40 protein-coding genes and 1 rRNA gene (1 of these 41 running past the window's edge) are annotated in these 57,671 nt (G+C 72.6%); 18 read left to right on the top strand and 23 right to left on the bottom strand.

What is annotated here, in order from left to right; genetic code table 11:
- The 12 genes from ACFYTT_RS28185 to ACFYTT_RS28130 form a co-directional block, all read right to left on the bottom strand.
- A protein-coding gene (locus ACFYTT_RS28185) for an inositol monophosphatase family protein (RefSeq protein ID WP_357218268.1) crosses the window boundary here: on the bottom strand, positions 1-691 show its 5' portion. Its footprint begins 185 nt before the window's first position; only the first 691 of its 876 coding nucleotides appear in the window; it begins with the start codon at positions 689-691; its stop codon lies off the left edge, out of view.
- Positions 692-829: 138 nt separating this feature from the next.
- Entirely contained in the window at positions 830-1,351 is a 522-nt protein-coding gene (locus ACFYTT_RS28180) for a flavin reductase family protein (RefSeq protein ID WP_131052484.1), read from the bottom strand.
- Positions 1,351-2,859: an amino acid adenylation domain-containing protein gene (locus ACFYTT_RS28175; RefSeq protein WP_387263632.1), complete on the bottom strand. Its 1,509-nt coding sequence runs from the start codon at positions 2,857-2,859 to the stop codon at positions 1,351-1,353. The genes ACFYTT_RS28180 and ACFYTT_RS28175 overlap by 1 nt, the downstream gene beginning before the upstream one ends.
- Positions 2,856-3,518, bottom strand: coding sequence for a 4'-phosphopantetheinyl transferase family protein (locus ACFYTT_RS28170; protein ID WP_387263630.1), 663 nt, complete (start codon positions 3,516-3,518; stop codon positions 2,856-2,858). The genes ACFYTT_RS28175 and ACFYTT_RS28170 overlap by 4 nt, the downstream gene beginning before the upstream one ends.
- The gene (locus ACFYTT_RS28165; RefSeq protein ID WP_387263628.1) at positions 3,515-4,627 is read right to left on the bottom strand and encodes an acyl-CoA dehydrogenase family protein; all 1,113 of its coding nucleotides are present in this window, start codon (positions 4,625-4,627) and stop codon (positions 3,515-3,517) included. The genes ACFYTT_RS28170 and ACFYTT_RS28165 overlap by 4 nt, the downstream gene beginning before the upstream one ends.
- Complete coding sequence (locus tag ACFYTT_RS28160; RefSeq protein WP_176095520.1) at positions 4,620-5,771, bottom strand: acyl-CoA dehydrogenase family protein; 1,152 nt, start codon at positions 5,769-5,771, stop codon at positions 4,620-4,622. The genes ACFYTT_RS28165 and ACFYTT_RS28160 overlap by 8 nt, the downstream gene beginning before the upstream one ends.
- On the bottom strand, positions 5,768-6,022 hold the full coding sequence (locus tag ACFYTT_RS28155; protein WP_387263625.1) for a phosphopantetheine-binding protein: 255 nt from the start codon (positions 6,020-6,022) through the stop codon (positions 5,768-5,770). The genes ACFYTT_RS28160 and ACFYTT_RS28155 overlap by 4 nt, the downstream gene beginning before the upstream one ends.
- A 5-nt stretch (positions 6,023-6,027) precedes the next feature.
- Positions 6,028-7,284, bottom strand: coding sequence for a type III PLP-dependent enzyme (locus tag ACFYTT_RS28150; protein ID WP_387263622.1), 1,257 nt, complete (start codon positions 7,282-7,284; stop codon positions 6,028-6,030).
- Positions 7,277-8,782, bottom strand: coding sequence for a class I adenylate-forming enzyme family protein (locus ACFYTT_RS28145; protein ID WP_387263619.1), 1,506 nt, complete (start codon positions 8,780-8,782; stop codon positions 7,277-7,279). Before ACFYTT_RS28145 ends, ACFYTT_RS28150 begins: the two co-directional genes overlap by 8 nt.
- Positions 8,779-10,023 (bottom strand): acyl carrier protein, encoded by a 1,245-nt coding sequence (locus ACFYTT_RS28140; protein WP_387263617.1) that lies wholly within the window; start codon positions 10,021-10,023, stop codon positions 8,779-8,781. Before ACFYTT_RS28140 ends, ACFYTT_RS28145 begins: the two co-directional genes overlap by 4 nt.
- 69 nt (positions 10,024-10,092) lie before the next feature.
- On the bottom strand, positions 10,093-11,313 hold the full coding sequence (locus ACFYTT_RS28135) for an inositol-3-phosphate synthase (protein ID WP_357218283.1): 1,221 nt from the start codon (positions 11,311-11,313) through the stop codon (positions 10,093-10,095).
- 60 nt (positions 11,314-11,373) lie between these two features.
- Positions 11,374-12,648: a DegT/DnrJ/EryC1/StrS family aminotransferase gene (locus ACFYTT_RS28130; RefSeq protein ID WP_131054474.1), complete on the bottom strand. Its 1,275-nt coding sequence runs from the start codon at positions 12,646-12,648 to the stop codon at positions 11,374-11,376.
- Between the two features lie 105 nt (positions 12,649-12,753).
- On the opposite strand from ACFYTT_RS28130, the gene ACFYTT_RS28125 reads away from it, so the two are divergent.
- The 3 genes from ACFYTT_RS28125 to ACFYTT_RS28115 are packed head-to-tail and all read left to right on the top strand — an operon-like array spanning position 12,754 to position 16,606.
- The gene (locus tag ACFYTT_RS28125; protein ID WP_387263614.1) at positions 12,754-13,872 is read left to right on the top strand and encodes a glycosyltransferase family 2 protein; all 1,119 of its coding nucleotides are present in this window, start codon (positions 12,754-12,756) and stop codon (positions 13,870-13,872) included.
- An 11-nt stretch (positions 13,873-13,883) separates the two neighbouring features.
- On the top strand, positions 13,884-15,323 hold the full coding sequence (locus ACFYTT_RS28120; protein WP_387263611.1) for a condensation domain-containing protein: 1,440 nt from the start codon (positions 13,884-13,886) through the stop codon (positions 15,321-15,323).
- 59 nt (positions 15,324-15,382) lie between these two features.
- The gene (locus tag ACFYTT_RS28115; protein WP_387263608.1) at positions 15,383-16,606 is read left to right on the top strand and encodes an MFS transporter; all 1,224 of its coding nucleotides are present in this window, start codon (positions 15,383-15,385) and stop codon (positions 16,604-16,606) included.
- A 56-nt stretch (positions 16,607-16,662) separates the two neighbouring features.
- Here the strand turns inward: ACFYTT_RS28115 and ACFYTT_RS28110 are convergent, their stop codons facing one another.
- The 3 genes from ACFYTT_RS28110 to ACFYTT_RS28100 are packed head-to-tail and all read right to left on the bottom strand — an operon-like array spanning position 16,663 to position 20,550.
- Complete coding sequence (locus ACFYTT_RS28110; RefSeq protein ID WP_131054478.1) at positions 16,663-17,355, bottom strand: hypothetical protein; 693 nt, start codon at positions 17,353-17,355, stop codon at positions 16,663-16,665.
- Entirely contained in the window at positions 17,352-18,839 is a 1,488-nt protein-coding gene (eccE, locus tag ACFYTT_RS28105) for a type VII secretion protein EccE (RefSeq protein WP_387263606.1), read from the bottom strand. The genes ACFYTT_RS28110 and eccE overlap by 4 nt, the downstream gene beginning before the upstream one ends.
- Positions 18,840-18,870: 31 nt before the next feature.
- Positions 18,871-20,550 (bottom strand): right-handed parallel beta-helix repeat-containing protein, encoded by a 1,680-nt coding sequence (locus ACFYTT_RS28100; protein ID WP_131055394.1) that lies wholly within the window; start codon positions 20,548-20,550, stop codon positions 18,871-18,873.
- 203 nt (positions 20,551-20,753) lie between these two features.
- Here ACFYTT_RS28100 and ACFYTT_RS28095 point away from each other — a divergent pair, with 203 nt between their 5' ends.
- The 3 genes from ACFYTT_RS28095 (at position 20,754) to ACFYTT_RS28085 (ending at position 22,908) form a co-directional block, all read left to right on the top strand.
- Positions 20,754-21,137, top strand: coding sequence for a YwqJ-related putative deaminase (locus tag ACFYTT_RS28095; protein ID WP_131055396.1), 384 nt, complete (start codon positions 20,754-20,756; stop codon positions 21,135-21,137).
- Positions 21,134-21,619, top strand: coding sequence for an SUKH-3 domain-containing protein (locus ACFYTT_RS28090; protein ID WP_131055399.1), 486 nt, complete (start codon positions 21,134-21,136; stop codon positions 21,617-21,619). Before ACFYTT_RS28095 ends, ACFYTT_RS28090 begins: the two co-directional genes overlap by 4 nt.
- Positions 21,620-21,690: 71 nt before the next feature.
- The gene (locus ACFYTT_RS28085; protein ID WP_176096055.1) at positions 21,691-22,908 is read left to right on the top strand and encodes an SseB family protein; all 1,218 of its coding nucleotides are present in this window, start codon (positions 21,691-21,693) and stop codon (positions 22,906-22,908) included.
- Here ACFYTT_RS28085 and ACFYTT_RS28080 read toward each other — a convergent pair whose 3' ends face one another.
- The 5 genes from ACFYTT_RS28080 to eccCa all read right to left on the bottom strand — a co-directional run bounded on the left by ACFYTT_RS28080 (position 22,909) and on the right by eccCa (position 31,423).
- The gene (locus tag ACFYTT_RS28080) at positions 22,909-23,520 is read right to left on the bottom strand and encodes a hypothetical protein (RefSeq protein WP_387263601.1); all 612 of its coding nucleotides are present in this window, start codon (positions 23,518-23,520) and stop codon (positions 22,909-22,911) included.
- Positions 23,521-23,544: 24 nt separating this feature from the next.
- The gene (gene mycP / locus ACFYTT_RS28075; protein WP_387263598.1) at positions 23,545-24,795 is read right to left on the bottom strand and encodes a type VII secretion-associated serine protease mycosin; all 1,251 of its coding nucleotides are present in this window, start codon (positions 24,793-24,795) and stop codon (positions 23,545-23,547) included.
- A 105-nt stretch (positions 24,796-24,900) separates the two neighbouring features.
- The gene (locus ACFYTT_RS28070; protein WP_387263595.1) at positions 24,901-26,625 is read right to left on the bottom strand and encodes a hypothetical protein; all 1,725 of its coding nucleotides are present in this window, start codon (positions 26,623-26,625) and stop codon (positions 24,901-24,903) included.
- 33 nt (positions 26,626-26,658) lie between these two features.
- Positions 26,659-27,282: a hypothetical protein gene (locus ACFYTT_RS28065; RefSeq protein ID WP_387263592.1), complete on the bottom strand. Its 624-nt coding sequence runs from the start codon at positions 27,280-27,282 to the stop codon at positions 26,659-26,661.
- A 178-nt stretch (positions 27,283-27,460) separates the two neighbouring features.
- Positions 27,461-31,423, bottom strand: a complete 3,963-nt coding sequence (gene eccCa, locus ACFYTT_RS28060) for a type VII secretion protein EccCa (RefSeq protein WP_176095508.1) — start codon at positions 31,421-31,423, stop codon at positions 27,461-27,463.
- Positions 31,424-31,593: 170 nt separating this feature from the next.
- Between eccCa and eccD the strand changes: the two genes are divergently transcribed.
- Positions 31,594-32,979, top strand: coding sequence for a type VII secretion integral membrane protein EccD (gene eccD / locus ACFYTT_RS28055; protein WP_387263589.1), 1,386 nt, complete (start codon positions 31,594-31,596; stop codon positions 32,977-32,979).
- Positions 32,980-32,982: 3 nt separating this feature from the next.
- Here eccD and ACFYTT_RS28050 read toward each other — a convergent pair whose 3' ends face one another.
- Positions 32,983-33,735 (bottom strand): SUKH-3 domain-containing protein, encoded by a 753-nt coding sequence (locus ACFYTT_RS28050; protein ID WP_176095506.1) that lies wholly within the window; start codon positions 33,733-33,735, stop codon positions 32,983-32,985.
- Between the two features lie 144 nt (positions 33,736-33,879).
- On the opposite strand from ACFYTT_RS28050, the gene eccB reads away from it, so the two are divergent.
- The 3 genes from eccB to ACFYTT_RS28035 all read left to right on the top strand — a co-directional run bounded on the left by eccB (position 33,880) and on the right by ACFYTT_RS28035 (position 36,100).
- Positions 33,880-35,307: a type VII secretion protein EccB gene (gene eccB, locus ACFYTT_RS28045; protein WP_387263587.1), complete on the top strand. Its 1,428-nt coding sequence runs from the start codon at positions 33,880-33,882 to the stop codon at positions 35,305-35,307.
- 158 nt (positions 35,308-35,465) lie between these two features.
- A complete protein-coding gene (locus tag ACFYTT_RS28040) occupies positions 35,466-35,795 on the top strand; it encodes a WXG100 family type VII secretion target (RefSeq protein ID WP_131057127.1) in 330 nt (109 codons plus the stop codon).
- A 14-nt stretch (positions 35,796-35,809) separates the two neighbouring features.
- Positions 35,810-36,100 carry a WXG100 family type VII secretion target gene (locus ACFYTT_RS28035; protein ID WP_131057129.1) on the top strand — a complete coding sequence of 97 codons (291 nt, stop codon included), beginning with the start codon at positions 35,810-35,812 and terminating at the stop codon, positions 36,098-36,100.
- A gap of 93 nt (positions 36,101-36,193) precedes the next feature.
- Here the strand turns inward: ACFYTT_RS28035 and mycP (ACFYTT_RS28030) are convergent, their stop codons facing one another.
- Positions 36,194-37,435, bottom strand: coding sequence for a type VII secretion-associated serine protease mycosin (gene mycP, locus ACFYTT_RS28030; RefSeq protein WP_176096054.1), 1,242 nt, complete (start codon positions 37,433-37,435; stop codon positions 36,194-36,196).
- Between the two features lie 209 nt (positions 37,436-37,644).
- Between mycP (ACFYTT_RS28030) and ACFYTT_RS28025 the strand changes: the two genes are divergently transcribed.
- The 6 genes from ACFYTT_RS28025 to ACFYTT_RS28000 are packed head-to-tail and all read left to right on the top strand — an operon-like array spanning position 37,645 to position 55,985.
- Positions 37,645-38,037: a YbaB/EbfC family nucleoid-associated protein gene (locus ACFYTT_RS28025; protein ID WP_131054305.1), complete on the top strand. Its 393-nt coding sequence runs from the start codon at positions 37,645-37,647 to the stop codon at positions 38,035-38,037.
- A complete protein-coding gene (locus tag ACFYTT_RS28020; RefSeq protein ID WP_131054304.1) occupies positions 38,034-38,375 on the top strand; it encodes a hypothetical protein in 342 nt (113 codons plus the stop codon). Before ACFYTT_RS28025 ends, ACFYTT_RS28020 begins: the two co-directional genes overlap by 4 nt.
- Before the next feature lie 45 nt (positions 38,376-38,420).
- Positions 38,421-53,828 (top strand): toxin glutamine deamidase domain-containing protein, encoded by a 15,408-nt coding sequence (locus ACFYTT_RS28015; protein ID WP_387263583.1) that lies wholly within the window; start codon positions 38,421-38,423, stop codon positions 53,826-53,828.
- A gap of 32 nt (positions 53,829-53,860) precedes the next feature.
- Entirely contained in the window at positions 53,861-54,703 is an 843-nt protein-coding gene (locus tag ACFYTT_RS28010) for a DUF6406 domain-containing protein (RefSeq protein WP_387263580.1), read from the top strand.
- Positions 54,700-55,335: a hypothetical protein gene (locus ACFYTT_RS28005; protein WP_387263578.1), complete on the top strand. Its 636-nt coding sequence runs from the start codon at positions 54,700-54,702 to the stop codon at positions 55,333-55,335. The genes ACFYTT_RS28010 and ACFYTT_RS28005 overlap by 4 nt, the downstream gene beginning before the upstream one ends.
- A 20-nt stretch (positions 55,336-55,355) precedes the next feature.
- A complete protein-coding gene (locus ACFYTT_RS28000; protein WP_131054391.1) occupies positions 55,356-55,985 on the top strand; it encodes a hypothetical protein in 630 nt (209 codons plus the stop codon).
- Positions 55,986-56,020: 35 nt separating this feature from the next.
- Here ACFYTT_RS28000 and ACFYTT_RS27995 read toward each other — a convergent pair whose 3' ends face one another.
- Positions 56,021-56,560: a hypothetical protein gene (locus ACFYTT_RS27995; RefSeq protein WP_176095503.1), complete on the bottom strand. Its 540-nt coding sequence runs from the start codon at positions 56,558-56,560 to the stop codon at positions 56,021-56,023.
- A 66-nt stretch (positions 56,561-56,626) separates the two neighbouring features.
- Here ACFYTT_RS27995 and ACFYTT_RS27990 point away from each other — a divergent pair, with 66 nt between their 5' ends.
- Both ACFYTT_RS27990 and ACFYTT_RS27985 read left to right on the top strand, forming a co-directional pair.
- Positions 56,627-56,878, top strand: a complete 252-nt coding sequence (locus tag ACFYTT_RS27990) for an SCO4848 family membrane protein (RefSeq protein WP_176095502.1) — start codon at positions 56,627-56,629, stop codon at positions 56,876-56,878.
- A 734-nt stretch (positions 56,879-57,612) separates the two neighbouring features.
- Positions 57,613-57,671 (top strand): 16S ribosomal RNA (locus ACFYTT_RS27985); the annotation flags it as partial.

Genomic DNA, 57,671 nt, shown 5'->3' with positions numbered 1-57,671 from the left:
CCCACGGCGCAGGGTCGAAACTGACGAAGGCGTCCAACTCGCCGGTCGCCACGGCGGCCAGGTCGCAGACGGTCGAGCCCGAGTTGCGCAGATCGGCCACGCGGGGCGCGACCAGACTCAACAGCCGGTACGCCTGACGGCGCGGACCGGGCGTGTTGGGCACCGCGAACGCGACGAGCGCGTGCCCCGGCACCGCGGCACGGTCCACCGTGACCGGAGCGTCCTGACCGTCACGCACCTCGTCACCGCCGAGTATCAGGCAGGCGCCGGTAGCCGGCTGGAGGATCGTCGCGGCCACCACCCGACCCCCGTCACCCGTGCCACGCCCCTCGACCCCACCGGTGTCGCCCCGGTCCGCCGCCACGGCGATGCTCACCGCGTAACGGCTCAGGCCGTGGCTGAAGTTCAGCGTGCCGTCGAGCGGGTCGACGATCCAGCGCAGACCCGAGCATCCGGTGGTCAACCCGGACTCCTCGGCCAGTACCGCGTCCTGGGGCCGGGACCGGGCGATCAGGCCCAGGATCGCCCGCTCGCTGGCGTGGTCCGCGCTGGTGACCGGGTTCTGGGCCGCGCCGTCCTTGAAGGACAACCGCACCCCCCGGTCGCACACCTCGCGGATCGCGTCCGCACCCGCCCGCGCCGCACGGACGCTGAGATTCCGCAGATCCGTAGGAGCCGCCCCGACGCTCATGTCGTCCCTCCGCTGCGCTGCGGGCCGACATTTCCACCGAGCCTGATGATTCGCTCGCTGCGCTCGCTCATGTCGTCCCTCCGCTGCGCTGCGGGCCGGCATTTGTGCTGAGCCTGATGATTCGCTCGCTGCGCTCGCTCATGCCCGCACTCCGTCGGCTACCCGGGCGTAGTGGCCGTCCACGAAGAGCAGTGGCGGCTTCGGGCGCAACAGGCCCGACGACCGGACGACACCCATCAGCACCATGTGGTCACCGGCCGGGTCGGTACGCACCGCCTCACAGCCGAAGTACGCGACCCCGTCGGTGAGCAGCGGACAGCCGGTGGTCCGTTCCGGGTCGTGCGGGATGCCCGCGAAGCCCTCGGTCCCCGCCGGACGGCCCCGGGAGGCGAACCAGGCCGCCTCGTCGCGTTGGTCGTCGGCGAGCACCGTGATCGCGAATCGGCCGGTCCGGCGGACCGTCCCGAGCAGCCGGCAGTCGTGCCTGAGGCAGATCAGCAGCATCCGGGGGTCCAACGACACGGTGGTGAACGAGTTGACGGTCATGCCGACCGGCCCGTCCGTACCTCGTGCGGTGGCCACCGCCACCCCTGTGGCGAAGCGGCCGGCGACCGACCGGAATCCCCGGTCGGTGTCGACCCGACGCGACACGTCGGTCATCACAGCGCTCCTCTCGTCTCGCCGGCCGCCGTGTCGACCAGGGCGGCTATCCGGCGTCGGTCGGTCTTGCCGTTGGCGTTCGTCGGCAGCGCGGGTACGTGGTGGATGCGACTCGGCACCATGTATCCGGGCAGCCGGTCGGCACAGCGCTGCCGCAGCTCCTCGCCGATCCCCCCGGTGCCGGTGTAGACGGCCTCCAGGCAGGTGCGCTCACCCGAACCGAGCGCCAGCACCACCGCGTCCTGCACACCCGGGTGGCCGCGCAGGACCATCTCGATCTCGCCCAGCTCGATCCGGTAGCCGTGCATCTTCACCTGGTCGTCGAGGCGTCCGTGGTGGACCAGTACGCCGTCCTCGCGGCGGACCCGGTCACCGGTGCGGTAGTACCGCTGCCCGTCGTGCTCGACGAAACGGCCGGTGTCGTGGTCCGGGTCGACGTACCCGGTGAAGCACTGCGGTCCGCGTACGCAGAGCTCGCCGTCGTCGCCGACGATCTCGCCCGTCTCGGACCGCAGGATCGCGTCCAGGTGCGGGTGCACCTCGCCGATCGGCACGGTCCCGTTCGAGGTGACCGTCCAGTCGGCGACGTCGGCCGGCAACCGGTGACCGGTGCAGGTCACCGTCAGCTCGGTGGGGCCGTACAGGTTCTCCAGCACACTGTTCGGGGCGGCCTCGGCCCACGCCCGCGCCTGCTCGCACGTCAGCGGTTCGCCGGCGAAGAGGCTGTACCGCAGGCCCGGCATGGCACCCGGCGACAGCATCCGCATCCGACGGGCCAGCGAGACGACCGACGGCACCGAGAACCAGCCGGTGATTCCCCGCTCGTTGACGAAGCGCACCGGGGTCAGCACCTCGTCGGGCTGCGGCACGACGAGCGTCGCCCCACTGCCCCACGCGACGAACATGTCGAAGACCGAGGGGTCGAAGGTCAGGTCGAAGTTCTGCGACAGCCGGTCGCCGGGCCCGATCGGGTAACGGTCGAGGCAGTACGCGAGGTAGGCGTCGACGTTGCGGTGCCGGATCGGCACACCCTTCGGGCGGCCGGTCGAGCCGGAGGTGAACAGCGTGTACGCCACGTCGTCCGGTCCGCTCCCGATCGGCGGCACCGGTGCGGCGTCCCGGGAGTCGTCGAGGCGTACCGGCACGGCACCGGTCCGGGCCGACAGGTCGGCGGAGACGGTGGCACCCGCCTCGTCGACCACCACGACCTCGACTCCGCCGCCCCGGCACAACTGCACGTTGCGGGAGGTCGGGAAGGTGGGGTTGAGCGGCACCACGACCGCCCCCACCCGCAGTGCGGCCAGATAGCCGGCGTACGCGGGCAGGCTCCGGGCGGCCAGCAGACCGACGGCGGCGGGCCGGCGGCCGGTCGGGTGGCAGAGTCGTCCGGCCAGGTGTGCGACGATCTCGTCGAGCTGCCGGTACGTCACCACCGCCGCGCCCACCTCCAGCGCCGTCTCCTCCGGCGACCGCGTGACGCTCCGCTGGAACCACTGGTACAAACTCACGACGTTGCTCCCTTCCTGTCGTCGATCGGCTCCCAGGCGCAGCTCCACGGCGTACCGCCGGTCGGTGGCAGCGTCCGCCAGCGCAGGTGCCGCCACCGGCCGTGCTCCTGGTCCGGGCCGACCGGGATCCGCCACGGCCGGATGCCCAGCCCGCGCCCGGTGGCCTTGGCGCAGGACTCCTGCACCGTCCAGATCCGGGCCACCGCCGCGTCGCGGGTGGGCCGGTCGTGTCGCAGCAGCGCGGCGACGCCCTGCGGACAGCAGCGCCGCACCAGGGCGTCACCCACCGGGTACGGCTCCTGCACGTCCACCCCGACCGCACCGCCCCGGGTGTGCACCGCCGCCGCGACGACCGCCCCGGAGTGCGCCAGGCTGACTTCGAGGTCGGGGCGGCCCGGCAGGTACGGCTGCCCGCCCGGACGGCTGCCCACCGCGAGGCGCCCGGGGATCGGTGCCACCGCGGCGATCAGCGTGGTCAGCAGCCGCCGTGCGGCGACCCGTTCGGTGACCCGCCACGGTGGCAGCCCCCGACCGGTGTCCCCGGCCGGGCCCTCCGGCGTCCCCGGGTCCCCGATCGGCGCGTAGGCGGTGAAGACCCCGTCGGGCAGTGCGACCGCCACCGACCCCGGCATCCCGGATAGGCGGTACCCGCTGCTCATGGCCTGCTCCCGAGCAGGTCGTCCGCGTGGTCGGCGAGCCCGGCCAGCATCGTCCCGGTGGCACCACCGGCGATGCCGAACATGGCCGCCTCGGTACGCAGCGCGGCCTCGCCGCCGTCGCGGAACGCGTCCGCGCCTCGCAGGTGCACCGCCTCGGCGGCGATCGTCTCGACCGTCTCGGCGGCGGCCACCTTGAGCACCATGCCGGTGGCGGTCGACGGTGGACCGGGCGGCCCGTCCAGCAGGGGCGCGCACAACGCGTCGAGTTGGCGCAGGGCGACCAGGCAGCGGGCGTACCGCTCGCGGACCGCCGGGTGGTCCCAGAGCGTGCCGTCGGCGGCGGGCCGGGCCCGCAGCCAGTCCCCGAGCCCGGTCATCAGCCGGCGGCAGATGGCCCGGGACCAGAGGGCACCGGCCAGCCGCTCGACGCCGACCTGCCGGGCGAACCCGGCCAGCGCACGGCCGGGCCGACCGACCAGCGCGTTCGGTTCCAGGGCCACGCCGTCGAACCGGAGGTGTCCCACTCCGGACCCGGCGAAGGCGCGCCCGGCGGGCTCGACCGTCACCCCCGGCGCCGACCGCGGCACCAGTAGCCAGCAGAAGCTGGTGAAGTGCCGGGGCTCGCGGTGCCGGGCGAGCACCAGCGCCGCGTCGCAGGTGGTGGCGTTGGTGATCCATTCCTTGCGGCCGTCCAGGGTCACGGCGTCGTCGCCGAGCTTGGCCCGGGTGGTGGCGTCGAGCAGGTCCGACCCGGAGGCACCGGCGTCGGTGACGGCCAGCGCCACCGTCGTCTCGCCGCGCACCAGGTCGGCCACCGTCTCGGCGACCGGTCCGGCGACTGGCCCGGTGGCCGGCTCCGAGAGCAGCGGCAGCACGGTGGCCACCTGGACGCAGATCGACAGGGCCACGCCGAGCGGGCAGCGTGCGTCCAGTTCGGTCAGCAGCGTCGCCAGCCGGCGCGGGTCCGGTTGGGTACCACCGTCGGGACAGAGGGCGACGAGGACACCGCCGGCGCCCAGTGCCCGCCAGAGGGCCCGTGCGTCGGCGGTGTCCGCCCCCGCCAGCGCCGTACGCAGCGTGGCGGTGAAGTCGGCTGTCGGCTCAGGCAAGACGCACCCCCGGATCGCGCAGTGCCAGCGCCCCGTTGGCCAGCCGCAGCCGGTCGTTGCCGTAGTTCAGCGACGCCGACCGCAGGTCGCGGAAGGCACGCTCCACGGCCAACGGCGAGCCGGTGAGGTAGCCGTGCCGCAGCCCCACCAGTTCGACCAGCTCGTGCACGGCGGCGAAGGACTCCTCGGCCGCCCGGATCTTGAGCGTGTTGAGCAGCGACTGCACCGGCGCGGCGGACATGTCGGATGCCGAGTCCACCACCGACACGGTGTGTCGCAGCAGGGCGTTCACGGCGTCGAGCCGGGTACGAATCCCGGCCAGGCGCAGCAGCACCAACTCCGACGACGGAGCGAACTGACGCCGTCCCGCCTCGCTGCGGGCGTGCCGCAGCACCCGCGAGTACGCGCCGGCCGCCGTCCCCAGCCACGCCGCAGCCCAGCCGACGTGGGCCAGCGGTGCGAACACCCGGGTGGCGATGTCGCGGAACCCGCCGTGCTCGCCCACCACCTGCCACTGCGGCACCGCACCGCGCAGGCGCATCGGCACGCTGTGGGTGGCCCGCATGCCCAACGGCTGCCAGCCGCCGGTCACCTCGGTCTCCACCTGGTCACGGGCGGCGTAGACCAGGTCGACCTGCGTGGCCGACTCGGCCTGCGGCGCCAGCGTGGTGATCAGGAACGCGTCCGCGTACGGGCCGCCGGTGACGATCGGGGCCTGCCGGTCGATGCGCAGCATCTCCCCGTCCTGCTCCAGCCCCGACTCGGAGGTGAGCAGGTGGCCCCCCTTGCCCGGCTCCGTGGTGACCGAGCCGAGGTACACCTCGCCCCGCGCCACCGCCGGCAGCACCTCGGCGCGCAGCTTCTCCCCGGCGTACGCGGCAAGTGCCGCCACCTGCTGGCAGTGCATCGTGAAGACCATCGCCACCGACATGTCCACCCGGCCCAACGCCTCGGTGACGTCGACCATGTCGGTGAGCGTGCCGCCGGGTCCGCCCTCGGTGGTCGGCACCAGCAGGCCGAGCAGTCGGGTGCGGCGCATCGCGTCCAGCGCCTCGGTGGGGAACGTGGCCGTGGTGTCGGCGGCCTCGGCGTGCGCGGCGGCGACCTCGGTCACCGTGGTCACCGCCTCGGCGTACCCGGTCATCGGGCACCACCACCGACCGGCGTCCGCAACTGCTCGACCACGTGCCACAGCCCGCCCGCCGTGGCGAACGTCGAGTCGACCAGCTTGTCGTCGGGAACGGCGACGCCGAAGGTGTCCTCGATGGCGAAGAGCAGCTCGATCTCCCGCATCGAGTCCAGGCCCAGGTCACGCAGGCGGGACTCCTCGGTGATCTCCTTGTCGCCGGCGAACTTGAGGAACGGCCGGAGCATCTCGGTGAATTCGACGTTCATGACGGTCACCTTTCGTCTCGTGGATCGGTCGGGTCGGCCGGTGCGGTGCCCTGCGTCCGGGTCAGCGTCAGCCGGGACGTCTCGACGACCTGCTCGCCGTCGCAGACGACCTCCAGCGGCGCCGGGTGGCCGAGGAAGGCCAGCAGGCTCGCGGAGAGCCCGTACGCGCCGACGTTCGGCACGCTGAGCACGTCACCGGGGCGTACGTCGGGCAGCGTCGCGGCGCGGGCCCAGGTGTCCAGCGGGGTGCAGAGCGGACCGGCGACGATGGCCCCGGTCAACGCCGGCCCGTCGGCCGGTTCGGTGGACCCGTCCGCGTACAGGGCCGGGACCAGCGGCGGCAATCGACGCAGGCCGGACATCCCGCCGAGGTGGTTGATGCCGGACTCCAGCACCACCACGGGTGTGCCGTGCGAGTGCTTGACGTCCAGCACCCGGGTCAGCAGGGTCCCGGCGGTGGCGGTGAGGAAGCGACCGGACTCGAACGCGATCACCGGGTCGTCGTCCGGCCAGCCCGGAAAGAGATCGTCCAGTGTCGTACGGATCTGCGCGTCGAGCCCGGTCAGGTCGGCGTTGTGCCCGGCGCGGGCGAACGGCGCGCCGAAGCCACCGCCCAGGTTGAGCAGCTCCAGCTCGATGCCGAGCAGGTCGCGCAGCCGGTGCGCGGTGGCGGCGGCGGAGGCGAACTGGGTCACCAGCGCGTCCACCGACTCGACGTTGCTGCCGGTGTAGAGGTGGAACCCGGAGACGACGGCCGCCGGCCGGGACCGGAACGCCTCCGGTTGGCGCTCGATCCAGTCCACGTCGGCGCCGAACTGCGAGGCGACGCCGGTCATGGTCAGCCCCTGGCCGGGATTCGCCACCCGGTCGTTGACCCGCAGCAGGCAGCGCAGCGTGGTGCCGTGCTGACGGGCGATCCGGTCGGCCTGGTCGAGTGCCCCCGGCGAGTCGACCGAGAACCAGCGCACGCCCGCCTCGACGGCTCCGGCCACCTCGGCGTCGCGCTTGCCGGGACCGGTGTAGAGCATCCGGTCACCGGGCACACCGGCAGCCAGCGCCGTGGCCAGTTCGCCGGGGGAGCAGATCTCGGCACCGCACCCGGCCCGGTGCAGGGTCGCCACGATCGCCGGGTGCGGGTTGGCCTTGAGCGAGTAGTAGAGCCGGCTCGGCGTGGGCAGGGCCGCGCGCAACGTGGCATGGTTGGCGCGTACGTCGGCCAGGTCGTAGCGGTACGCGGGAGTCTCGAAGGGCAGCTCAGCCACGACGCTCACCCGCCAGCCGGGCCAGCGCGCGCCGGTCGACCTTGCCGTTGCCGTTGAGCGGCAGGCTCGGCAGCACCACGCACCGCGCGGGCACCTTCATCTCCTCCAGTTGACCGCGCAGCCGGTGCAGGACGTCGTCGGCCGCCACCTCGGCGACCACGAAGAGAGTCGCGCCGTCGCGGCCCTCGGCGGGCGGCAGCACCCCGGCGACCTCCACACCGTCCACCCGGTACGCGGCGGCCTCCACCTCGGTCGCGCTGACCCGGGTCCCCTTCTCCTTGTAGACGTCGTCGCGTCGCCCGGCGTAGTGCACGTAGCCGTCGGCGTCCACGTGGCCGTAGTCGCCGGTGTGCAGTTGCGGGAACAGCCCGTCGCGGCGGACGAAGCGTTCGGCGGTCAGCTCGGGACGCCGCCAGTAGCCGGCCATCACGTGCGGACCACGGACCACCAGCTCGCCCGGGGTGCCGGGGGACTGCCGCCGGCCGGCGTCGTCCACCGTGAAGATCTCGGTGCCGGGCAGCGCCCGACCGCTCGCGCCCGGCCGCCGCAGGTCCTCGTCCGGCGGCATGATGGCGGCACGCTTGCACTCGGTGAGTCCGAACATGAGTTGCACCTTCAGGTCGGGTAGCGCCTCGCGCAGACCGGCGAGCACCTCGGGCGGCATCGTCGCCCCGGTGTTGGTGATCAGGCGCAGCCGTGGGCGTACCGCACCGGGACGGCGCAGCAGCCGCAGCAGGTTGATGGCGAGCGACGGCACGCACGGCAGCACGGTCGCCCCGGACTCGCGCAGCGCGACCAGGAGACGTCCCCCGGTCTGCCCGGCGTCGCCCAGGTGCAGCCGACATCCGGCGAGCGTGCTCAGGAAGATCTGGTACAGGCCGTAGTCGAAGGAGGTGGGCAGCACGTCGTGCACCACGTCCTCCGGTTGGTACGACAGTTCCGACTGAATCGCGCGTACCGCGAAGGTGACCTGGGCATGGGTGGAGACCACCGCCTTCGGCATGCCGGTGCTGCCGGAGGTGTAGATCAGGCAGACCGGGTCCACGGCCAGCGGCGGCGTGCCCTCCGGCGCCCCGGCCAGGGTCACCGGTGCGGTGCCCGCCGCCTCGGTCAGTGCGGCCGAGTCGCGGACGGCGACGTTCCGGGCCTGCGCCAACTCCCGCAGGAGCGGGTCGTCGGTGACGGTGAGCACCGGCTCGGCGTCGTCCAGCACGTGGGCGAGGGCGACCTCCGGTGCGGGCACCCGGATCACCGCGAAGACCGCGCCGACCCGGGCCACGGCGTACAGCAGGGCGGGCAGGGTGGCGTCGCCGGTCACCGCGACCACCACCCGGTCACCGCGTCGCACACCCTGCCGGCGCAGCCAGTCGGCGAGCCGGCGGCTGCGCGCGTCCACCTCCCGGTGACTGAGCCGGGCCGTACCGTCGCTGACCGCGTCCGCGTCCGGCCACCGTGTCGCGGCCCGGTCGAGCAGGCCGTGCAGCAGGTCGGCGCTCATCGGTCGCCTCCGGCAGGGCCGGCGTCCGCGAACATCGCGCACAGCGAGCCGACGTCCCGCAGGTCGGCGGCGGAGAGCGCGGTGGCCGGGACCTCGACGCCCAGCCGCCGCTCGACCCGGTCGATGACGTCGACCAGCCGGAACGAGTCGAAGCCCGGCAGGTCCCGCAGCACGTCGGTGGGGCGCAGGCGGGCCTCGTCGAGGTGCAGCGTGTCCCGCAGCGCGCCGAGTACCGCCGCCTGCACCGGGCCGTCCCCGGAGGCGTCGGCGGCGCGCGGTGCGTCGCCGTCCGCCGTCGGCGCGGCCCCGATCGTCTCCACCACCGAGAGGTACTCGTCGACCAGCGCGCCCAGCGCGTCGGCCAGATCGGGGGAGGCGGGGCGTCCCGCCTGGGCGCGGCGCAACGCCACGTAACTGCGGGCGGAGAGTTGCTGCCACCGTTGCGCCTGCCCGGCCAGCCCGGCGGCGGCCTCCGGGCGGACCGACGCCAACCAGTGCTCGTGCAACTGGCGGGCGCGCCCGAGCAGCCACACGTCGAGGACGAACCGGTGCAGACCATCCACGGTGGTGAGCGTCTCGGTGAGCGACGCGAGATGTCCGGCCACCGCCGGGCGGGACTGCCGGGCCCGCTCCGCGTTGCCGGCCAGCATCTCCGGCACGTCGAGGACCGGCGCCGGACCGGCGGTGATGGCCAGCGTGTGGGCACCGCCCGCCAGCGCCGCGTCGAACTCGTCCACCGGCAGCCGCCACACGCCCGGGCGCGCCGGCCCCCAGGCGGTGTCGTTGTGGTACGCGTCCACCACGGTCACCGCACCCGAGCCGTCACCGGTGGCGAGGAAGCTGTGCCGCATGTGCTCGTGCCCCTCGTACGGGCACCAGGGCAGGTCGTAGGCGTCCGCGATGACGTACAACGGTTGGCCGGTGGCGAACAGCCGGCGGACCCGTGGCCCGTCGAGTTGCGTCCATCGACCCTCGACCCGCAGGCCGAGCAGGCCCACCGCCTCGGCGGCGCGGTCGTCCGGCGTGGCCTCGACGGTGGGCAGCCCGGCGCGCTCCCGGGTGCGGAACTCGACGCGTGCGCCGAGGGCGAGATGGCTGCCGGTGCCGTGGGCGTGGTCGGCCAGCAGCGCGAAGCTCGTCTGGAGGCAGTCCAGTGCGGGGGCGCGGAGCGTGGTCAGGATCGGCGTCCACGCCGGATCCCCGGTCCGCCGGTCCGGCCGGCTCTGGGTGTGTGGGGGCATGGGAGGCTCCTCGGGGCTACGGCGGGCGGTACCGCCGGCGCGGTCGCCCGCGCCGGCGGCGCGGACGGCTCAGCTGTCGGCCTCGCGGTCGAGGCCGTTGGCCCACTCGGTGAGTGCCCGGGCCTGGTCGGCGAGGGCGTGCTCGTCGGAGCCGATCGGGTCCTTGAAGAAGAAGCCGAGCTCCTCGACCGGGCCGACGTGACCGGCCCGGTGCGCGGCGGCGGTCAGCCGGGCCAGGTCCAGCACCAGCGGCGCGGCCAACGTCGAGTCGACGCCGCTCCAGGTGAGCTGCATGGACATCCGGACGCCGAGGAAGCCCTCGAACGAGACGTGGTCCCAGGCGGTCTTGTGGTCGCCGAGGTCCGGCACGTTGTCGATGTGCAGAGGGGCTGTCACGTCCTCGCCCAGCAGCGCCGGCAGCACGCCCGACTTGGAGCTCAGCTTGCTCTTGGCGTTCGCCGGGTCCTCCAGGGTCGCCCCGTCGCCGCCACCGAGCAGGTTCACCCCGGCCCAGGAGAGCACGTGCAACGCGCGGCACGTGAACATCGGGGCGAGTGCGGTCCGCAGCAGCGTCTCACCGGTCTTGCCGTCCGACCCGGCGAAGGGCACCTGCTGCCGGCGGGCCAGCAGCTCCAGGGCCGGCAACCGCGCCCCGGTCGACGGGGTGAAGTCGACGAACCCGCAACCGGCCTGGAAGGCCGCGTACGCGACGACCGAGCTGGGCGGCAGCACCCGGGCGTCCGGGTCGCCCAGCGCGCGGGTCAGTGCCTCCAGGTCGTCGTGTTCCGGTCGGAAGTCGACGGGCGGTTCGGTCGACGACACGTTGACCACCACCACCCGGGCCAGCCCGTGCCGGTTGCGGAACTCCTCGATGTCGGCGGCCAGCCGGTCGATCGCCTCGGCCTGACTGCCGGTGTGGGACTGCGCGTCGTAGCCGGTGCGCAGCTCACCCTCGACCTCGGGCAGGTTGCCCCGGACAGCGGCCAGGACCGGGGCCGGGATCACGCCGGAGTCGACGAGCGCCTCCGCCTTCTTCTCCAGTGGTGTGTCCACCACGTCGTGCCCACCGACGACCATGTCGGCCCAGCCGGCCAGCGGCACGTCGCGCAGCATGTCGGTGTCGGTGACGCAGCCGGTGGACCGGGTCATCCCGGCCCGCAGCGCCAACAGGCCGGTGACGGCGGTGGTGGCGACCGAACCTCGGGCGCCGTTGAGCCACAGGCCGATCGGCCCGTCGGAGTTCTGTGACGAGGACGTGCTCTGCGGGGTCTCGCTGTGCGTGACGGTCACGGAAGGTCCCTTCTCTGGGCGCGCCGGGTCGGTGGCACGCGGTTCGGTGGCGGGTACGGATCAGCGGGTCAGCACTTTCCCGAGAGCGCCGGCGATGTCGTGCATGTCGGGTTCGGTGCCGAGGAACGTGCTGTGATGGGTCTGCACGCTGTGCGCGGCGAGCCACTCGGTCTTGGGGTACGCGCGGTCGCGGTGGATCGCGGTGAACCGCTCGGCCAGCGGCGCGAGCAGCGGCTTGGTCCAGGGCTGGAGCAGCGGGCTGCGGTGCAGCGGCTCGTCGGTGACATAGAAGCGCTTGCCCAGCTCGGCGGTGAGCGCGGTGGCCACGTCGGCGTTGCTCATCCCGGCGGGTAGCTCGTCGACGACGATGGTGCCCTCATAGATGGAGATCCGGGTCTGCGCCGGTGCGGGTTGCAGCAGGCGTACCCCGTCGAGGTCGGCCACCAGTTCGGTGAGCAGCGCGTAGTTGCGGTTCCGGACGGTGTGCTGCTCATCCAGGATGGCGAGTTGGGCGCAGGCCACGGCGGCGGAGAACTCGCTCAGGCAGAAGTTCGCGCCCTGGATCCCGGCGCTCTCCTCCAGGTCCAGCTCACCCGGGGCCGGGCGCCCGTCGCGGTAGCGGCGGGAGTCGGCCCGCAACTCCTGCAACACCGGCGCCAGGGTGTCGTCGTCGGTGACCACGGCACCGCCCTCACCGCAGGTGAGCACCTTGCCGTGCTGGAAGCTGAAGCAGCCGATCCGGCCCAGGGAGCCGGCCTGACGGCCCTGCCAGGTGGCGCCGTGCGCCTGGGCGCAGTCCTCCACGATGGAGATGTTCCGGGGCGCGGTGACCGCGTCCAGTGCCGGGATGTCGGCCATGTTCGAGGCCCAGTGCACGGCCACCACGGCGCGCGGGTCCACCGACAGGTCGAGGTCGTCCGGCCCGACGCAACCGGTGTCGGCGTCCACGTCGACCAGCACCGGCACCAGCCCGGCGCGCAGCGCGGCGGTGGCCGAGGCGGTCCAGGTCAGGGCCGGGACGAGGACGGTGTCGCCGAAGTCGAGGCCGAGGGATTCGAGGGCCACCACCAGCGCGCTCGACCCGTGGTCGACGGGTACGCAGTGGCGGGTGCCGACGTAGCGGGCGAAGTCGGCGGCGAACCGGCGCTCGAACAGAGGGGTGTCGCCGCAGGTCGGGCTGCTGATCGCCCACCGGCCTCCGTGCAGCACGGCGGCGAGGTTGCGCTCGGCGTCCGGGGCGGGGACCGGCCAGCGGGGCCACGGCCGGTCCGGCGGTCGGAACGGTCGGCCACCGTCTACGGCGAGCCGCCGGTCGGTACGGATGGAGGTCGTCATGCCGTCGACACTGCTGCCGGTCGATACATCCTCCGTACACGTCGGATACCGGCGGACGTCGATGCCGTGTATCGGCGTTGTATCGGCCTGGCCGACCCTCGGGACATGAGCCGATCCCCGCAGTCATTCCGCAGCGAGCCGACCGCACCACCCGGCGTCGAGCGCGGTGTCTCGGTGGTCATCCCGGTAAAGGACCGGGTGCCCGAGATGCGCCGGCAACTCCGCAGCCTGCAACAGGCGGCCCGGAACTGCCCGGAGCCGGTGGAGGTGGTGGTGGTCGACGACTCCGCACCGGCGGCCGCAGCCGCCCACCGGGCCGCCTGCGCCCAGTACGGCGCCCGATACGTACGCGGCCCCCGGCACGTCGGGGCCAAACGCAACCTGGGCGTGCGGCACGCCCGCCACGACCTGCTGCTGTTCACCGACTCCGACTGCCGGGTGCCGGAGGACCTGATCACCCGGTACGCCGCCCGGCTGCGCGCCAGCGGTGACGAGGTCGCCGGGGTCACCGGGCCGGTCCTGGTGGAACCCGGCGAGGGTGCCTTCTTCCGGGTGATGAGCCGCTCCTACCTGCTGCTCGGTGACCTGACCCGGCCGCTGCACCACGAGCGGGTGTCCTGGGGCGCCGGGGCGAACACCGCCGTGAAACGCGTCGCGTTCGACGCCGTCGGCGGCTTCCCGGAGGACTCCCCGATGCCGATCGGCGGCGAGGACCTGCACCTCGGCCTGTTGCTGACCGACGCCGGGTACGCGCTGCTCGCCGAGCCCGAGGCGGTCGTCACCCACGACACGTCGGTCGCCGAGACCGTCGGCGCCGTGGCGTACCGGTTCACCACGTACGGGCGATCCGAACAGTGGCTCTGCCTGGCCCACCCGCACCGCCGCCGGTTCGTCCTGAACACCGTCAGCGCGCTCGCCGTGACCGCCGCCGCCGGGCTGGCCACGGCACGGCGTACCGGCGGACGGAGCCTGCTCGCGGTGCCGGCCGTCGCGGCGGCGCTGGTGGCTGCGAAGACACCCGGTCGGCTCGGCGACGACCGTGGCCCGCGCGCCCTCGCCGAGTCGGTGGCCTGCGTCGCGATCGAGACCCTCTTCGACGGCGCCGCCTTCGTCACCGCACTCCGGATGCGCCGCCCCGACCTGCTCTTCACCGGATTCCGCGCCCCGGACGAGGCCGACTACCAACCGGTCGCCCCGTCGCGGGCGGAACCGGTCGCGGCGTGAGAGGAGCCGGCGTGCCGACCACCCTGCCGCTGGCCCCGAGCCAGCAGATGATGTGGGAGTTCATGACCGCCCTCGACCCGGCCCACCCGGGTGCCGCCCGACTGGTGGTGGTGGAGTTCCGTCGACTCTCCGGTCGGCTCGACGTCGACGCGTTCGGGCAGGCCGTGCAGGACGTCGTCGACCGGCACGACGCGCTGCGGATGCGGTTCGTCCGGATCGGCGTCCAGCCGGAGATCGAGATCCTGCCCCGGGTCCGGTCACCCCTGGTCCAGGTGGACCTCACCGGCCAGTCGCCCGCCGCCCAGCAGGCCCGGATCGAGCAGATCGCCTACGAGCACCGCACGGTCGCGTACGACCCGGCCGAAGCGCCCCTGTGGCGGGCCGCGTTGATCCGGCTCTCCGCGACCGAACACGTTCTCGCGCTCTGCTTCTTCCACATGGTCTCCGACGGCTGGTCGTGCCGGCTGTTCGTGGAGGACCTCTGTCACGCGTACGCGGCCCGACTGGGCGCGGTCCGCCCGCAACCGCCGCTCGGCGTCGACTTCGCCGGGCTCGCCGCGATCCAGGAGACGGAACTGGCCGGTGGCGGGGTCGACGCCGCCACCCGGGCCGCCCACTGGCGGGATCGGCTGCGGCCGGTGTCGCCGTACCAACTCTTCCCGGCCACCCCGCCGGCCCCCGACGCCGACCTGAGCGCCGAGGTGGCCACCCGCTTCGCGATCCCGCCCGAGGTGGCCGCCCGCCTGCGCCCGGCCGCCCGACGAGCCCGGACCAGCCCGTACGTCCTGCTGCTCGCCGCCTACCTGGTGATGCTGTCGCGGCGTGCCGGTCGGGAGCGGATCGTGCTCGGCACCACCACGCTCGGCCGGGAGAGCCCGCTGTCGCAGCGTCTGATCGGCCAGTTCACCAACAACGTGTACGTGCCGGTGGAGATCGCACCGGACGCACCACTCGGTGCGGTGGTCCGTGCCGCGCACGCCTCGCTGACCGAGGCGATCGCCCACGTGGCACCGTTGCACCGGGTGGCCGAGGCGGTGCACCCCGACTTCGTCCGGCAGCGCCCCTGGCCGGACAGTCACCTCTTCGACGCCTGGTTCCAGTCGGCGGCCTCCGCCTCACCGGTGCTGCACTGCCCCGGGCTGCGGGTCGAACCGCTCGACATCACGGCGCGTCCCGCTCCCGGCACACCCGCGCCGGTGGTCGCCGCCGACGTACCCGCCGACTGCCTGCCGGTCTGGTTGAAGCGGGGGTCGCCGATCGTGGTGGTGGACGACGACCGGGCCGGCGGGGTCTTCATCCGCAACCGCAGCTTCTTCGACGACGACCTGGTCCACGGGCTGATCGACGACTACCTGGCGGTCGTCGCCGCCCTCGTCGACGACCCGAACCGCTGCCCGGCGCAACTCCGGCTCCCTGACGGCGCGTGCTTCTTCGATCACGCGGCGGGGTAGAAGGAGCGGGGAGAGGCGGGGACCAGGATCCAGGCCGACTCGGGAGAGGTACGACGACCATGACGGACACCTCGACGCACCAGCCCGCCGATCGGGTGACACCACCGGTGCCGCGAAGCGCCGTCCGGGCCCGCTACTCGGTGGTGCTGCTCTTCGTCATCATGGGCCTGGCCATCGGCGGATGGTCCTCCCGGGTGCCGGACGTCCGCGACGCGGTCGGCCTCGGCAACACCGGCTGGGGACTGGCGAACATCGCCACCAACGCCGGTGAGCTGATCTCGCTCGTAGTGGTCGCGATGCTGATCAGCCGGATCAACACCCGCCGCCTGGCGCTGGCCGGTGCCGCCCTGATCCTGGTCAACGCGCCGCTGCTGGCCGCCTCGACAACGGTGGTGGCGTTGGCGGGCGGTCTGGCGGTCTGGGGATTCGCCGCCAACCTGCTGGCCACGCCGATGAACGCGCAGTCGGTCGAGGTGCAGAAGCAGTACGGCCGCCCGATCCTGTCCACGTTCCACGCCGGGTTCAGCATCGGCATGCTCGCCGGTGGACTCAGCGGCACCGGTGCCGCCGCGATCGGCCTCTCCCCGTCGGTGCAGATGGCGATCACCAGTGCCCTGCTCGGCGTGCTGCTGATCGGCACCCAGCGGTGGCTGCCCGACACACCCCGCCAGGAGACCAAGGAGGGTGAGGCGCGCCGCCGGCTGCGCGACCGGTTCACGCCCCAGCTGCTGCTGCTCGCCGCGATCGCATTCCTGGCGTCCTTCGTGGAGATGGCGGGCGCCCAGTGGAGCGCCCTGTACGCCACCGAGGTCGCCGCCGCCGGGGCGGTGCTGGCCGCCGCGACGTACACCTGTCTCTCGCTGGCCGCCGCCGGTGCCCGACTGGTCGGCGACTCGCTCGCCGGGCGCTTCGGCCGGATCCGTTTCGTCCGGCTCTCCGCCCTGGTCGCCGCCGCCGGGCTGGCGCTGCCGCTGGCCGTCCCGCACCCCGCCGCGGTGATGGCCGGGTTCGGCCTGCTCGGCTTCGGTCTCGCCTGCGTCACGCCGACGGTGCTCGGCTTCGCCGGTGAGCAGCCCGGCCTGACGTCCGGTGAGGGGGTCTCGGTGGTGGCGATGGGCCAGTGGCCCGGCGCGCTGCTGGCCGCGCCCGTCATCGGTCTGCTCGCCGGTGCGCTCGACCTGCGGCTGGCCTTCGTGGTGGTGCTGGTGCTCGTGCTGGCCGTGATCGTCCTGGTGGGCCGGGTCCGGGCCACCGCGCTGCCCGGCGAGGGCGCCACCGGGTGAACCGTCGGTCAGCGCCGCCGGATGACCGACGGGCGGTGGCGGCCGAGGTGCGGCGGTCAGCCGCCCCGGGCCACCGGACCGATGAGCTGGCCTTCGGTGCCGGTCATGCTGAGCATCACCCACTGCACCTTGCCCTTGGTGATCAGGCCGACCATCTCCGGGTGCAGTTGGGTGAACCAGCCCTGCACGCTGACCAGACCGAGGGCGGTGGCGGCGGTCGCCGCCTCGGCCTCGGTGAGTCGCTGGAGCACCACGATGTCGCTGCGGACCAGCACCTCCACGTCCCAACCGGCCAGGTCGTCGCGGACCACGAGGGTGGCCCGCCAGGGCGCGCTGAGGTTGGTGTCCGGGCCGGTGACCGGACCGGTGTCGATCACCACGAGCTGCGGTTCGGTCGGGGTGGCGGGCACCGGCGGAGCCACTCCCGGAGGAAGGAACGAGGCGATCTCCCGGCCGATCACGCAGCGCCGCAGGAAGGCGTCCCACTCCTGTTCGCGTGCGGTCTGGATGAACAGCCGGGCACCGAGCGCGAGGGCCCGGAAGGCGAGCAGCTCGGCGGCGCGTACCCCGCCGGTCAGCATCAGCCGGGTCGGCTCGGCCCGGAACACCCGCAGCCCCACCGGCTCCTGCTGCCGGTTGCGCCCGACCACCAGCCCGCCGCCCCCGGCGACCAGGTGCAGGCCCGCGACGGCGGCCTCGTCGGTGACGTGCAGCCCCATCCGGCTGCCAGGAAAGGCGACGCCGTTCACCTGAGGAAGCCTCCGAGCGGCAGGGTGGCGGCCACGCCGTACGCGTGCTCGCCGTCGAGTCGTTGCAGGCGACCCCCGTGACCACGGACCGCCTCCTCCAGTGCGCGGTCGGCGGCGGCGAGTGCGTCGGCATCGGCCCCGATCAGCCGGAAGCCCACCTCCACCACGGTGCCGGCGGCACCGGCGCGAGTGGCGTCCCGGGCCACCGCGATGGACACCACACCGGCCACCGCGGGCAGCCCGCGCAGCAGCGGATCGACCTCCCACGACCGACGCGGCCAGTCGAGCAGCCGGTGGCAGCTCTGCGGGACACCCTGCGCCGACCAGTGCCGCCAGCCCTCCCGGGCCAGCGGCCGGTCACCGCCGGTCGGCCCGTCGGTGAGATGGGTCAGCCCGGCGACGGCGGCCAGCACCTCGTCCCGGTTGAGCAGCCGCGCGGCCACCCGGTCCTGGCGCAACTGCCGTCGGGTGCGGCGGATCGCCGCGGTGAGGGCCGGGCGCAGGTCACGGTCGGCGTGGAAGTCGGGGGTACGTGGTGCCTGGAGCACCACCCACGCCTGCCGGCTCGCCGGCACCTCCCCGCCGGTCAGCTCGCGGTACGCCCGGTCCACCGCTGCGGAACGGGCCCGAGGCGCCGGGGTGACCTGGATCAACACCTGCACCGCCACGGCCGGAGTGTCCGGGTCGGCCGCCGGCAACAGCGACACCGGCGACGGCAGGGCCTGCGGCGCACCCATCAGCAGGGCGCCCTCGGTCGGGTCGACCTCCAGCACGGCACTCAGGCCGCCCCGATGGGTCAACAGCACGGCCGGCTGGTCGTCGATCTCGACCTGGTCGAGTTCGACGCTGCCCTCCAGATTGGTCAGCAGTTGCCAGGCCGCGTCCGTGCCGGTCGCGGTGAGCTGCCGACGTCTGCCCCGGTAGCCCCACCAGACGGCCAGCCACTGATAGAGCCACCGGCCCCGGTGCCGCAGCACGGTCGGCGAGAGCAGCAGCACCACACCGGTGGCCACCGCGACGGTCACCGGCAGACCGTGCGCGCTCGCGGCCAGCACCCCGGCCGCACCCGCCTGCCAGGCCACGAGCTGGGCGACGTGGATCCCGCCGACCCGCAACGGGCGCCGGTGCGGGCGTACCACCGGGACCACTGCCGCGTCGGATGCGGTCGCCGCGTCGTCGAGGCCCGCCGGTCGGGCCACCGCGTCCGGCTGGGCGGTGGGCGTCGACGTCGCCGCCACCGGCGGCCCGGCTACCGGAGCGGCCGTGGCCGACGCGGCGGCCTGGCTGATGTACGCGGTCCCGACGGTCGCCCGCCCCTGAGTACGCTGACCGGCCCACTCCTGCCCCGGCCCGGCACCGCCGAGCGTCGGTGCCGGCGCGGCGGCCTGCTGCGGTGGTGCCGTGCGCTGCTGTGGCGGTGCCGTGGCCCCCGGGTGTTGCTGCCAACCCGGTTCGCCCGGCCGTGCCGCACCCGGATGCGTCACCGCACGCCCCTCCCTGACCGGCCCGGCATGGTCAGCGTCCGATCGCGGCCTGGACGTCGGCGACCGTCACGGTACGCAACTCGTCGAGGCTGGGTCGCTGACCGGACTGGCGCAGTCGCTGTGCCTGAGCCTTGCGTACGCCCTCGAACAGCTTGCGCGCCTCCCGGGCGTTGCCGAAGTTCTCGTCGCGTTCGATCGTCCCGAAGTGATCCCGGAGCACCTCGGACACCCCGTCGTCCAGGAGGTACTCGTCGCCGTCGGCCATCCGCTCCACGATTACGACCAACTGTTCCGGCGAGTAGTTGCCGAACTCGATCGTCCGCGCGAACCGGGAGGCCAGACCGGCGTTGGCGTCGAGGAACGTCACCATGTCGCCGGTGTAGCCGGCGGCGATCACCGCGATCTCGTCCCGGTGGTCCTCCATCAGCTTGACCAGCGTGTCGATGGCCTCCTGGCCGAAGTCGCCGCCGCTGCCGAACGAGCGGGAGAGGGTGTACGCCTCGTCGATGAAGAGCACGCCGCCGCGCGCCTGCTCGAACACCGCAGCGGTCTTCTCGGCGGTGTGGCCGAGATATTGTCCGACCAGGTCGCGGCGGGACACCTCACGGAACGAGCCGCCGGGCAGGGCACCCAGCGCGGCGAGCAACTCGCCGTAGATGCGCGCCACCGTGGTCTTACCGGTGCCCGGCGCACCGGCGAAGATCAGGTGATGGCTCACCGCACCGACCGGCAGCCCGGCGCTGCGTCGCCACTCGTTGACCTGGATCTCGTCGATCAGGGCACGGACCTCGTCCTTCACCGACTCCAGGCCCACCATCGCCTCCAGGTCGGCGAGCAGCCTCTCCACCCGGGCGGTGTCCTGCGGCGTGGTGGCGCGGGCGGCTGCCGCACCGAAGGCCGCCTGCCGGTTCACCCGACCCTCCACGATGGTCGGGGAGGCTCCCTCGGCGATCTCGAACGCCGGTTCGGCGGTGTTCTCGGTGGTGCACTCGGTGACCGAACCCTGGCAGCCCCGGCCGAAGGAGACCGCCGGACCACGGGTGTCCCGGATCCGGCAGCGGCGCAGCACCGGCGCGCTCTGGTGCACCACGGCGATCCCGGCCTGACCGGTCTGCGAGATCTCGCACGCCTCGATGGTGGGCTTGCCGTACTGGTAGATGTAGATGCCCCGGTTGCCGCACCGGGCCACGGTGGTGGTGCGGATCGTCGGCGCGGCGCCGATCCGCACGATGATGCCGTCCTCGGCGAGGTCGGTGAACTCGCAACCCTCGACGCTGCCCTCGGAGTCCTCCACCACCAGGCCGTAGCGTCCCCCGGTGACCCGGCAGCGGGCCAGGTTGAACTCCGAGCGACCGGCGATCTGGACGGCGGCGCCGAAGCCGGCGCTCAGCTCGCAACCGGTCAGCGTCAGCTTCGCCCGGTCCGCCACCACGACCGGTGCGTCACCGGCCTTGAGCACGAGGTCACGCAGCTCCAGGCGCCCGGAGTTGCAGGAGACCGTCGGGTACGTCCCGGAGGAGGCGTCGATGGTTACCGTGCCCGGCCCCTCGGCGGCGACCACGGTGGCGCCACGGTCGTTGACGAACAGCGCCTCGTAGTACGTGCCGGGGCTCACCGCCACGACGGTGTCGTCGCCCGCTGCCGCCAGCGCCTCACCGATGGACGGGTAGGCGCCGGCTTGGTCGGTCGAGACGAGAAGGGTGCGCGTCATGGCTCCGGGGCTTCGTGCGGCGAGCATGCGGGGGGTCGGACCGACGATATCCCAGCCGTACTACGCCGTGTGAGCCTGTCGCGTCCGGGATACGGCGGCCCGACGGGCGAGAGTCGGGCCGCGTCGGGACTTCGTACTGGTTAGGCTCGTCGGGCGAGTTCAGGCCGCACCGGGCCGGATCGCTGTCGACGCCGGGAGGACGGATGACGCAGCCGCGGATGCTGCCGCTGGCGGCGGGTGCGCTGCTGGCCGACGGCACCGTCTACACCCACACCTCGGTACGCGGGGACGTGCCGCCGGACCTGCACCCGGTGGTCCGGCGCTTCCTGCACGGGTTGTCGGTCGACCAGCGCGAACGCTTCGCCGGCTGGTGCGCCGAGGCGGTGCTGGTCTCCGACCGCCTGTACGCGGCCGAGCAGGGTGGACCACCGATCGAGGCGGCGCGGGCCCGGGCGCTGCTCTGGGGCGCGAAGGTGCGGGTGACCCGGGTACGCGAGGAGGGCGACCCGCGCCACGGCGAGGTCCAGCCGCCCTGCCGATCCTGCGCCGCGCTGCTCGACTGGTTCGGTATGGAGGCGTTGACGTGACCGGACGGTTCCCACCCCTGGTGGCCGAGGCCCTCGCCGAGGCGGGTTGGTCGCCCGACGGCCGCGACGACGACCGGGGCCGCGAGTGGGGGCTGCGGATCGCCGCCCAGGCCAGCCCTGGCGGCCGTCAGCACGTGATGACCGCTGCGGCCATCGGCGCGTACGCCGAGTTCGGCGGGCTGCGGGTGATCCCGCGGGGCGACGGCGAGCAGATCGCGCCGAGCGACTTCCACCTGGACCCGTTCCTGGTGGGGCAGTCGGTGGAGACGCTCGCCGAACTGGCCGAGGCGATCGGCGCGCCGTTGAGCCCGCTCGGCGAGGAGGGCGGCGGCACCGGCATCCTCGCCGTCGACGCCCAGGGTCGGGTGTTCGTGCTGGACCACACCGGGGACTGGTTCCTCGGGGCGGACCTGGACGAAGCGATCACCGGTCTGGTGCTCGGCCGGCAGCCGCAGCGGGTGAACCGGGACGGCGGCTGGTGACCGACCGGCACCCCGCCGTCGACCGACAGCCCGCCACCGACTGGCAGCCCACCACCACGACCGAGCGGGCGATGCTGGCCGCCGCCGAGGCCGACGACAGGGCGGCCTTCCTCACCGCACTCGCCGAGGGTCCACTGCTGCTGCCGGTGTCGCCGTCGGCGGCGGCCGGTCTGGAACCGGTGGCGTGGCCCACCGGCACCCACGACGGGATCACCCACGTGCTCGCCTACACCTCGGCGGGAGCCATCGCCGCCGGCCTGCCCGGCCGGTCGGTCGGCTACCACGTGCTCGGGCTCGCCGACCTCGCCGTCGACTGGCCCGACGACACGTGGATGCTGGCCGTCGACGCCGGGCTGCCGATCGGGCTGCGGCTGACCGCCGAGGAACTGCGGTCGGTCGCCGCACCGGTGGTCGAGGCGGAACGGCCGCTGCGCGAGGCGATCCGCCGGCAGGACCCGAACGCGCTGATGTCGGCGTTGTTCCGGGCCGAACTGGTGTTACCGCTGCGCCCGGACGGCCCGGCCACCCGGGACCTCTCCGACCCGGAGTTCCCCTGGTGGAGCCTGCCCGACGAGCAGGGCCGGACGAGCCTGCCGGTGTTCACGTCGGAGACCCGGATGCGGCAGGCGTTCGGTGACCACGACCTGGTGGTGATCAGCAGCCTCCAGCTCACCGACCACTGGCCGGACCTCTCCTGGCAGTTGCTGCTCAATCCGGACACCGCGCTGGCGGCGGCGTTGCCCGGTGAGGCGTTGCTGAAGCTGCGCGAGTGGGTCGGCGAACTGCGTGAGGTGATCACCGAGGCGGCCGAGGAGGAGCAGCGTCGCCGCGAGACGGCCGCGTACGCGGAGCCGTCGCGGCGGGGCGTACCGGTGCCGCGTACGGCCCCGGAAAGCGAGGTCGACGGGGGACCGGACCCGGACGTACCGCTGCTGTTGCAACTGGTCATCCCGCACCGGTACCTACCGTCCTACCTCGACGACGGATACGACCGGGCGGCCGGGCTGGTGCACGCCTGGCACGGCCCGGGCCGCGACACCCCGGCACGGCTCTACCGCCGCCTCGGGCTGCTCGGCGAGGGCTCGCCCTTCGAGGAGGCCGACGAGTGGGTGGCGGTGTTGCGCTGGCCGCCGGGTGAGACCACGCCGCCGGAGTGGGGCGAGGGCGGGCCACGCATGGAGTCGCTCGTCGTGCCGGACGGCACCGCCCTGCACTGCCTGCACCAGGACGGTCGGGACGAGCTGTTGGCCCGCTACGACGCGACCGCGCGGCGCTGGTCCCCGGCCTGATCAGGACCGGCGACGGGCGAACCAGGCGCGGGCCGGCGGGCTGCACACCAGGGCGAGCGAGACGCCCGCGAGGCCGCCCACCACCAGTGGGGTGACCATCGTCGGCTGGAAGGTCAGCTTGCCCTGTGTCAGCAGCGTGACGATGACGACGACGAAGATCCCGAACGTGAAGCCGGCCGGCACGGTCAGCCCGGCCGCACCGTCACCCTGCCAGGCCATCATCATCCCGAGCGAGGCGAGGAACACCACCAGCAGGGCGAGCGCGAGGACGGCGCCACCGATGCCGACCACCAGCAGCCGACCGATCCCGGTGCCCTCCGTGCGCAGCATGGCCAGGAAGAAGGCGATCCCGGCGACCAGCCAGACGACGACCGCAGGTGCCATCATCAGCACCGCGAGCGTGACCACGGGCGGGCGTGACGCCGCCGTCCGTTCGGGGCCGGGCAGGCCGGGCGGCTCACCCTGGGCACCGTGGGACGTCGCCGCCACCGACCCGGCCACCGTCGGCGCCGGGCCGAGGATCGGGGAAGGGGCCGGCGCCGGGTACGGGCCGGACACCGGCGGGGGGCCGGGAGGCGGGTACGGAGATCCACCGGTGGGCGGCGACGTCACGGGTTCCTCCTCGGGACGCATCGGTCAGCCCGGCGGCCGACGCCAGACCGCGTCTGCGGGCTGATCGAGCCCCTCCTGCGCGTCCGAAGGCGTTTCGTCGTCTGCTGGTGAATCGTCGTCGGCCGACTCGACCTGGTAACGGCGGGCCCGTCCACGCCTCAGCATGACGATGCCCACTATCCCGCCGACAATGAGCAGGAACACGGCAATGATCACTGCCCAGACGAAGATCAGGATGTCGTCCTCGCGCTCACGGGGGTTGGCCTGCCACGGCTCCAGGCCCCCTGCGCCCGGCGCGGTCGTGGCCGAGCCGGTGCCGCGGCCGTCCGGCTCGCCGGTCAGTGCCTGCCGGATGTCGAGGACTCCCCAACCGTAGTGCAGGTCGTGGCCGGGCTCGCCCTCGTCGCGGGTGGTCGCCAGCAGGCGCCGGAACATGTCGTACCCGTTCAGGTCCGGATACTCCGCCTTGATCAGAGCCAGCGCACCGGAGACGACCGCGGCACTGCCGCTGGTGCCGATCGCGGTGACGTACTTGTCACCCGGTGCCGCGCTGACGAGATCCTCGCCTGGCGCGGCGATGTCGACCTCTTCGGCCGGCAACGCCGCCTCCTTGCTGATCACACCGTTGCGGTCGGTGCCGTTCACTGCCACGGCGCTCTGATGCCGGGCGGGATAACCGATGACGCCGTCCTTGCGGTTGCCCACGCCAGCGACCACGATCACGTTCCGCTGGTACGCCCGTTCGACCGCTCGGTTCAGTTCCTCGTTGAAGCTGGCGCTCAGCGAGACGTTGACGATGTCCGCGCCGTTGTCGACCGCCCAGTTGATCCCGGCAGCTACCGCCGTCGGCTGGATCAGTGGACTCCGTTCGCTGCTGACGGTCACCGGAAGGATCTTGGCTTTAGGGGCGATCCCGAGCACTCCGTCTCGGTTGCCCGGACCGTGCCCGTGACCGGCGATCAACGACGCCACCCCGGTGCCGTGTCCCTGCCGATCGACACCGCCCTTGCTGTCGTCGTCGTAGAGGTCGACGCCGGGCAGGACGTTGTCCTTCAGGTCCTGATGGCGGGCGTCCACCCCGGTGTCGACCACCGCGACCACGACACCCTCACCCTGGGTGATCTTGTGCATCTCCGGAAGCTCCAGCGCCTTGAGATGCCAGGAGTCGTCCCGGGTCGAATCGGCCAGGGCGGGCACTGCCGGAAGGGCGAGAGTCGCCAGCACACTCATGGCGGCGAGTGCCAGGGCCGGTGCCGGTCGGGTGCGGACACGCATGTCCGTCAACCTCCTCTGTGGGCTCTGGCCGGACGGCCGAGGGACGTTTGGTCATCCGCATGGTACGGGCCGGTGACCCCGCCTGGGGTGACCGGCCCGCCCACGTCATCCCTGGCCGAGGGCCTTGCCCTGCTCTCGGGGCCGCTGCTCCGCCGGCGCCTCGACCACGCCGACGGCGGACGACTCGGTGACCCAGAGTTCGTCGTCGCCCTCGCCGTACTCCCAGGTCTCCTGCTCCCCGTCGCGCGCCTGACCGGTCCGCGGCTTGGGCACCGAGCCTCCAACGCGGCGTCCGCCGAGCGAGGGGGCCGGACCGGTCGTCGGTGCCGGACGCGCGGCACCGGTGCGACCGGTCAGGCCGGGCCGGGCACCGGTGCCCGGAGTGGACTTGCCGGACGGCGTGGCCGGGGGAGTGGCGCCCCGGCCGCCCGGAGCGGCACCCGCCTTGGGGGTTCCCGGTGTGGTGCCGCGCTGTCCACCGAGGCTCGGTGGCGGCGAGGCGGCCGGACGCCCGGGGGCGGCGCTGCGCTGACCGGGACGGGCCGTGGATCCCGGCAGCTTCGGGCTGGACGCCGGTGGGGTGGGTGAGCCGGTCGGCCGCAGCCCGCCCGGTCGGCCCGGACGCGCGCCGGGCGCCCCCGGTGCACCGGTGTTGCCCGGCAGGGTCGGACGGTTCGGTGCGGGCCCGCGCTTGCCGCCCGGAGGCGCCCCGGCGCCGTTACCCGCTCCACCAGCTCCAGGAAGCGTGGGACGGTTCGGTGCTGGCCCTCTGCTGCCCGGCGTGGTGGGTCCGCCGGCGCCCGGCAGCGAGGTGCGGGGAGCGTTCGGTCGACCGCCCGAGCCCGGTTGGTGCAGGCCCGGGTTGGCCGGACGAAGTCCGGGACCCGTCACCGGCGGCGGGGCCGGGCCGGGTGCGACGGGCGTGTTCGGCGTGTTCACCGGCGGTGGTGCGGCCGGCGGCGGACCGGCCGGAGCGACCGGAGCGGTGGTGCCGGCGAGGCTGACGCCGTCCGGCGTGCCCGGCGGCGGAGCGGCGGGTGCGGCGGGCCGATCGCCCGTGTCCGGCCGGTTCGGCATGTCCGGCCGGTTCGGGCGCGAGCCGTTGAGCGAGGGCGCGCCCGGGGCGCCGCCCGGCCGACCCGGTGCACCGGGCCGAGGTGCCGATCCATAGTTGATGACGGCGTCGGTCGGTCCCTTGAACTTGCCGCCCCGGGAGATGTTCGTGATGTACACGTCGATGTAGAGGTCGGCCAGCGGCTTGGCGATGTTCTTGGCTCGCTGGTGAAACTCCGTCTGGACCTCTTCGTAGGACTTGTGCTTGTCGCCGAAGATGTCGCTGAAGGTGACCTTGGCCTTGTCCTCATCGTAGATCCGCTGCTGGTTGCGCTGCTCGGCCTGATATTCCTGCCAGAGAGCCAGCATGTCCTGTTGAGTGGTCTTGATCTTGCTGGCGAGCTGCTCCAGACCGGTGGCGTTGTTGCTCGCCACGGTCTTCCACTCGTCCAGCGAGTGCAGCGTCGCGCCGACCCGGCCCATGAAGACGCGGGCGGCCGGCGACTGCCACTTGGCGTCGAGCGAGTCCGCGTGGCGCTGGAGGTTGTCCCGGGTCGACTGGAGCAGACTGGCGGCGCGTCGCCACATCTCGGCGAGCGCGGTCGTGCGTTCGTCGCTCTCCTTGCGGACGTACTCCCACATCTGCTCGATGTTCACCGAGTCCCAGGAGGTGGGTTCGTACGGCGTGGACTGGGCGGCCCGCTCGGCCGCGTAGTCGTCCGACACCCCGGAATACATGTGGTAGCTCGGCGGCTGCCAGCCGTAGTAGTCACTCATCCCCGCTCCTCCGCTTCGCTGACCGGCCGACCGTCACCGCAGGTTCGACTGGTCGATCGCGAGGTGATCCCCGTGCAGACGTTCGGCGTCTCCTGCGATCACGTACGCCCCCGGACCCTCACCGACCACCTCGCGCTGGGCCCACGCCGGAGTCTCCTCGCGCCGATCGCCGGTCGGGCAGGAGTCCATACCCTCGTAGGGGTTCATCGGCACGGGGTTGGCGGCCTCCTGAGGAACGGTCCCGGCCGGATCGTCGGCGCTGCCCTCCTGCCAGGCGCCGCTGAGCGTCTCCTGACCGTCGACCCCGTGGAACGCGTTGAGGACGTCGTCGTTGGTGGCCTGGGCGAGCGCGTCACCGGTCAGGTACTCAGCCGAGATCGAGATGGCGGCGGTGCTGAGCGCGACGAGTCCCTTCATCGCGTCGCCCATCAGGTGGGAGACCGCCATCCGGCTCTCGTCGTGGCGGCCCCGGAAGAACGCGGCCTCCTTCATCCCGCCGCCGCCGAACGGCGCCTGTACGGTGAGCATGGGTTGCAGGCCGCCCTCGAAACTGGGCCGGAAGTTCTCGTCCAACTCCTTCTGGATTGCCTGCGCAAAGTCCTTGAGCTGCTGGATGTCGACGTTGATCTCTTCGTCGACGAGCCACTCGTCGCCCATGTCCCTCCCCCGATCACTCACCTGGCACCGGCGCGGCCGGCCCACGCGCCCCGGCGAGGGTCCCGCCTTGTGCCGGCGTCGCAGCCTGTGGGGCGTCGACCACCGAGGCGGTCGCGCAGCCGCGCACGATAATCCACTCTGGCCGACGGTAGGCCGTCCGGGCAACCCCGTACCGCGCTCAGGACCGTGGTGGAAGCTGCACCAGCTGCACCAGCCGGGTCCCGCCGCGCCGGGACACCAGCCAGCCCCGGCCCGGTGGCAGCGGCCCGGGACGGACGGTGCCGAGCAGCACCCCCTCGTCCCGGTTGCCGGACATCACGATGCCCGGTGTGCTGATCTCCCGCAGCCGCATCAGGACGGGCTCGTACAATGCCCGGCTCGCGCCACCGGTGCGGCGGGCGATGACCAGGTGCAGACCGATGTCCCGGGCCTGGGGCAGGAACTCCAGCAGCGGGGTCAGCGGGTTGCTGCCCGCGCCCGCCACCAGGTCGTAGTCGTCGACCAGCACGTACAGGTCGGGGCCCTTCCACCAGTCGCGGGCCCGCAACCGTTCCGCGCTGATGTCCGGCGGTGGCAGCCGGTCCCGCATCACGGCGGCGACCTCGGTCACGATGCCCTCGGTGACCTGTGCCGTCGAGCCGTACCCGATCAGGTGCGGCGAGTCGATGTCACCGAGCAGACTGCGTCGGTAGTCCACGAGGACCAGCCGCGCCTGGGTCAGCTCGTTGCGGTCGACGATCGTCTGCGCCAGCGCCCGCAAGAACGTGCTCTTACCCGACTCGCCGTCGCCGAACAGGATGAAGTGCGGGTCGGCGGCGAAGTCCAGGTGCACCGGCTGCAGGTCCACCTCGGCGATGCCGATCGGCACCCCCGGGCGGCCGGTGTCCAGCAGGCTGCCGTAAGGGACCACCGGCGGAAGCAGCCGAATCGGCGGGGCACCCGGCCCCTGCCAGGCGGCGGCCAGGTCGGTGACCAGCTTGCGTGCCCCCTCGGGCAGGGTCTCCGCCTCCTGCGAGCTGTCAGCCCGGGGCAGCGCCGCAAGGAACTGCTGGCCGTCCGGCGTGATGCCGCGTCCCGGTGACTTGTCCGGCACGTTCATCGCCGCCCGGCGGTCCAGGTTGGAGTCGCTCGCGTCGGCCAGCCACAGCTCCAACCGGGTCCCGAAGACGTCCCGGACGGCCGGACGCAGGTCCATCCACCGTCCGGCGGTGACGATCAGGTGGATGCCGAAGGAGAGACCACGGTTGGCGATGTCGTTGATGGTGGGTTCGAGGTCCTCGAACTCCGACCGCAGCGTGGCCCAGCCGTCGATGACCAGGAAGACGTCGCCGAACGGGTCGTCGTCGTGCTGCCCGTGGCGTCGCGCCCGCCGGTACTCGGACATCGAGTCCACGCCACGCTCGGCGAACCGGCGCTCCCGCTCGCCCATCAGCAACTGCAACTCGGCCACGGTACGCCGCACCAGGCCGGCGTCGAGGCGGGTCGCCACCGAGCCGACGTGCGGCAGCTCGCGCAACGAGGAGAGCGCGCTGCTGCCCAGGTCGAGGCAGTACACCTGGGCTTCCCGAGGGGTGTGCGTCAGGGCCAGCGAGGTGACCACCGTACGCAGCAGGGTGCTCTTGCCGCTTTGCGGACCTCCGACGATCACCGCGTGTCCGGCGGCCCCGCCCAGGTCGAACCAGAGCACGTCCCGGCGTTGCTCGAACGGCTTGTCGACGATGCCCACCGCCACCTGCAACTCGCCCAGCAGACCGGCGTGCGCCACGGTCACCCCGCGCGCCGGGTCGGCCGTCAACGGCGGCAGCAACTGGTCCAGGGTCGGCGGCTCGGCCAGCGGCGGCAGCCACACCTGGTGGGCCGGTTTGCCCCGACCGGCGAGCCGGCCGACCAGGATGTCCAACACGCTCTCGCCGACCCCGTCGACCGGATCCGGTGTCTCCTCCGGCTTCGGCGTGCGGGTCACCGGCGGCGCGACGTAGGCGGTGGTGTACTCGCGTACCCGGTCCCCGCCGTCACCCGCCGCGACCGCTGCGGCGATCTTGCTCCGGTACGCGCCGGAGACGTACGCGGCCTTGAACCGCACCAACGGCTCGGTGCCGAACCGCAGGTAGCCGTGCCCCGGCGACCGGGGCAGCTCGTACGCGTCGGTGGCACCGAGCACCACCCGCGACTCCATCGCGGAGAAGGTCCGCAGACCGATCCGGTACGACAGATGGGTGTCCAGCCCCCGCAACCGCCCCTCCTCCAACCGCTGGCTGGCCAGCAGCAGATGCACGCCGAGCGACCGGCCGACCCGGCCGATCTGCACGAACATGTCGATGAAGTCGGGCTTCGCGGTGAGCAGCTCGGAGAACTCGTCACAGATGATCAGCAGGCTCGGCAACGGCGACAGCGGCGCACCCGCCGCCCGGGCCTTCTCGTAGTCGCGCTGCGAGGCGTAGTTGCCGGCGGCCCGCAGCAACTCCTGCCGGCGGACCAGCTCACCGTTGATGGAGTCGGTCATCCGGTCCACCAGCGGCAGCTCGTCGGCCAGGTTGGTGATCACCGCGCTGGTGTGCGGCAGCCCGTCCAGCCGGGTGAAGGTGGCGCCGCCCTTGAAGTCGACCAGGACGAAGTTGAGGCTCTCCGACGAGTGGGTGGCCGCCAGCGCCAGCACCAGGGTCCGCAGCAGTTCGGACTTGCCGGACCCGGTCGCGCCGATGAGCAGCCCGTGCGGCCCCATGCCGTCCTGCGCGGACTCCTTCAGGTCCAGCTCCACCGGCCCGCCGTCGCTGCCGATCCCGATCGGCACCCGCAACTTGTCGCGGTTGGGACGCGGCTGCCAGCCCTGGTCGACGTCGAACTCGTACGGGTCGCCGATGTCGAGCAGGTCGGCCAGGCCCAACTCGCCGGTCAACGGGGTGTCGCCGCCGCTGCGCGAGGCGGCCGACAGACGCAGCGGAGCCAACTGCATGGCCAGCGCCTCGACCTCGGCCGGTCGGCAGTCGTCGGCCCGCCCGATCTCCGCCGGCCCGTCCACCGTGACACTGTCCAGCCGGCGGTCCGCCGACACCTCCAGCACCAGCCGCGCCCGGTCGAGGAGACGCGGCGCCGGAGTGGAGAGGTCGAGCAGGGTCACACCCTCCACCCCGCCCTCGGTCATCAGATGGTCGGAACCGGCGGTGTCACCGCCGTCCACGACCACCAGCACGTGTGGCCCGGGGACCTGCTGACCGCCACCGCTGGCGTTGAACCGGGGCCGGCTGGCGAGTACGTCGTCGAGCATCGCCTCCAGGCCGGTCACCGAGGGCGACACCAACCGCAGTTGCCCCAACGCGTCGGTACGCGACGGGTGCAGGGCGTGCGGCAACCACTTCGTCCACTCCCACCCGGCCCGCCGATCCGGCGCCACGCAGATCGCGATCAGCATGTCGTCCGGTGCGTGGAACGCGGCGGCCTGGGCGAGCACCGCCCGGACCATGCCCCGCGCCGCCTCGACGTCGCCGCGCAGGTGCACCCGGGCGAACCCGTTCAGCGCCATGGTCACCGGCAGGTCGGGCACCTCACCGTAGGTGGTGAGGAACCGGCGCAACGCCAGCGCGCACATCGGCTCCAACTTCTCCAACGACGTGGCCGGCGGCGGCACCAGGGGCGTGGCCAGTTCCTGCGGGCCCAGGCCGATCCGGACCGTACCGAAGTCCACGTCGCCGCGCCGGCGCTCCCACAACCGCTGCCCCAACGGCAGCGACCAGAGGATGTCCGGATCCGGGTGCCGATAGAAGGCCGCCTCGCGCTGCTTGCGGATCGTCTTCAACACCCGACGACGCTGCCGCGACAGGTGCGTCATGTACTCCCGGCGTCGCTGGAGCATCTCCTGCTTTCCCGGCCCGCCCGCGTTGTTGCTCAACTGCGAACCGAGCATGCCGATGGCGGAGAGCCCGAACAGACCACCGGTGACGTACCCGAGAGTCGAACCGCCCCGACCCGCGAACATCAGGGCCATCGCGAACGAACCGGCGAGCATCGGCAGCATCATCATCATCTGCCCCCAGGCCTTACCGGTCGGCGCCGGCACCTCGGGCGGTGCCTCCAGGAGCACCTCGCCGGAGGGATACTCCGGTTCCGGCTGCCGGGCGGGTCGTTTGACGACCACGGTGCTCACGTGACAGACCTCCGTTGCCTCTCGCGGGCATGGTGCGTACGCCCGACACCCCCGTGCGCTCGGCCGTCGCGGAGAACCGGCACCCGCGTCACCGGCACATGGTAGGTAGCCTTCTCCCGTCAGGACAGCCGCGGGCCCATCGGCCCGCTCCGCGTACCGAGGGGTCGTCAGTGGTCACCCAGGCCGGAACCGGACTCGCGCGCATCGCCGTCGTCGCCCCCCACCGACGGCTGGACCTCGCCCTGCCCGAGCATCTGCCGCTCGTCGGACTGATGCCCGCGGTGCTGCGCCAGGCCGACGAGGAACCGTCGGACGGCACCGGCCACGGCGGGTGGATGCTGCGCCGCAGCGACGGTAGCGCCGTCGACCTGACCCGTACGCTCGCCGCCCAGAGCATCCGCGACGGCGAGACGCTGCACCTGGTGCCGCGCCGCACCGAGTGGCCGGAGCTGGCGTACGACGACCTCATGGAGGCCGTCGCCGACGGCGCCCGGCGTCGCGGCGTCGCCTGGACCCCGTTCGCGACCCGACTGACCGGCCTGATCGTGGCGGGTGTGCTGCTCCTGCTCGGCCTGGTCGTGATCGTCACCTCCACCCAGCCCGGCTGGCTCGGTGGCGCGGTCGCGCTCGGCACCGCCGCGGTGCTGCTGGCCGGCGGGATCGTGCTGTCCCGCGCGATGGCCGACTCGCTGGCCGGAGCGGTCGTCGCCGCCGCCGGGTTGCCCTACGCCTTCGTCGGCGGCGTGCTGGTGATCGGCTCCGGTGAGTCGGTCTGGGCGCTGGGCGCGCCGCACGTGCTGCTCGGCTCCGCCGTGCTGCTGCTCTCCGGCCTGCTCGGTCTGCTCGGCGTCGGTGACGCGACCCGGGTCTTCGTCGCCGCCGTCTTCGTCGGGTTCTGGGGCATGGTCGGCGGGCTGCTCGCCTTCGGCACGATGGACGCCGCCCAGGGCACCGCCGTCGTGGTCAGCGCGGTGGCCCTCCTGCTGCCGGCCATGCCGCTGCTCTCCGTACGGCTCGGCAAGATGCCGATGCCGGCGCTGCCGCGTACCGCCGAGGACCTGCTGCGGGACGAGCCGCAGCCCAAGCGGGAGATCGTCTACCAGGCCACCGCCCGCGCCGACGAGGTGCTCACCGGCATGATCTTCGGGGCCTTCGTCGTCACCGTCAGCTGCCTGGTCGTACTCACCGCCACCGGCACCGTCTCCGCGCTGCTGCTGGCCGGGGTGATCTCGCTCGGCTACCTGCTGCGGGCCCGGCTGGTGGCGACGGTCCGGCACCGGGTGCCGATGCTCGCCGCCGGCCTGGTGGGCCTGGGCCTGCTGCCCCTGGTCGGCGCGGCCGACGCGTCGACGGCCGCGCGGGTGCTGGCGGTGCTGCCGGTGGCCCTGGTCGCGGCCGGTCTCGCCGCCGCCGGGCTCGCCTACAGCCGACGCCCCCCGTCACCCCGGCTGGCCCGCCTCGGCGACGTCTGCGACATCCTGCTCCAACTCGCCATCGTGCCGGTGGCGTGCAGCGTGCTGGGCCTGTACGCCTTCATGCGCGCCATCAACGGCTGACCCTCAGGTCTGCCAGTCGAGGTCGCTGGCTTCGGTCATCGGGCCGCCCCGGATGAGTGCGACGATGGCGGAGTCGATGTCGGGACCGACGAAGAAGTCGTCGGCCCAGTGCAGCATGAAGACGCGTCCCTGGGCGTCCACGACCAGTTCGGATGGTCCGTCCTCGTTGTTGCCGAATGGGAAGACCGGGTTGTCGAACTCCTCCGAGAAGCCGTGTGCCTTGTCGGTGACGATGCCGCCGAGCGTAGGAAAGATGAAGCTCATGTAGCCGCCGCCGGGCTCGCCGTGACCACCGAACTGGGGAAGCCGCAGACCACCGAACTCGACCAGGGCGGCGCGGGCGGCGGGGGAGCATTCCAGGCCGGTGAGTTCGTCGGCGAAACGTCGCATCCAGTGGTTCACGGCGGAGGTGGCGTCGCGGCCGGGGCGCCAGCCGGCTTTGTCCAACACATGCCGTACGTCCGGCGGGAAGCGTCCCTCGGCGGCCCGGTGCTGGGTGTACTCCTCGGCGACCAGGTCCGGAGGTACCGAACGCCACCGTGACACCTCGCCGGTCTCCCGGTCGATGACGGCGCTGGGAAAGCCGGTGGATGTTGGAGGGGCGGGTGGTCCGTCGGTGGGTGGTGGTGGCGGGATCACTTCCCAGGCGACGTAGCCGAGGTCGAACTCGTACAACTCGATCTCGGGGTCGGGACCGGGTCGATCGGCGGAGGCCCACTGGCGTGCGATGGCCAGGGCCTGCTCGCGACTGATCATCGAACGACTCCTCGGGCTGGCGAGTTCGGTTTCGCCGGGCGGGCCGGGTGCGGGCATCGGCTGGCCCGGCGCCCTGCATATGGTAGGCACCGCGCGGCGCGGCCCACGTGACCGTGCCGGGTGTACGCCAGGGGGAGGGGTGCCATGCCGTCGCGGCGGGACCAGGTCCAGTCGTACCAGTTCTTCGTGCAACGGATGACCTCCGCGCTGGTGGCGCGTGACCCGGACCCGGAGTCCGCGCCGTTCCGTCGGCTCGGTGGCGCCGGTTTCGCCAGCGTGATGGTGGCGGTGCTGTTCCTGGGCGCCGTCGGGGTCTACGGCCTGCTGCGTCCCGGCGGCGCCACGAAGTGGAAGGAAGGCGGCGCGGTCATCCTGGAGAAGGAGACCGGCACCCGCTACCTCTATCGGGAGGGCCGCCTGCACCCGGTGCTCAACTACGCCTCGGCACTGCTGGCCATGGAGTCCGCTGCGCCGACCGTGTCGGTCTCCCGCAACTCGTTGGTCGGTACTCCCCGTGGCCCCCGCATCGGCATCCCGTTCGCGCCGGACGCGCTGCCGGCTGCCAACCGGATCCTGGACGGACCGTGGACGCTGTGCACGCAGCCCGCCCGCAACGCCGCCGGCGGGATCGTCGCCACCACCGTGCTCACCGTCGGGCGGGCACCCGAGGGCGGGCGCGAGCCCGGCGACGCGGCGCTGCTGGTACGCGACCGCAAGACCGAGCGACTGCACCTGGTCTGGCGCGACCACCGGTACGAGATCCGTAACGAGAAGATCGTGCTGGAGGGGCTCACCATGAGCGCCGAGCCGGTGGTGGAGGTCGGTGGTGCCTGGCTGAACGCCCTGCCCGCCGGAGAACCGATCGCGCCTCGTCGGGTCTCAGACCGGGGGACGACCTCGACCGCGCTGGCGAACGCCCGGGTTGGTCAGGTCTTCGTGGTGGAGAGCCAGAACGGCACGCGCCAGCACTACCAGGCCGAGCGAAAGCGGCTCGTACCGCTGACTCCGGTGCAGGCGGACGTGGTGCTGGCCGACCCGGAGACCCGCGCGGCGTACCCGGACTCCTCGGAACCCCGGGCGCTGGAACTCGCCGCCGGCACCGCCGCCGCCGCGCCGAAGGGCGAGGCACCGGCCCAGGGTCGGCACCGCGCCCCGGAGCAGCGGCCCGAGATCGCCCGACTGACCGGTGACCAGCCCGCCGTCTGTGCCGCCTACCAGCCGGACCAGGACGAGCCGACGGTGCTGCTCGACGCCGAGGTGCAACCGGTACGCGAGCCGGTGCGGACCGGTGAGCAGACCGGCGACGGCATTCCGCTGGCCGACCGGGTGGTGATCGCACCCGGTTACGGCGTGCTTGTCGATGCCGTGCCCTCCCCGGACCAGCGGACCGGCACCCTCAACCTGGTCACCGACATCGGCTACCGCTACCCGCTGGCGTCCGAAGGGGTGGCGGCGATGCTCGGCTACTCCGGTGTGCAGCCGGTACGACTGCCGGCCAGCCTGGTGGTCCGGCTGCCCGCCGGTCCCGCCCTCGACCCGGCGATCGCCAAGCGGGCACTCGACCCGGAGTGATCCGACCAGCCACAATGGAAGGCTGGGCCGGGTTCCTGGTCTAGCGTCGACTGGACACGACCCGTTACCGTTCGTACGACGATGGTGCGTGAGCGCCGACTGACACGCCGCCCCCGGTGACGCGGGGCGATCGAACGAGGACGGGGGTGACTTCCGCCATGTCGATGAATACCGACACCGGCTTGATGCTGAAGACCGAGGGTGACGTCGATGCCGTCGCCGACCGGCTCACCGGCAACCTCAACTCGCTGATGGACCAGCTCGCTCCGCTGTACGACCAGTGGAAGGGGGCCGGCGCGGGTTCCTTCCACCAGGTCCGTGAGCGGTTCGACCAGGACATGGCCCGGCTCAACGTCGCGCTGCGCGCGATCGCCGAGGCCGTGGGATCGGCCGGTAAGGACTACGACGTCAGCGACGAGGAGATCCGGTCGGACATGGAGGGCGCGGGCGCGACCGCCGGCCAGATCACCGCGGCGCTGAAGCTCTGACGGGGAGATAAGTCATGACGGAGATTCGGTACAACTTCGCCGGTCTGAACGCGGCGGCGGACAGCTGTGGTGGCGCGGTCCGGAACATGACCGGCGAGCTGGACGGGCTCAAGTCCGGCATCGCCCCGCTGCTCGCGACCTGGGACGGCGACGCCCGTGAGGCGTACTTCCAGCGGCAGGCAGAGTGGGAGTCGGCCGCCAACGACCTGCGTGACCTGCTCACCCGGATCGAGCGCGCGCTGCGCGAGTCGGCGGGCAAGATGCAGGCCCGTGAGGCGGCGAACCGGCAGAAGTTCGGCGGCTGATCCCGCCACCAGGAGACACCTCGACGGCCCGGCCCTGTGCCGGGCCGTCGTCGTGAGGCCTGTGCGGCAGTGCTGCCTGTGCCGCCGTGCTGGTCAGCCGCGCGGCGTCGACGTCGGTACCCGGAAGAACGCCTCCTCGGGCTCGTCGATCTCGGGCATCGGGGCGGGTGGCGCCGACGGCCGAGTGGGCCGCCACCGGGTGCGTCGCCCGCGCGGCAGCAACGCCGCCAGGACCGCCACGCAGACCGAGAGCACGGCCAGCGGCAGACCGATCCAGAGTGCCCACCGGCCGAAGACCGCCCACCGCTCGGCACGGGCCTCCGCAGCGGCGTCGTAGGGCACGTCGGGCAGCGGAGGTTGGGCCACCGGTGCCGCACTGGTCAGACGTTCGGTGACGGCGCGGTACGGATTGACCACTCCACTGCCGTACCCGGCCTCGGCGTCGCCACGGGCCGGGTCGGCGGTGGCCAGGATCCGCCGGGTGACCTCCTTGGCCGACAGGTTCGGCTCCGCCGCGCGGATCAGCGCGGCGGTGGCGCTCACCATCGGGGCGGCGAAGCTGGTGCCGTCCCAGACGCTGTGTCCGAACACGCGGGTGGCGGCCACCACCGCCCCACCCGGCGCGACGACGTCCACGTACGGTCCGATCTGGGACTGCCTGATCCGGGCCCCGTTCTGGTCGACGGCGCCCACGCCGATCACCCCGTCGAAGTCGGCCGGGTACGGCACCGGGTCGGGACGGGCACCGTCCTGGTGCTGGTTGCCGGCGGCGGCCACCAGCACGACGTCCCGATCCACCGCGTACCTGACGGCCTGCTCGACGTCCTTGTCCCAGTAGTAGAGCGTCACCGACATGTTGATCACCTTGGCGCCCTCGTCGACCGCCCGCCGGATCGCCCGGGCGAAGACCTCGCTGGTGACGGTGTCGCCACCGGTTCCCGGCTGCTCGTTGGCGTTGCGCTCACTGACCCGGATCGGCACGATCGTGGCGTCCGGAGCAAGGCCGTAGAACCCGATCCCCTCCATCCGGCCGGCCGCGATGATGCTGGCCACGGCAGTGCCGTGGGAGACACAGTCCACATCGCCCCCCGGCGCGTCACGCAACGCGTCGAAGCCGGCGGCCACCCGTCCGGCCATCTGGGGATGGGTGCTGTCCGTGCCGGAGTCGATCACCGCGACCTTCACCCGCGCACCGGTGCTGAACGGCCAGACCCGCTGCGGCGCCAACCACCGCTGGTGCCACGGGGTCTCGATGTTCATCTCTCCCGGATCGCTCGGATTCCGGCAAATCGTCGGATCGGCCCGGGCCGGGGTCGGGGCGGGCGCGGTCACCATCGTGGCCAGAACGGCTCCCACGAGGGCGAATGCCGCGATCGGACGGTCACGGAACACTGCCTGCTCACCTCCCCGTCGACCGGTGCCGGTGCATCCTAACGACGCTCGGCCGCAGACCGGCCACCCCGATGTCGCGCCCATTCAGTATGGTCGAGTCGCCACGCCCAAGGCGCGGGTGAGACGTGGACGTGCGCGGGGAGGGACACGCCATGGACGTACAGGCGCTGCGCGCCCGTGCCGACGAACTGATGGCTCAGTTCGAGCGGATGCGCTCCGGCGTGGGTGACCTCCAGCAGAAGATCAAAGCGGTGAAGGCCACGGTCACCTCCGAGGATGGCCTGGTCACCGTGACCGCCGGGCCCCGTGGGCAGGTGACGAAGGTCGAGTTCGACCCGCGCATCTATCGCCGTCCGGACTCCAAGGAGCTCTCGGCCACCGTCACCGAGACGATCCGCCGGGCGAGTGAGAAGGCCATGGCCGAGGTCGAGCAGCTCCTCCAGCCGTACGTGCCGGACAGCCAGTTCCAGGCCTACATCGACCACGATCTCGACGGGATCTTCCGACAACTGGACAGTGACCTGCCCGGGGAGGAGAAACGGTGAGCGAACTGCGCGAGACCTTCGTCAAGCCCGACGCGGCCCTGGACGGTGCCAACCGACTGGGCTCCGCCGGTGCCCTGCTGGCCATGCGTTTCCGGAGTGCCGCCACGACGATCGAGACGCTCAACGGCGGTCGGCCGTGGGGCGACGACGAGCCGGGCAACGAGTTCAACAAGAACTACCTCGGCGGCGACAACCAGCCGGCACAGAAGGTCCTCGACATGGGCCACGGTCTGGTGCCGGTGGTGGAGCTGCTGGGCCCGACCGTCAAGGGTGCGGTCGAGGGCACCGTCGACGTCGACGACATGACCCGGACGCTGTTCGGCGGCGAAGAGAAGTAGCCGGCGACCGTTCACCGGTCGACATCGGACGGAAGGGCACGCGGGGTGGCGGTACCCAATCCCAGGAACTCGCTGGGCGAGTACGCGTGGGTCTGGGACGCCATCTGCTGGGTGAGCGCGGGCGAGGCGTGGCCCAGCGGCGACGAAGACAAGATGCGGGAGCTCGCCGACGCCTGGCAGGTGATGGCGGACGCGATCAGCGAGGCGTTGGGCGAGGCCGACCCGGCGGTCATGAAGATCCTGCAGGCATGGGGCGGCGGTGCCGGCGAGGCGTTCGGCGGGCTCTGGAACCAGATCGCCGTCGACCCGAACACCGGCCTGCCGCTCATGCAGGAGGTCGCCGCAGCGTACGCCGCCGGCTGCGACCAGGCCGCTATGGAGATCGAGTACGCCAAGCTGACCGTGCTGATCGCGGTCTTCATCACCGTCATCGCGGTCTTCGTCGCCCTGCTGATGGCCTGGCTGGGCGGTGTGTCGGCCGGAGCGATCCCGGGCATCCTGGCGGCCGGTCGGCAGGCCGTGACGGTCGCCTTCCGCCGGTTGATCGCCCAGATGGGCCGGCAACTGCTCACCCGTGCCGGCATGCAGACGGCCCTGCGCGCCGCCGGCACGAGGCTCGGGCAGATCGTCAGCAGCCAGGGCTTCCGCCAGGGGATGACCCGGCTCGGCCTGGAACTGGTCGAGGAGATCGGCGAAGAGCTGATCATCGACGTGGGTGCCCAGGCGTACCAGATGCACACCGGCGAGCGGCGGCAGTGGGACGGTAACCGGACCCTGACCGCCGGGGTGGGCGGCGCGATCGGCGGCGTGCTCGGCACCGGCATGCATTTCGCCGGCCGGCGGGTGGCACCGCACATGCCCTTCTCCTTCCGCCCCTCGCAGCTCACCTTCCCCGGCAGCGGAATGGTCCGCTGGGGCACCACGAGTCTCGCCTCCGGCATGCAGAACGCCGTCGTCTCCCCTGCGGCCAGCGTGCTCGCCAACGGCACGGTCAACGGACAGTGGGCGATGCCGGGCGCGGACGCGTTCCTCGGCGGATTCACCAGCGGCGCCGGCCGCACCGGGTTGACCATGATCGGTAGCAGCATGGGCAACGTGGGTGCGAACGTCACCAACTGGGGCCTCGGCAGGACCGGCGACTTCAACCCCGGCGCCGGTCTCCCGGCGGGCGGAATCGACCCGGCTCTGAACGTCGGCACCGCCGACGGCCTCGGCACCGTCGGAGGTGTCAACGGTGGTGCGGGCGGCGGCCCGGCCGGAGCCGGTGCCACGGGTAGCGGCGCTACGGGTGGCGCCAACGGTGGTGCCGCCACCAACGCGGCGTCGGGAGGCAACACCGGCGCGACGAGCACCGACACCACGAGCGGTACGGGGTCCGGCACGACGGGCAACACCGGTGCCGACGGCGCGCTCAACGTCACCGGCGACGGGAACATCGACACCGCTGCGGTGGACCAGGACGTCACCGGCACGGTGCCGGACAGCGGCTCGGGCTCGATAAGCCTCGCGCCACCCACCGCGGACGCGGCGGTCGCCTCCCCGGTGGACACCTCGGCCGCGCAATCGGACGACAGGGCTGCCCCCACCACTACGGACAGCGCGACAGCAACTCCGGCCGGTGTCGTCGTCGAGGGCGCGGCCACCGCGCCTGCCGGCGACACCGCCGCTGCGAGCCCACCCACCAGCGACACCACCGTGCAGAGTGTCCCGGACGGGCAGGTCGCCGCGACCCCCGATTCGGTCCGTGTCGACCAGTCAAGCAGCAGCTCCACTGAGCAGTCCGGCGGCGGACCGGTGACGGCTCCGGGACCGGAAGTGGGTACCACCACACCCGGCGACAGCACGGCCGGACCCGCCCGCGGCGTCATCGAGACATCCCCTACGGACGGCTTCACCGACACCGGGTCTGTCGATGTTCGGGCCGACCCCATCCTCGCGGACACGCCACCAGCTGTGCTTCCCGGTAACCCGGTCACCACCCCGTCGGTCGGTCAGAACCCGGGCAACATCGCTTCGACGGTCCCGCCCACCGCGAACTTGTCTCCCCCGGCCGGATCCACGGTGTCCACCGGCCCTCAGGTGGGGGCGGGCCCCAACACCGCACCGCCGACGACCGCCGGCCCGCCGACGACCGGCACGAACAATGCGGCCACCACCACTCAGCCCAGCACCACCAACCCCGCCGCGCAGCCGGCGCCGAACCGTACGCCTCCGGCAGGGCCGACCGTCAATCCGGCGGCAGCGAACTCGGCGGGATCGGTCTCGCTGTCCCCGTCCACCGGTCCCACCTCCACCAATCCCACCCAACCCGGCACCGGCTCCCAGCAGAGTGCGCCCCACCAGCAAGCCACTCCGGCCTTGGGCGTACCTACCCAGCAGGACACCACGAGCCGCCCAGACAACCGACCCGCTCCGGGCCGGCCGGACCCGGGTATGCCGACCGCACCCACGGTGCCGGCCCAGACGGCCGGCACCCACCCGCCAGCCACCACCGTCGACACCACTGGGCCGTCAGTTCCCGACACTGCTGGCGACCCCGTGACGGGGCGGACAGATCAGGTCTCACCGCCGGCCGAAGGGCCGGTCGTCGTTCCTGTTCCGGGCAGTACGGGAAGCACCGTCCACAACGGGCCGGTCGGGCCGGTGGGGCCGGGGAGGGACACTGGTCAGGTCAATCCGGAGACTCTCCGACGCTCGGAGTCACCGACCGGTCGAGGTACCTACGGTTGGCATCTGGAGCCGACGTCGGTCAGCGACCCCACCAGCCCGGACGCGGAACGAACCCTGGTTGAAGCGTCGCGGACGCTGGCCGAGGCGGTGCGGTTGGAGGTCAAGGGCGGAACGATCTCCAAAGCCAAGCAACCCGGCATGGCTGGCGCCCTGCTGATGCCCAACGGTGACATCACGACGCACACCAGTATGACCCCTGACAAGAGCACCAAACCGCCTACCCAGCCGGCCGTCCACCCGTTGGCCCAGGCTGCTCTCGACCGGACGGCAGCGGTGCTGGGCAGGGGGGTCGGCGGCGGGCACGGCAAGTGTGCCGAAGTGGCACTGGTTTCGGACCAGCTCTATCGGCTTGAACAGCAGTGGCGTGACGCGGGACAGCCGGGCCGGTTCGAGACCTTCGCGCTGAACGCCTTTGAGAACGCCAAAATCGTCACGCATCAAGTGGCCACGGCAAGGTCGGATGGTGTCACCTATGACCTCGGGCACTACCGCCCGCCGTGCCGGAGCTGTGCCCATTTCCTGCCACAGTTCAACGTCGATCCGATCACCGACCCGGATCGTGACGTCTCCGTGTACCAACCGCCCGTACCCGGAGTAGTGGGTAATGGTCCACCGCTCAGCGACAACCGTCCGTACGGGCGGCCGGAAGGACTGGTGGCTCCGGACCAGGCCGACCAGGCAGCGCTCGATGCGGCGGTTCCCCGGGATGCGGGTACCGGCCGCCCTACGGTCCATCCGGACCCCCGCGAGGGTTCATGGGCAGGGCTGGTCAACGACGGTGGACCAACCACACCGGGACGCGACACCAACTGTGCTGACGTCGGCCTCTCCGTCCTGTCGACCTGGTACGGCCGGCCCGACGTGGCGGCCGTCGCTGCCGGTCAGGTGGAGCTGGGCAGTACGGCCCGGCAGGAACAGGCTCTCCGGGCCAGCTTCGGCCACCAGGGCAGTGGCTCCCCCGCCCTGGAAGCGGTCGCCGAGGCGCTCCGCGCCGCTGGTCCCGGCGCCGCCGCACTCGTGGTGGGCAGTTGGCCGGGTGACAGCGGCCGGGCGCACACCTGGAACGCCGTCAACCACGAGGGCACGATCATCTGGATCGACGGCCAGCACGCGACCCTGTCCGACGGCGAGCCGCTCTATGCCGACAGGGTGGGTGACGTCTGGGCCATCGTTCTCGACGCCGAAGGTGACCCGATTCGGCCGGTGGAGACACAGGGCACGACGAACCCGGTCCTGCCGCCGGATTCGACCGCGTCCGACGTGGGGCCGAGGATCGAGCCGAACACCGCTCCGTCGTCGGTCGTCGACCCGAGATTCACCGATCCGAACGCCGCGATCTGGCCCGACATGCAGGGCTGGCCGATGCAGGACACCCGGCAGTACGGGCCGGAGCAGTTGGCGCCGTTGGAGGATCCGCGCTACCAGGACGACGTCGCGGACAGCCTGTGGACCCCCGAGGGGTACGCGGTCTTCGCCGACCCGTCCACGCACCCGTACGGGCGGTTGATCAACGACGGTGGGCCGGACCAGCCGGGGCGCAGCAACAACTGCGTCGACTCCACGCTGGCCGCGCTGGCCAGCTTCTACGGTGATCCGCAGGTGTCCCATCCGCGCTGGCCGGATCGGCTCGACGACGGCTCCATCGAGACCGAGTTGGGGGAGTTGGCCGGTGTCGACCGGATCGCGAACTGGATCGGCGGCGACTGGGTCGGCGACAGTGCCAACGAGGCGATGCCGGGTACGCCCGTCGAACGGGCCGAGGCCGTGGCCGACCGGTACGCGCAGCTCTACCAGAGTGTCCTCGACGGGGGGCCAGGCACGGCCGCCGTCGTGGTGGTGGACTGGGTGCAGTTCGACGGGAACGCCGCTCCGCTGCTCGACGCCGACGGTCACACCCAGGCGGCCGCCCAGCACGCCTTCCTGCTGGTCTATCCGGAGGGCGCGGACGGGCCGGTGTGGTGGGACCCGCTGTACGCCAGCACCACCACCGACCCGCTCCCCGGGGACTATGTTGGACTGACGCAGAACCTGTGGTCGATGGAGGTACACCCCGGCTATGCCGATGAGCAGGGAGGAAGCCCAGCAGCTGATGACCCGGCTGCTCGGGACGGACAACCCGGTGGCGGTCTTCCCCTTCGAGTTCGGCTGGGCAGCCCAGGAGACGCTCTCCCCGCAGCAGCGGGCACAGGGCCGGCAGATGGGCCAGGGGGTCTTCATCATCGACCGGACGGGAGTGGTGACCGCGCATCCCAGTCTGCCTCCACCGTTGGTCATGAAGCGGTACACGACGGCCCGCCGGGAGGGCCGGATCACCGGCCGGCAGGTCTGGCCGACACCGGACCCGACGGACTGAGCGACCCCGGCGTACCGACGCCGGACCAGACCGACTCTGCGCCGACCGACACCGATCACGGGTTGTCGGAGACGCGGCGGATCGGCCCGGGTGAGTTGGCGCCGCTGGAACACCCCGGCTATCAGTCGGACGTCGAGCAGAGCCTGCGGACGCCCGAGGGCTACGCGCTCTTCGCCGACCCGTCGACACATGCCTACGGCAGGTTGGTCAACGATGGTGGGCCGGATCAGCCGGGCCGGGCCAACAACTGCCTCGACTCGTCGCTGGCTGCCCTGTCCAGCTTCTACGGTGACCCGCAGGTCTCCCTCCCTCGCTGGCCCGACGTCCGTCCGGACGGGTCGATCGAGACGCTGGCCGGGGAGGCGAGCGGTCTCGACCGGGCCGAGGCGTGGCTCGGTGTCGACTGGTCCGGCGGTTCGGCGGACCTGCCCACCACGCCGACCGAGAACGCGGCGGCGGTCGCCGAGCAGTACGCGCGGCTGCATCAGTGGGTCGCGGCGGCGGGTCCGGGCACGGCGGCCCTGGTCGTGGTCGAATGGCGCAGGACGGATCCGAACACCGGGGACATCGTGCTCGACGGCGGGCACGTGCAGGCCGGGGATTCGCACTCCCTGGTCGTGGTGCATCCGGAGGGTGCCGACGGACCGGTCTGGTGGGATCCACAACGGGGGATGACGTGGCCGCAGCCCCCAGCGGCGTACATGGCACAGACGTACGCGCTGTGGTCGATGGTGCCGTGGGTGGAAGGGGGTCCGGGTGACACAGGACGAGGCGCGGGCACTGATCACACGCCTGCTGGGCACGCCGAACGAGATCGAGATGCATCCGTTCGAGTTCGGGTGGCTGGCGAAGGAGCAACTGTCGCCACCGGAACGGGCCCAGGGCCGGCACCTGGGCCACGGGAGCTACATAGTCGACCGGACGGGAGTGGTCACGGCGCAGATGAGTCTGCCGGTGCCACTGTTGATCATGGAGTACACCCAGGCCCGCCGGGAGGGCCGGATCACCGGCCGCCAGGTCTGGCCGACGGAGGACCCGACGGCCTGACCGACGTCGGTCCCGCGCCGTCGCTGCCGGAGAGCCGGCGGTACGGGCCAGGTGAGCTGGCCCCCCTGGAGGATCCGCGGTACCAGGACGACCTGGCCGCGAGTCTGGCCACGCCGCAGGGGTACGCGGTCTTCGCGGACCCGTCCACCCACCCGTACGGCCAGTTGGTCAACGATGGTGGGCCGGACCAGCCGGGCCGGGCCAACAACTGCCTCGACGCGTCGCTGGCGGCCCTGGCCAGTTTCCACGGCGACCCACAGGTGTCGGTGCCACGGTGGGCGGACCGGACCGACGACGGCGCGATCGACCTGGTCTCCGGTGAGCGGGGCGGCCTGGAACGCGCCGAGGCGTGGATCGGCGGGGAGTGGATCGGCGGGCCGGACAACCTGCCCACCGACCTGTCGGCCCGCACCGACGCGGTCGCCGACCAGTACGCCGACCTCTACCGGCGGGTGGCGGAGGCCGGTCCCGGCGCGTCGGCGCTGGTGGTGGCCGACTGGCTGTACGTCGACGCGGCCGGGCAGCCGATCCTGGACGCCCACGGCCAACCGGAGATCGACGGTGCCCACGCGTTCGTGATCGTCTTCCCGGTCGATGCCGACGCGCCGGTGTGGTGGGATCCGCAGAGCGGGACGACGTCGGCGGACATGCCGGCCGCGGACATCCGGGAAACCCATGCCCTCTGGGCGATGATGATGCCTGACGGAGAGGGGCGAGTTGACCGAGGACGAGGCGCTGACACTGATCAGCAGTTTGCTGGCGACCCGGAATCCGATCGTGCTCCGGGAGTTCGAGTACGGCTGGCTGGCCCGGGAGAGGCTCTCGGAGCAGGACCGGGCCTCGGGGACGCACGTGGGCCAGGGGAGCTACATCATCGACCACTCGGGAGTGATCACCGTGCACCCCAGCCTGCCGCCCCGGCGGGTCATGCAGGAGTACGCCCAGGCGCGACGCGAGGGGCGGACCAGGGGCCGGCAGGTGTGGCCCGAGGCGGAACCGACAACCTGACCGGACCGGCCGACCGGACCGACGTCGGCGATACCCGGACGAACGGCGACCGGGCCGGCACGGTGATCACCGCGAGTGCCCTGCCCGGCACCGACTTCCACGGCCAGGGTCGTGCGGAACCCGACCCGGACGCCGTCCTGGACCGGGCTCGTGCGGTGGCCGGGCAGGTGGCCACCCACGCCGAGGTCTCCGAGGTGCTCGCCCGCCCGGACGGCACCTACCAGGTGACCCGGGCCGACGGCAGCACGTTCACGCTCCGCCTGACCAGTGGGCCGGTCGCGGACGGCGCGGTGGCGACCAGCCGGTTCGGCAGCGACGGCGTCGCCGTGGTGACGCTCTCCGACCGAGCCGCCGACCGGGTGGTCGAGCGGGGACTGGCCCACGAGGTGGCCGAGTTGTCGGCGCTCGGGCGGCCGGTGGATCCGGCAGCACCCACGGTCGCCCCGCTCTCCCCCGCCGACCTCGCCGAGCTGCGGACCGCCGCCCACCAGGTCGCCGTCGCCGACCGCTGGTCGCTGGGCGCTGCCCGCCGCGAACTGGCCGCCGTGGTCGACCGCCTGGGCCTGCGGGACGGCATGCTCGGCGCGGAGCAGCGCCTGAGCGGGGTACCGGCCGCGACGCGGACCGCCCTGACCGAGGTGTACCCGGACTGGTACACCGACCGCCGGGGCCGGGCGCTGGACCGCCTGCCCGCCGCGCCGACCAGCGACCCTCGCCCGACCGGACTGCCCCGGCTGCGTACCTATGTGATCACCCACATCGCCACCAACTCGACGCTCACCGCGTTGGCGGTGAAGCTGACCGTGGACGCCGGTCGGCCGGAGTTGGCGTTGATGCTCGGCGTCGGTGGGGTGATCGGCGCGGTCGCCACCGGTCCGGCGAAGTGGCTGGCGAAGCGGGCCGGTCTGGCCGCCGAGGACCGTCGGGCCCGGCACGACGCCCGTCATGAGGCCCGCTCCACCGTCGACTCCGATGTCACCACGGGCCGCGAGGTCGCCGCGCGGGCCGACGACGTGGGGCCGCCGACCCGGGAGGCGGACTCGGCGACGGGCCGACTGGAGAGCCGGGTCGAGGCGCTCGGACAGCGGCTCGACGCCGGGGAACGACGTCGTCGCCTGATCGGCCGGCCGCGACGCTTCGCCCCGCCGGATCCCGGCCCGCCGGCGAGCGGCCCGCCGACGACCAACCGGTCCGACCCGTCCGCGACGGCGGATTCCACCGAGCCGGTCGGCCTCACCCCGCACGAGCAGGGGCGGCTGGCCGAGTTGCGGGCTCTCGCGGCACAGCGCGACGCCGCCTCCACCTTCGCCCGTCCCCGGGTGACCCGCGAGATCCGGGCACTGCTCGACGCACTCGGTCTGCGACAGAACACTCCCGGTGTCGAGCAGCGCCGGGAACTGTTGCCGGAGGACCTCCGGTCGATGGCGGACCGCTTCGGCGGTTCCCGTACGGCGATGGTGCGGCACCGCCTGGCGGCGGCCGTCGACGGGCGACCGACCGAAGGGGACCGGCCCGGCAAGGTGGCGCCGTGGTGGATGGGCACTGCGGAGAACGCGCCCAGCGTGCTCGCCGCCGGCAGCATCGCCGTCGTCGGTGACCTGGTCGGTCAGCTCCGACTCGGCTGGTTCGCGATCACCGCCGGTCTGACCGCGATGGCCAGTGGGTCCGTGGTCGACCCGATCATGGCCCGTCGGGAGGCGGCGGCCAAGGACGCCCGCGACACCTGGGACACGGACCACCCGGCGATGCCGGCGGACGCGCAGCTCACCCAGCTCACCGAGGCCGTGACCGGCCCGGTGGACCTGGTGACGGACCGGGTCGCCGACGTCGTCCGGCGCACCGCCGATCTGGAGCAGCGGGTGGTCGACCTGGACCGGCGGCTGGCCGAGTCGCACCGCCGTAACAGCGCCGCCGGGTCGTTCCGGCGGCTGCTCTTCGGCGACCCGGCCTGGGCGGGGCTCGCCGCCCCTGACGCCACGTCCCCGACCCGCCCCGGCGACCCGACGGGTGGTGGGACGACCACCGCCGATCCGTCCACCGGCACCCGTGACCCGGGGGACGCGGCGGCGCTCAGGCAGCTCGCCGACCTGGCGGCCCGGCACGACGCCGCGCGCGGTCCGGTCCGGATCCGGCACGCGCGTCACCTGCGGGCGTTGCTGAACCAGCTCGGCCTGCGCGACGGCACCCCGGGGGCCGCACAGCGGCGCGAGCACCTGCCGGCCGAGCTGCGACCGGTCGCCGAGCGCCACGGCCGTCGGCTGCTGGCGGACCGGATGGCGCGGATCTTCGTCGGCCGGCCCGCCGACGCCACGGACAGTGACGCGCGGCCGAGCAACGTGCCGAACGCCGGTGTGTACGCGGTGGAACAGACCCCCGGGCCGCTGGTGCAGGCTGCCACCACCGTCGGCCTGGCCGGCGTGATCCAGGTCGCCGCCGGGGCGGGGCCGCTGAACATGGCGGCCGGCGGCGTGCTCGGCTCGGTACGCGACCTGGCGCTGAAACGGATGGAGACCAGCGTCAAGGACGCCCGCCGCAAGTGGGACCTGGACCATCCGAACCCGGCGGCGGACTCGGCGGCACGCGTGGACCGGCTCGCCGTACCCACCGAGGTCGTCGTGACCGACGCGGCCCGCAGGCTCCGGGTGGCGGTGGCGAACCTCGGCCGGGTCACCTCGGCGGTCGACCGGTTGGCGGGGCGTGGCGCGGAGAACGGACCGCCGGCACCGACCCCGTCGACCTCCCGCGACGGCGACACCACCACGACGGAGGGGCCGGACGTCCTGCGCCGGGCCGACTCGTGGGAACTGCAGGTCGCCGAGAGCCACGTCCGCACCGCCGACCCGATGTCCCTCAAGCCCGCCCTGCGCGAGCTGTACGCGGTCATCGACCGGCTCGGGCTGCGCGAGGGCATGTTCGGCCGGGTGGACCGGGTGGCCCAGTTGTCGCCCGAGGCACGCCAGGTGGTCGTCGACTACGGCGGCGACCGGGCCAGTCGGTCGGTCCGGCTCCGGACGCTGCGCGGAAGACAGAGGTACATCGACGTCGGCCGTCCGCCGGGCGTGCCCAGCCTGCGGACGTACCTGCGCGCCAGCTTCGCCACGACCGGCCTGGCCGGCGCGGGGGGCACCGCGATCGCGCTCGCCCTGTCGAGTCCGCTCGCCCCGATCATCCCGGTCGCCGCGCTCGCCGCCGTCCCGGTGATCGGCGCCGCGAAGTGGTACGCGAAACGGGCCAGCCTGGCGGCCGACGACGTACGGACCCGGTTCGACGCCCGTAGCGACGCCCGGGCGGCAGCCGACAAGGTGGACCAGGTCGTCGACCGGTTGCAGGAGCCGGTCCGGGAGCTCGGACAGGCGACGGCCGACCTGGAGGCCCGGCTCGACGCGGCCGAGTCGGCGGCCGATCGGCTCACCGAGCGCCTGGCCGGGGCACAGCAGCGCAACGGCGTACTCGGGCGTCTCTTCGGCGCCTTCCCGCGCTCCGCGGACCCGACCGCCGTCGACCCGACCTCGTCGGACCCGGCCGCCGGTCGGCCGGACGGAGGGACCGACCCGGACTCGGGGCGGATCACCGCGGCTGCCGTGCCGGACTCCGGGTTCCACGGCCTGGGCCGTCCGGCCGCCGACCCGGCGGCCGTACTCGACCTGGCACGGGCCGCCCTGCCGCAGATCGCGCCGTACGCCCAGGTGGACGCCGTGGTGCAGGTCGGTCCGGACCTGTTCGAGATCCGTGTGGCCGGGCAGTACCCGCTGACGGTGCGCATCACCACCGGCCCGTTGACCGACGGCGTGGTGGCCCAGTCGACCCGCGACCCCGACGGGACGTTCACCGTCACCGTCTCCGACCGGGCCGTCGACCAGGTCGTGGCGCGGGCGCTCGCGCACGAGGTGGCCGAGTTGTCGGCCCTGCACGAGTCGGGGCAGGCACTCGTCGGGCCGCTGGACCCGGGCAACGTGGACGGCCGGATCGACCCGGCCGGGCTCACCGCCCACGACCGGGGCCGGATGGCGGAGATCCGCCTGCTCGCCGCCGCGTACGCCGACGCCGACCCGGCCGGTCGGCTCGCGCTGCGTACCGAGATCGACGCCCTCGCCGACCACCTCGGCCTGCGGGTGGGCGACCCGGAGGTCCGGGGCAGGTGGGCGCTGCTCCCTGGTGACGTGATGGCCCACCTGGTGCAGCTCAGCGTGCCCGCCCTCACTCCGGCCGCAGTGTCGGAGGTACTGGCGGGCACACCGGACCCCAGCGAGGTCGAGCGGGTGCGGCTGATCGACTACCGGGCCCGGCTGGCGCCGGACTTCCAGGTGCCGCAGCAGGCCGATCTGGCCAACCGGCTGCGGGAACTGGCCATCGAGGCCGAGCAGGCGCAGACCGGGATTCCCCGGATGCCGTCCTTCGCGGGAAGTATCGTCGGCCTGCCCCCGGCACAGCTCGACCGGATCCGGGCCGTCGCCCCCGACCTTGCCGACCGACTCGGCCGTGACGGCATCTACGTCGACGTGACCGGCCGATACGACCTGCGCCCGTACATGGTGGACGGGGTTCCGGCGATCGATCTCGGCGCCGCCCGACCGGTCTTCGACCTGACCACCGAATCCGGTCGACGGGCCCAACTGCACGAGGACCGGCAACGCGCTCACGCCGCCCTGCGGGGGCTGCGCGGCGATCAGGCCGCCACCATCCTCGCCGACCACGAGTTCCACTACCAGGGCACGGCCCGCTGGATGGGGTTGGTGCCCGACGTCCTGACCGAGACGCTGCGCGGCATCACCCCCACGCCGCCGGACACCGCCGCCGCTGCGGAGACCGCCCCGACCGAGGGACCGGCCGGCGAGATCGAGGTGACCGCCGACCGGGTGACGCTGCCGGCGGAGAAGGCGGCCGGCAGCGGACCGGTCTACGGGGCGGCGTTCGACGCCCGGACCGGCCAGCCGGCACCGCTGTTCGACGGCCCGCCGAAGCGGACCGACGTGCAGCAGGGCGCACTCGGTGACTGCGGCATGATCGCCGTGATCGGCTCGGTCGCCGGTCACCTGCCGGACACCGTCGCCCGGATGTTCCACACCAACCCGGACGGCTCGGTGGACGTGCTGCTGCACGAGACCGACGGGCCGGGCAGCGCGGTCACCCCCACCGGACGCCTGCTCCGGGTCACCGTGTTCCCGGATGTGCCCGTGCACGCCGCCTCGAAGGGCCGCAGCGCCTACGCCGACCAGTCGATGGTCGGTACGTCCTGGGCGTCACTGCTGGAGAAGGCGATCGCGGCGGTCGACCGCACCTGGACCCCGCAACGCCACGACCAGTGGCAGCGGCAGTGGAGCGCCCGACCCGACGTCGACGCCGCCCAGGCCGCCCCGCTCGGCTACGCCCGGCTGGGCAGCGGCAGCAGCCGCTATGTGCAGGCGGAACTGCTCAGCCAGATCACCGGCCTACCGACCAGGGTCGACCAGCTCGACCCGACACCCGGACGGGAGGCCGACGCCGAGGCCCGACTGGCGGCCCTGCTCGACGCCGGCAGCCCGGTGATCACCGGTACGCACCCCGCCGCGCGCTACGAGTCGTACGAGCACGGCAAGCCGCCTCACGGGCTCTACGCCGGGCACGCCTACGAGGTCGTGTCGGTGACCGACGGCGAGGTGCGGCTGCGCAACCCGTGGAACGACAGCCACCCCGCGCCGATGCCGATCCGCGATTTCCTCGACCTGATGAGGCCCACGTACGCGCACGTCGAACTGGCCCGCAGCACGGTCGAGGCGCTGCCGGACTCGCAGTTCCACGGTCACGGCCGACCGGCCGCCGATCCCACCGCGGTGCGGGACCGGGCCCGGCTGGTGCTGCCCACCCTCGCCGAATCGATCGGCGCGACCGAGGTCGTCGCCGTCGGCCCGGACGCCTTCGAGGTGCGGACCGACGGCCTGGACCCGTTGCGCGTCCGGGTCGTCGCCGACGCGCTGCCCACCGGCACGGTGGCGCAGACGACCCGCAACCTGGACGGCACCTTCACCCTCGCCGTCTCCGACCGGGCCGCCGACAGCGCGGTCGACCGCGCGCTGGCACACGAGACCGCCGAACTGCTGGCCCGGCACGAGACCGGCGTGGCTAAGGTCGGCCTCTTCGACCAGGACACCGTCGACGGACCGATCGACCCGGCCGGCCTCACCGTCGCCGACCGGGGACGGCTGGCCGAGCTGCGTCTGATGGCCACCTGGTACGCGCAGGCCGACCCGACCGCCCGGCTGGCCCTGCGCGCCGAGATCGACACGCTGGTCGACCACCTGGGCCTGCGCTCGGGTACGCCGGACGCACGGGAACGTCTGGCGGTCGTGCCCGCTGACGTCTGGTACCACGTGATGACGCTCAGCCTGCCGGCGATGACACCGGAGACGGTGAACGACGTCCTGGCGTACCGACCCGACCCGACGCTCGTCGAGCGGTACCGCGCGATCGACTACCGAGACCATCTGGCCCCGGACTTCCGACCGCCGCCGGAGGCTGCCGAGCTGACCGCGAAGCTGCGCGAGTTGGCCGTGCACGGGGAGCAGCGCCAGTCCTCGATGCCCCGAATGCCCGCCCTGGCCGGGCAGCTCATCGGCCTGCCGCCGAACCTGTTGGACCAGATCCGTCAGGTCGATCCACGGTTGGCCGACCGGGTGGCCGCCGAAGGCGTCTACGTCGACCTGACCGGCCGCTTCGACCTGCGCCCGTACACCCTCGACGGCGCACCGGAGTTCACCCTCACCGCGTCGGCGCCCGCGTACGACCTGAACACCCCGGCCGGTCGCCAGGCCCTGCTCGCCGAGGACCGGATCCGCATCGACGCCGCCTTCCGGGCCGCCTACGGCACGAATCGCGCCGCGATGGCCGTACTCACCACCCACGCGTTCCACTACCAGACCGACGCGCGGCGGATGGCGCTGGTGCCGAACGCGTTGACCGAGGCGCTGCGGTCGATGATGCCGCCCGAGACCGAGGTCGAGGTCGAATCCACTCCGACGGTGACCACCGGCGAGGTCACCGCGACCGCCGACCGAGTCACCCTGCCCGACCCTGTTCCCCGACGCGTCGTCGAGTACGGGCGCCCGATGGATACCCGGACCGGGCGACCGGCACCGGTCTTCGACGGTCCACCCCGCCGTGACCAGGTACGACAGGGCATGCTCGGTGACTGCGGAGTACTGGCCACCATCGCTGCGGTCGCCGGTCACCGACCAGACGTGCTGGCGCAGCTCTTCCAGACGAATGCGGACGGCACCGTCGATGTGCTGCTGTACGAGAGCACCCTGCTCGGTGAGACGATGGCGCCCACGGGTCGTCGACTGCGCATCACGGTGACCCCCGACGTACCTCTGCGATCCGTGGCAGCCGGATCGGCGGCCTACGCCGACCAGTCGGTCAACGGCGCAGCCTGGGCCTCCCTGCTCGAGAAGGCCCTGGCGGCAGTCGACCGGACCTGGAGTGTGGAGCAGCGCCAACAGTGGCAGTCGAGTTGGCTGGCCTGGCACAGCCCGGACGATCCGCACCAGGCGGCGCCGACGGGCTACGCGCGGCTGAACATCGGCAGCACCCCCGACATGCAGGCGCAACTGTTGACCCAGCTCACGGGTGCTCCCAGTCGCGCATCGACGTTCGACGTCCGGCCGGGACAGGAGGCTGCGGTCGCGGCGCGACTCGGCGAGCTGCTGGCCGCCGGCAGTCCGATCATCACCGGCACGCTGCCGAAACGGGACTACCCGGCGGAGATTCGTCATCAACTCCCGTTCGGCCTGGTGCCCGGCCACGCGTACGAAGTGGTCGCGGTCGCTGATGGCCGCGTGTCGTTGCGAAACCCGTGGAACTTCGATCATCCGGCGGAGATGCCGATCCTGGACTTCCTGCACCTGATGAGCACGTCCTATGCCCACTTGGACGTCGCGCCCGCAGTCGCGCCCAGGCCCGCCGCAACAGCGCCCGGCCCGCTCGAGACCGATGCCGCCGCGGCGCGGCTGGATACGCCGAGTCCGGCACCGAAGGCGCCCGCTCAGAGCGAGCCGGAACGCTCGCACCGTCATTCGCTCGGTCGCACGTTCCTCGACGAGCACCCGACGACGGTCGGCTACTTCGCCCTGCTCGGTGCCGACGGTACGGTGAATGGTCTGCTCGTGGTCGTCTCCTCCGAGCATGGGCAGCGCACGGCCCACTGGAGCGCCGACGGTGGGCAACCAGGCGTCGGAGGATCGATGCCCGTCAGTCGGGAGGCGGCCGAACAGATCGCGCAGGACGTGCTCGGGTTCAGGCTCCCTGAGGAGTCCGTGCTGCACGACATGGTGAACGGCTGACGATGCCGACGACAGGACAGGGAGAACGGCCGTTGCGCTCCTTCACGGAGATCACCTCCATACCGAACAACGTCCCAGTCGACATCGGGCACGCCCGACTAGCGGTGCGATGGGTCGACGTGGGGCCGCCGGTGCGCGCCGAGGTGGTGGTCATGCCGCACTGGGCCGAGGAGTCCACGCATCACGAGATGCGGCTGGGCGAGACGTTCCCGGTGGGTGACGAAACCTGGCGGTTCGCCGACCTGGACATGGCCAGCGAGGACCAGTGGGAGGTCACGGTTCGCCGGGTGGACGCGAACGAGGTGATGGATCCACCCACCGGGCGCCTGTGGAAACCCTCTCGGCTGCGACCCTACGGCCAGGTCGACGAGGCACAGCTCCAATCGGTCGAGTCCGCACTAGGGCTCCGCCTGCCCGCGGATTACCGCGATTGGTTGCGCCGCAACAACGGCGCGCAGCCCGAGGTGCCGCACCACGTACCCGGAGTGCCGTTCGCCCTGACGCCGGAACGCCCGCTGTTCGGTGTGCACCCCGACTATCCGCTCTTCGATCTGGTGCAGGCCCAGCGCCGACACCGCGACCCGTGGCTGTCGCCGGCCTGGCTGGTGATCGCGAACCCCTCCGGCGGCCTGCTGGTCGTCTCGACGCGGTCGGGCGACTCGATCGTGTACTTCGCTCACGAACTGGACCTGGTCGGCCCGCCCGGTCCACCTGCTTCCGTCGCCCGGGAGAGGAAGCTACGCGGAGTGGCCAGGTCCATGGGCTATCTCCTCGGCCGGCTCACCCCCGTGGAGGTCGACCACCTCCCGCCGGTGCAGATGGTGCCGCCCAGCACCTTCACCGATCCCCGCAACCACCAGGACGGGCAGCCATGAGTACGCCGACCCCAGAGGCCCTGCTGCTGCCACTTGGGCAGTACTTCGGCACCTTCCACCCCAAGGTCGGCGCCTCGGAGCGCTACCAGCGGGTCCGGCTCGGCCCGGACGTGTGGGACCTGGACGACCCGCGTTTCGCGTTGTGGGCGCTCGCGCACAGCACGGCTGACCGCGAGGAGGAACAACTCTGGTCGCTCACCTCGGTGCGGCGGGCGGCGGGCGTACACCTTCCCGGTGTGGACGTCGAACCGCTGCTCGACGGCCTGCTCACCGAGGGCCTGCTCGTCGAGGTGACGCCCGACGCCCCGGCGGCGGTCGACTTCGCCCAGCGCCACCGGCTCGGCTCGCGGATGGTGGGGCTGGGCAACAGTGCCGACGAGCCCTGGCTGTGGTCGATCGGCTTCTTCGAACGGCCGATCGTGAAGGTCACCCGTACGATCTACAACCTCTGGGAGAGCGGGCGCTCCGGCGAGAGCCTCTGGGACGTCTGCGAGTCGCTGGCCGCCGACGAGCGCGACAGCGGAGGCACCGACACGGAGCTGACCGAGCCGGAGTTGCTGCTCACCGCGCTCCTCCGGGCCCTGCACCCGCTCTTGCTGGCCAGCGTGGTCTATCTGGAGCCGCAGCCGTGACCGAGACGAGGACACCGCCGATGACCCAGCCGTTGATCCTGCCGGTCGGCCGATACACCGGCGAGTTCCATCCCGAGGCGGGCGCGCCGGTCGCCTACTACTCGTTGGGCATCGGTCGCCTCGTGGTGACGATGGAGGATCCGCAGGCGTTCGCCGTCTGGGCTGCCGCGCATCCCCCGACCGACGCGCCGACCCGGCCGTGGACCAGGAGCGCCCTGGAGGAGTCCGCCACCGCCGTCGGGGTCACCGACCCGGAGCGGATCGTCGACGGGTTCCTGGAGGACGGGCTGCTGGTCGAGGTGAGTCCCGACGATCCCGACCTGGAGGGGTTCGCCCGCGCGCACCGGGTGTTGCCGCTGATGGTGTCGCTCGGCAACAGCCCGGACGACCCGTTGAACTACGGCATCGGCCTGTTCGGCATGGAGCCGGTGGTCCGGGTGCCCACCCTCGTGCACGACGTCTGGCAGTGGAGCAGCGTCGGCGACAGCCTGTGGGAGGTCTGCGAGGTGTTCGCCGAGGCCGGCGCCCGGGTCGACTTCGTCGACGAGCGGGAGCACGATCCCCGCCACGTGTTGCGTGAGTTCCTCGCGGCGCTGCCCATGCTGCTGGCCACCAACGCCGCCTGCCTGGACGAGGCCCGCGGCCTCTGACCGCGTCGCCGCCGTCGGGGACCGGCGGGTCCGACTCAGTCGAGCTGCGCCAGCATCCCGGCGTACGTGTCGCGCACCGCCCGCAGCCGCTCCCGCCGGAACCGACCGGGCTCGCGCTGGTGCAGGTGACGCCCCCGGTCGCTGGCGAAGGTCTCCGGGGGGACCGCGTCGCCGTCGGCCGGGATGAACTTGCCGACCTCGTCCAGCGCGGCGACGGCCCGGGTCAACGCTGCCCGGGCCCGCTGCCGGGAGTCGCCGTCCGCGTTCACCGACACCTGTCCGGCGTACGCGTCGGCGACGAGCAGCCATTCGCCCGGGTCGAGCAGCTCCGACGGCTCGTCGCCGCCGTAGCGGAACCCGGTGCCTGCCGCGCCGAGACCCGGGGGCAGCCGGAAGACGAACTCCCTCTCCCGCCCGCAGCCGGCGCAGGCGCCGGTGTACCGACTCGCCAGCTCGCCGTCGGCCATCGCGACGACCGCGCTCTGCCGAGGGAAGCCGACGTCCCCGCACGAGCAGGGACGCAGGTCCATGTAGAGGTGCGCCTCCGCATTGGTGCGGCTCAGCGGCGGGGTCATCGGCCTACCGTACCGATCGAGCTGTCCGGGCACCGTCCCCGCCGCCCGCTGGCATACTCGCCGACCATGGTGGTGTCGCGTGGCTGGGCCGTGTTCCTCGCCGGTGTGGGCGTCTGGACCTGGGTGATCTGGCCGAGGTTCGCGGTGGCGATCTGGAACGACGAGCGGTCCTGGTCCAGCGGCACGGTCGGTGACTGGCCGGCGACCGGCTTCCTCTGGGTGCACGCGCTGCTGATCGGTGCGTCGCTGGCGATCGGCACGACAGTGGGACTGCTCGGCGTACGCGCCTGGCGGATGTCCCGCCGGGGTACCCGCTGAGCTGGGCACCCGGGTGAACCACGGGGGTCGTGCTGCGGTCCGGTTCCCCAGGCGTCGCTGCGTGTTGACCTGGTGGAACAGGCCACTTCGGACCGGCGAAGCGTTCACGGGACCCGAAGTGTGACGGGGACCGCTTCCCCCGGATTTGACGATCAAACCTGTGGACGCGTAACTTTCTCTCTGCCGCTGCGGAACGGGCAAACGGGGCGAAAGCCACGAGGTCCGGACCAGGCGGTACCGAGTTCAGTGCGGAGTGATCCTCAGTGGACGCGGTCCGGGCGGGGCCCGACGAAGACGCCGAGGGGCGGATTTGGCGGAGCGGAAACGACCGGGTAATGTTCACGACCGGCAGGGAACCGGGCGAGCTAGCGGGAAACCGCAAGCGGCCGGCCTGCCAAATCCGACGATCGAGCGAAGCGGTCACCGCTGCGCCTGATCACGGATGCCGAACCGCCAGAAGCGTGACGTACCGGGACACACCGGTTGACACGGGCCAGACGGTAAGGTAACGTAGTAAAAGTGCCCGCCGCGAGGTGGGTGCGGATGATGCCCCGGAGGGGTGCCTGCTGGTGTGGGTGTTCTGATGGTGTGTGGTTGTTCTTTGAGAACTCAACAGGGTGCTTGATAAGCCAGTGCCAAATTGTTTTATGATGCCCCGTGCCAACTTTTGGGTTGGTGGGGATTCCTTTGGCAGCAAAATTTTGTTGCTGGGGTTTGCTTTTCCAATTAGGTTTTTGTTGGAGAGTTTGATCCTGGCTCAGGACGAACGCTGGCGGCGTGCTTAACACATGCA

The sequence above is a fragment of the Micromonospora sp. NPDC003816 genome (genome assembly GCF_042874705.1).
Classification (GTDB): Bacteria; Actinomycetota; Actinomycetes; order Mycobacteriales; family Micromonosporaceae; genus Micromonospora.
This window is presented reverse-complemented; position numbering and strand designations above follow the sequence as displayed.

What these genes read in the sequence shown, in the direction of transcription:
- eccB (WP_387263587.1), top strand. Translation starts at nt 33,880, where the DNA reads ATGCCGTCGCGGCGGGACCAGGTCCAGTCGTACCAGTTCTTCGTGCAA.
- ACFYTT_RS28035 (WP_131057129.1), top strand. Translation starts at nt 35,810, where the DNA reads ATGACGGAGATTCGGTACAACTTCGCCGGTCTGAACGCGGCGGCGGAC.
- ACFYTT_RS28000 (WP_131054391.1), top strand. Translation starts at nt 55,356, where the DNA reads ATGACCCAGCCGTTGATCCTGCCGGTCGGCCGATACACCGGCGAGTTC.
- ACFYTT_RS28160 (WP_176095520.1), bottom strand. Translation starts at nt 5,771, where the DNA reads ATGACCGGGTACGCCGAGGCGGTGACCACGGTGACCGAGGTCGCCGCC.
- ACFYTT_RS28085 (WP_176096055.1), top strand. Translation starts at nt 21,691, where the DNA reads ATGCTGGCCGCCGCCGAGGCCGACGACAGGGCGGCCTTCCTCACCGCA.
- ACFYTT_RS28095 (WP_131055396.1), top strand. Translation starts at nt 20,754, where the DNA reads ATGACGCAGCCGCGGATGCTGCCGCTGGCGGCGGGTGCGCTGCTGGCC.
- ACFYTT_RS28100 (WP_131055394.1), bottom strand. Translation starts at nt 20,550, where the DNA reads ATGACGCGCACCCTTCTCGTCTCGACCGACCAAGCCGGCGCCTACCCG.
- ACFYTT_RS27995 (WP_176095503.1), bottom strand. Translation starts at nt 56,560, where the DNA reads ATGACCCCGCCGCTGAGCCGCACCAATGCGGAGGCGCACCTCTACATG.
- ACFYTT_RS28170 (WP_387263630.1), bottom strand. Translation starts at nt 3,518, where the DNA reads ATGAGCAGCGGGTACCGCCTATCCGGGATGCCGGGGTCGGTGGCGGTC.
- mycP (WP_176096054.1), bottom strand. Translation starts at nt 37,435, where the DNA reads ATGGTGACCGCGCCCGCCCCGACCCCGGCCCGGGCCGATCCGACGATT.
- ACFYTT_RS28065 (WP_387263592.1), bottom strand. Translation starts at nt 27,282, where the DNA reads ATGGGCGACGAGTGGCTCGTCGACGAAGAGATCAACGTCGACATCCAG.
- ACFYTT_RS28115 (WP_387263608.1), top strand. Translation starts at nt 15,383, where the DNA reads ATGACGGACACCTCGACGCACCAGCCCGCCGATCGGGTGACACCACCG.
- ACFYTT_RS28130 (WP_131054474.1), bottom strand. Translation starts at nt 12,648, where the DNA reads ATGACGACCTCCATCCGTACCGACCGGCGGCTCGCCGTAGACGGTGGC.
- ACFYTT_RS28155 (WP_387263625.1), bottom strand. Translation starts at nt 6,022, where the DNA reads ATGAACGTCGAATTCACCGAGATGCTCCGGCCGTTCCTCAAGTTCGCC.
- ACFYTT_RS28180 (WP_131052484.1), bottom strand. Translation starts at nt 1,351, where the DNA reads ATGACCGACGTGTCGCGTCGGGTCGACACCGACCGGGGATTCCGGTCG.
- ACFYTT_RS28140 (WP_387263617.1), bottom strand. Translation starts at nt 10,023, where the DNA reads ATGCCCCCACACACCCAGAGCCGGCCGGACCGGCGGACCGGGGATCCG.
- ACFYTT_RS28005 (WP_387263578.1), top strand. Translation starts at nt 54,700, where the DNA reads ATGAGTACGCCGACCCCAGAGGCCCTGCTGCTGCCACTTGGGCAGTAC.
- ACFYTT_RS28070 (WP_387263595.1), bottom strand. Translation starts at nt 26,625, where the DNA reads ATGAGTGACTACTACGGCTGGCAGCCGCCGAGCTACCACATGTATTCC.
- ACFYTT_RS28040 (WP_131057127.1), top strand. Translation starts at nt 35,466, where the DNA reads ATGTCGATGAATACCGACACCGGCTTGATGCTGAAGACCGAGGGTGAC.
- ACFYTT_RS28125 (WP_387263614.1), top strand. Translation starts at nt 12,754, where the DNA reads ATGAGCCGATCCCCGCAGTCATTCCGCAGCGAGCCGACCGCACCACCC.
- ACFYTT_RS28145 (WP_387263619.1), bottom strand. Translation starts at nt 8,782, where the DNA reads ATGAGCGCCGACCTGCTGCACGGCCTGCTCGACCGGGCCGCGACACGG.
- ACFYTT_RS27990 (WP_176095502.1), top strand. Translation starts at nt 56,627, where the DNA reads ATGGTGGTGTCGCGTGGCTGGGCCGTGTTCCTCGCCGGTGTGGGCGTC.
- ACFYTT_RS28025 (WP_131054305.1), top strand. Translation starts at nt 37,645, where the DNA reads ATGGACGTACAGGCGCTGCGCGCCCGTGCCGACGAACTGATGGCTCAG.
- ACFYTT_RS28050 (WP_176095506.1), bottom strand. Translation starts at nt 33,735, where the DNA reads ATGATCAGTCGCGAGCAGGCCCTGGCCATCGCACGCCAGTGGGCCTCC.
- mycP (WP_387263598.1), bottom strand. Translation starts at nt 24,795, where the DNA reads ATGCGTGTCCGCACCCGACCGGCACCGGCCCTGGCACTCGCCGCCATG.